Genomic DNA, 56,542 nt, shown 5'->3' on the forward strand with positions numbered 1-56,542 from the left:
AGTCCACGACCCGCATCGAGACCTCGGCGGACGGGTCGCGCAGCGTCAGGTAGACGGTGCGGCCGCGGTGGCTGATCTCGGTGATCTGGCCTTCGGTCCACACCTCGCCGAGGCGGGCGATCCAGTCGCCGATCTTCTTCGACACGACCCGCAACGGCCACGGGTTCTCGGCGCTCATGGGGGCGCCCGGTCCGGTGTCGGGCCGTTCGGGTGCGCTGCGCGGTGCGTCGGTCACGTGGCGAGCCTAACTGGCGGGTGTGACGAAACCGGGCGGCCGGTTACGATCGAGGCGTGGCAGACCCGAAGCGAGTGTTGTTGGCAAAGCCGCGCGGGTACTGCGCGGGCGTGGACCGGGCCGTGGAGACCGTCGAGAAGGCACTGGAGCTCTACGGCGCTCCGGTGTACGTGCGCAAGGAGATCGTGCACAACCGGCACGTCGTGGAGACGCTCGCCGGCAAGGGCGCGGTCTTCGTCGAGGAGAACGAGGAGGTGCCGCCGGGATCGGTGGTGGTCTTCTCCGCGCACGGCGTGGCGCCGGAGGTGCACGACCAGGCGGTCGAGCGCGAGCTCAAGGCGATCGACGCGACCTGCCCGCTGGTGACGAAGGTGCACCAGGAGGCGCGGCGGTTCGCGCGCGAGGACTACGACATCCTGCTCATCGGCCATGAGGGCCATGAGGAGGTCATCGGCACGTCGGGGGAGGCCCCGGAGCACATCCAGCTGGTCGACGGGCCCGACTCGGTCGACGGGATCAAGGTGCGCGACCCCGCGAAGGTCGTGTGGCTCTCGCAGACGACGCTGTCCGTGGACGAGACCATGGAGACGGTGGACCGGCTGAAGAAGCGGCTGCCGATGCTGCAGAACCCGCCGAGCGACGACATCTGCTACGCGACCCAGAACCGCCAGCAGGTGGTCAAGGACATCGCGGCCGAGTGCGACGTGATGCTCGTGGTCGGCTCCAAGAACTCCTCGAACTCGGTGCGTCTGGTCGAGGTCGCGGTGCAGCACGGCGCGCGGTCCGGGCACCTGATCGACTTCGCGCACGAGATCGACGAGGCCTGGCTCGAAGGGGCTTCCACGGTGGGGCTCTCGTCGGGCGCGTCGGTGCCCGACAACCTGGTGCAGGACGTCCTGGCGCACTTGGCCGAGCGCGGGTTCACCAGCGTCGAGGAGTTCGAGCCGGTGACCGAGAAGCTCACCTTCTCGCTGCCGCGCGAACTCGTGAAGGACCTCAAGGCCGCGGAGAAGGCCAAGGCGGCGGCCGCGAAGTAGGCCGGTTCACCCGGCTCCCGCGCGGCTCCGGCCTGGAAGGATCACCGCTCGCGGAACTCGCCCACCGGCTCCGCCTCCCACGTCGGCTTCCGCGTCGGGGTGGTCACCGGGGCCGGGGTCTCCGGCGGTTCCCCCGCCACCTCCAGCTCGCTGAACCTTCTCGCCGTCACCAGCAGGCGCGACTCCACGCTCGCCACCGCCGCGTTGTACGACCCGACCGCCGCCTCCAGCGACGTCCCGAGCCGCGCGAAGTGGCCCGCCACCGTGCCCAGCCGCTCGTGCAGCTCCCGGCCCAGCTTGTGCACCTCCTTGGCGTGCTGCGCCAGCGCCTCCTGCCGCCACGTGTGCGCCACGGTCCGCAGCAGCGCCATCAGCGTCGCGGGCGAGGCGATCACCACGCCCCGCGCGAACGCGTCCTCCATCAGCGCCGGGTCGCCGCGCAGCGCCGCGTCCAGGAACGCGTCCGCCGGGACGAACAGCACCACCATCTCCGGCGTGTCCTCGAACGCCCGCCAGTACTCCTTGCCCGCCAGCGACTCCACGTGCCGCCGCAGGTGCTTGGCGTGGACGCGCAGCAGCTCCTCGCGCACCGCCTCGTCCTCCGACTCCAGCGCCTGGAGATAGGACTGCAGGGGCGCCTTCGCGTCCACGACGAGCGTCCGCCCGCCCGACAGCCGCACCACCAGGTCCGGGCGCAGGCCGCGCCCCTCGACCATGCGGGACTCCTGCTCCGAGAAGTCGCAGTGCTCCACCATGCCCGCGGCCTCGACGATCCGCCGCAGCTGCACCTCGCCCCACTGGCCCCGCACCTGCGGCGACCGCAGCGCCCCCAGGAGCCGTCCGGTCTGCTCGCGCAGGTCCTCGGAGATGTCCGCGACCCCTGAGAGCTGGATCCGCAACTGCGCGTATGCGTCCACGCGCGCCCGCTCCACATCGCCCAGTCGCGACTCGTACCGCGCCAGCGTCTCCGCGATCGGCGCGAGCACTTGACCGACGGCCTGCCGCGAGTGGTCCGTCGCCTCGTACGCCACCGACTTCAGCGTGGACTCCAGGCGCTGCTCGTTGTCCGCCGCGGCCTCCAGCCGGGCCGTCGCCGCCGCCAGCTCCGCCGCCTGCCGCGACCGGCCCGCGAACCAGCCGCCGAACCCGCCCGCCGCCAGGCACACCACCGCCAATAGGACCCACGTCATACGGGCCAGTGTAGGCGCGCCGTCACGGGTAGAGTCGGGCCATGGAGCTGTGGTTGACTCTGCTGGTGATCGCGATCGTCGTCATCGCGCTCGTAGTCCGTTCCAATCGAAGGCGCGCCGAAGCCGAGCTCGCCGACGCCGCGGCCGAGGCCCGGCGCCTCCATGAGCGCCTCGGCGGCCAGACCATGAACCTCGTCGCACCGGGGGACAACCTCCCCGCCGGGCAGGCCCTCGCCGACGCCGGCGAGCGCTACACCGCCGCCGGTTCGCAGCTCGAGTCGGCGGCGTCGATCCACCAGTACCGGCTCGCCGCCGAGACCGCGATCGAAGGCCTCCACTATGTGCGGGCGGCCCGGACCGCCATGGGCATCGACCCCGGTCCGGAGATCCCCGCCCTGCGAGGACAGGAGCGCGTCGGCGTCCTCACCGAGCGCGTCAGCGCCGAGGTCGAGGGCCGCCGCTACAGCGGTTCCCCCGATCCCGACGACGAGAACCGCCACTACTACCCGGGCGGCAGAGTGGACGGACGGCCCGTGCCCGCGGGCTGGTACAACACGCCTTGGTGGAAGCCCGCGCTCGCGGGCGCGGCGGGCGCGTTCGTGGGCCTGATGGTCTTCGACGCCATGCTCGCCCCCGCCTACGCGATGGGCGCGGTCGAGGGAGGCGACGTCGGCGGCGGCGACGCGGGCGCGGACGCGGGCGGCGACACCGGTGACGGCGGCGGCGACTACGGCGATGTCGGAGGCGGGGACTTCGGCGGAGGCGACTTCGGCGGCTTCGAGTAACCCCAGAGGGACCACGAGTCCCGAAGAGACCACAAAGGCCCCTGCCGCATCGCGGCGGGGGCTTTTCCCTGTACCCGAAACGGGAGGGATGCAACCGCGACGGTCCTTCGCGGCGTACCGCTTTCGGGGGCCGCAAAGCGGAGCTACCCCTTCGAACACGTCCATAGTCACCAAATTCCTTCCTCTCGGAGACACCCCCGGTCTCGCGGACGGCACCGCGGGACCACCCCCAACAAGGAGAGTTCGTGACAGTTGCACAGCGGCGACACCGCCGCATCCTGGCAGCCGCATTCGCCGGCGCCCTGGTACCCGCGGCGGCCGCCGGCGGCGCCGCCGCCCAGACACCCGACACCGAGATCCAGACCCTCATCGACCAGAAGGTCGCCCCCGAGCTGATCGAGGAGATCGACGACAAGGGCGACGCGGAGCTGTGGCTCCTGTTCGCCGGTTCCCCCGACTACAGCGCGGCGCTCGACGCCGACACGAAGGAGGCGAAGGGCGCCGCCGCGGTCGAGGCCGCCCAGGAGTACGCCGAGACCTCGCAGGACGACGTCACCGCCGCCCTCGACGAGGCCGGCGTCGACTACGAGTCCTATTGGGGCGCTTCGACGGTGAAGGTCCAGGGCGACGACGAGCTGCTCGCCGAACTGGTCGCCTTCGACGAGGTCGAGGCGGTCGTGGCGGCCCCCGACTACGGGATGATCGAGCCGATCGCCCCTGACGGCAAGGCCGAGAACGACTTCCAGACCTGGGACGCCGTCCGGCAGGCGGCCGTGGAATGGGGCGTCGAGGACATCGGCGCGCCCGACGTGTGGGAGCAGGGCTTCACCGGTGAGGGCATCGTGGTCGCCAGCATCGACACCGGCGTCCAGTACGACCACCCCGCGCTCGTGGAGCAGTACCGCGGCGACAACGGCGACGGGACCTTCACGCACGACTACAACTTCTACGACATCCAGGACGTCTGCCCCGGCGACGCGCCCTGCGACGAGGACGGCCACGGCACCCACACCACGGGCACCATGGTCGGCTCGGAGGGCATCGGCGTCGCCCCCGGCGCGGAGTGGATCGCCGTCAACGCGTGCTGCCCCGACATCGAGACGCTGATCCTGGCGGGCCAGTGGATCGCCGCGCCGACCGACTCGGAGGGCAGGAACCCGGACCCGATCAAGGCCCCGCACGTGGTCAACAACTCGTGGGGCACGACGATTCCGGGCTACGACCCGATCTACGCCGAGGTCATCGACCTGTGGCACGCCTCGGGCATCGTCCCGGTGTTCGCCGCCGGCAACAACGGGCCCGCGTGCCTGACCATGAGCTCCCCGGGCGTGTACGAGAACGTCATCGCCGTGGGCGCGTACGACGAGGCCCACGCGATCGCCGAGTTCTCCTCGCGCGGGCACGGCCTCAACGGCACGTTGAAGCCCGACCTCTCCGCCCCCGGCGTGGACGTCCGCTCGGCCCTCCCGGGCGACGACTACGGCCTCGGCGACGGCACTTCCATGGCCGCACCGCACGTGGTCGGCGCGATCGCGCTGCTCATGTCGGCATCGCCCGCATTGGAGGGCGATTACGAAGCGGTCTACGAGACGCTGACCGGCACGGCCGTCGACACGGCCGACGACCAGTGCACCGGCGACAAGGAGGCCAACAACGTCTACGGGCACGGCCGCGTCGACGTCGAGGACGCCGTCGACGAGGCGCCGGACGGGAAGTTCGGCTCGCTCTCGGGCGAGGTGACCGACCAGGACGGCGAACCGGTCGCGGGCGCCCGGCTCGTGTTCGAGGGCGCGGTGGTCCGCGAGGCCACCACGGGCGCCGACGGCACGTACGACTTCACCCGCATCCCCGCCGGCCGCTACCACGTGACCGTCTCGAAGTTCCTCTACGACACGGTGACCGGCTCCGTGCGCGTCAAGCGCGACGGCGAGGCGGTCTTCGACGCCGCGCTCACCAAGCAGGAGACCCAGGTCGTCGAAGGCGTCGTCCTCGACGGCGGCGGCCACGGCTGGCCGCTCGAGGCGACCGTCTCGACGGCGGGCGGCGAGGCCGCCGGGGCCACCGACCCGTTCACCGGCGAGTTCAGCCTGGAGATCCCCGCCGACGGCGACTGGCCGCTGACGGTGGAGGTCGCCTACCCCGGTTACGAGACGATCGAGGTCGACCCGGCGGACGCGGCCCTGATCGAGGTCCCGCTCAGCCCCGGCTGCCTCGCCCTCGGTTACGGCTCCGACGTGCTCGACGAGCGCTTCGAGTCGCTGACGCTCCCCGAAGGCTGGGAGGTCGTCGACCGCGGCGAGACGACCGGCTGGGTCTTCGACGACCCGTTCGGCTACGGCAACATGACCCCCGGTTCGGGCGGCTTCGCCGAGGCCAACTCGGACTCGGCCGACCCCGAACTCCACGTCGACACCGATCTGATCAGCCCGGTGTTCGACCTGAGCGCGTCCGAGGACCCGACCCTGTCGTTCGCGAGCTTCTTCGTGGACGGCGGGATCGGCGCCGAGGCCGAGGTGCTGGTCTCCGCCGACGGCGGAGCCACCTGGGACCAGGTCTGGCACACCGATGCGGACCTGGAGGCCACGGTCGAGACGGTCGACCTCTCGGCCTGGGCCGCCGAGACCGACCTCCAGGTGAAGTTCCACTTCGACGACCACGACACGTGGGCCTACTGGTGGATGGTCGACAACGTCCGGATCGGCTGCGGCGAGATCGAGGGCGGTCTCGTCCGCGGCACCGTCACGGACGCCGCCACCGGCGACCCGATCGAGGGCGCGGTCGTCACCGACCCGGCCACCGGCGAAGCCGCCACCACCGACGCGGACGGCGGCTACGTGCTGTTCACCGACGCGGGAGCGGCCACGCTGGAGGCGTCCTCGGACGGCCGGGGCACCGACACCGCCGACGTCGAAGTCGAGGCCGACGCCGTGGTCGGCGCCGACTTCGCACTCGAGGCGGCCTGACCGATCAACCGAAGCAGGGCTCCCGCCGATCCACGGCGGGAGCCCTGCTCGCTCCGGGAACGGGCGTGCGGCGCCCCGGCGACGCTCGCGGGGGTCCTGCGGACCGCCGCACCGGATCGCGCCTGGGACTTGCCTTGGAGTGCACTCCAGCTCCTAGCCTGAGACGATGAGCGCACAGCAGCACCCGATCGACTCGGGATTCCACGCCCGCACGACCGCGGCCGAAGTCCTCGCCGGCCTCGACCTCACCGGCAAGACCGCCCTCGTCACCGGCGGCTACTCCGGGATCGGCCTGGAGACCACCCGCGCGCTCGCCGCGGCGGGAGCCCGGGTCCTCGTCCCGGCCCGGCGCCCCGAGGCCGCCGCGAAGGCCCTCGACGACGTCCCGGACGCCGAAGTGGACGAACTCGACCTCGCCGACCTCGACAGCGTCCGCGCGTTCGCCGACCGCCGCCTCGCGGACGGGCGCGCCGTCGACATGCTCATCTGCGGTGCGGGCGTCATGGCCTGCCCGGAGACACGGACGGGCCCGGGCTGGGAACTCCAGTTCGCGACCAACCACCTGGGGCACTTCGCGCTGGTGAACCGTCTCATGCCGCTGCTCGGCGACGCCCGGGTCGTCTCGGTCTCCTCGGGCGGGCACGGCAACTCGCCGATCCGCTGGGACGACCCCCACTTCGAGCAGGGCTACGACCGCTGGAAGGCCTACGGGCAGTCCAAGACCGCGAACGTGCTCTTCGCGGTCGAACTCGACCGCCTCGCCGCGGCCTCCGGCATCCGGGCGTTCGCCCTCCACCCGGGGGCGATCCTGACCCCGCTGCAACGGCACATCCCCCTCGCCGAGCAGCGCGAGATGGGCTGGATCGACGAGGACGGCAACCCGCCGGAGCGCTTCAAGACCACCGAGCAGGGCGCGGCCACCCAGACCTGGGCGGCCACCTCCCCGCAGCTCGACGGCCTGGGCGGGCTCTACCTCGAGGACTGCGAGGTCGCCGAGGTGACCGAGGAGGGCCGCGGCGTCAGGCCCTACGCCGTCGACCCCGACGAGGCGACGCGCCTGTGGGCGTTCTCGGCCGAACTCACCGGCGTGAACGCCTTCGCCTGAGACGCCTCAGCGTCCGAGGACCGGGCGGCGCACCGAACGGCCCGCGAGGGCCTCGGTGCGACACCCGTCGTCGATCGCCAAGGCGCCGTTGACCATCACGTACGGGACGCCCGCGGCCTGCTGCCGCGGCCGCTCGAAGGTCGCCTTCGCGTCCACTGTGGCGGGATCGAACAGCACCAGGTCGGCCGCACAGCCCTCCTGCACCAGGCCGCGATCGTGCAGGCCGAGGACCGCCGCGGGGCGGCCGCTCAGGTGGGCCACGCATTCCTCCACTGAGAGCAGGCCGAGTTCGCGGGTGTAGTGGCCCAGGTAGCGGGCGAACGAACCCCACGCCCTCGGATGGATCTTCTCCCCGGCGAGCACGCCGTCGGAGGATCCGGTGTGGACGCCGTGCTGCATGATCGCCCGCACGTTCTCCTCGTTGCCCACGTGCATCAGGCAGGCGGTGTCGAAGTCGTCCCGGGCGATCAGGTCCAGGAAGAACTCCGAGGGGCGCTGCGCGCCGGCGGCCGCCGCGACCCTTTCGCCGACCAGGCCGCGCAGCTCGGGCTTCGCCACCCCCGCGATCTCGATGCGGGACCAGTCCACCGGCACGCCGTTCGCGCCGTCGGTGCCCACGACGTCGAGTTCGTGCACGATCCTCGCCCGGGTCTCGGCATCGCCGAGCCGTTCGCGAAGGGCCGCATAGCCTCCGGCGAGCGACCAGCTCGGCAGCAGCGCCGCCAGCATCGTCATGCCCGGCAGGTACGGGTAGGTGTCCAGGCTGATCGGGACGCCCTCGTCGAGGCCTTCGTCGACCAGCTTCAGCAGCTCGGCGGCGCGGCCCTGGTTGACCTCGTAGTTCAACGTCGCGTGCGCCAGGTGCAGGGCGCAGCCGGCCTCGCGGCAGATCTGGATCATCTCCGCGTAGCCCTCCATGGCCCCCGCGCCGTAACTGCGCTGGTGCGGACTGAAGTAACCGCCGAACTGAGCGACCACTGTGCACAGTTCGACCAGCTCGGCGGTGTCGGCGTACATGCCCGGCGTGTAGGACAGGCCCGCCGAGAGCCCGAAGGCGCCTTCCTCCATGCCCCGGGCGACCGCCGCCTTCATGGCGTCGAGTTCCGCCCCCGTCGGCCGCCGGTGCTCCCATCCCATCGCCGCCATGCGCACGGTGCCGTGGGGGACCAGGTAGGCCGCGTTCGTCGGGATGCCCCGGTCGAGCCGGTCGAGGTATTCGCCGACGCTCCGCCAGTCGTAGTCGACGTCGAGCTTGCCGTTCCACGCCGCGATCGCCTCCCACATCTGCGGGGCGGTCGTCTCGTCGACGGGCGCGTACGAGAGGCCGTCCTGGCCGAGCACTTCGAGCGTGCAGCCCTGGCCGAGCTTCGCGAGGTGCTCGCGGTCGGCGAGCACCGCGAGTTCGGAGTGGGCGTGCATGTCGATGAACCCGGGGGAGAGGACCAGGCCTCCGGCGTCGATGACGCGCGCCCCGTCGAGCCGGTCGGACCCGACCGCCGCGATGCGGCCGTCCTTGACGCCGACCTCGGCCCGGAACCGCGGCGAACCGGTCCCGTCGGCGATCTCGGCACCCCGGATCACGATGTCCATAGCAGCCAACGACGACCCCTCTCACCTGGCACGGAGCGCTAGTCTACGCAGGCCAGGGCGTCGACCTCCACCAGCATCTCGGCCCTCGGGAGGGTGCAGATCACCGTCGTGCGGCACGGGAACGGCACGCCCTCGGGGATCCTCTCCGCGAGGAACGCCTCGTAGACCTCGTTCATCGCCGCGAAGTCCCCGCGATCGGCGAGGTAGACCCGCAGCGTCATCACGTCGCCGAGCGTCGCGCCGCCCGCTTCGAGGATCGCCGCCACGTTCTCCAGGGTCCGGCGGGTCTGGGCCCGCACGTCGCCCGGGTGCAGGTACTCGCCCGTGGCGGGGTCGACCGGGCCCTGACCGGAGACGGTGAGCATCGGGCCCTTGCGGACGCCCTGCGGGAAGGCATGGGCGGGGGCCGGAGCGGCGTCGGTGCGGATCGCGAGTTTCTCAGTCATATAGTGAAGATACCTTCCTATTGATGGCGGTGACCCATGGACGAGACCCGGCTGCAGGCCCTCCACGACGAGGTCCTCGACTGGCGCCACAAGGCGATCCCCCATGCGGCCCATGGCGTCACCGTGGCCGAATGGCTGGCCGCCGGGCCGGTGGCCGACGACCTCGCGACCCCCGCGGTCCTCCTCGGGGACCGGGCGCTCACCCGCAACCTCCGCGCCATGGCCGACTGGTGCGCCGAACGAGGCGTCCTCCTCTCGCCCCACGGCAAGGCCACCATGGCCCCGCAGCTCTGGAAGCGGCAGCTCGACGCGGGGGCCGTCGGCATCACGGTCGCGAACGCCTTCCAGGCCGGGGTCGCCCGCCGTTTCGGCGTGCCCCGGATCATGATCGCGAACCAGGTCACCGATCCGGCGGCGGTCGCCGTCCTCGGGGCCTGGGCCGCCGAAGGCACGCGGATCGCCGTCTTCGCCGATTCGGCGGCCGCTGCGGACCTGCTCGCGGCGGCTCCCGGCCCCCTGGAGGTCGCGGTCGAACTCGGCGCGCCGGGAGGCCGGGCCGGAGCGCGCTCCGTCGCCGCGGCCCTCGACGTCGCCGAGCAGGTCCGCGCCGCACCGAACCTGGCGCTCACCGGCGTCGCCGGATACGAGGGAGCGGTCACGGCCGGGACCGACGCGGCAGCGCTCGCGGCGGTGGACGACTACCTCCGCGACCTGGTGCGGCTCTTCACCGCCGTGGAGTTCGAGACCGACCGGCCCTGCGTCACCGCGGGCGGCAGCGCCTACTTCGACCGGGTCGCGGCGGTCCTGGGGCCGCTGGCGGGCGAGGCGGAGGTGGTCCTGCGTTCGGGTTCGTACCTCGTCCACGACCACGGCTGCTACGCCCGCTGGACCCCGGCCGCGCGCGGCGGCGACGGGCCCGAGCTCGTCCCGGCCCTCGAAGCCCGGGCCCGGGTGCTCTCGCGTCCCGAGCCGGGTCTGGCGATCCTCGACGCGGGCCGCCGCGACCTCCCGTTCGACCAGGACCTGCCGGTCCCGCTGGAGCTCGAAGGCGCCCAGTGCCCGCAGATCAGCGACCAGCACCTGTTCCTCACCGGCGCGCCCGAGCACGCGAGCGTGGGGGCGGTCGTCCGACTCGGCCTGTCGCACCCGTGCACCAGCTTCGACAAGTGGCGGCTCATCCCGGTGGCCGACGAGGAGACCGGTCGGATCGTCGACGCGATCCGCACGTTCTTCTAGCCCCGCACGGCCGCGCAGCCCGAGGCGCCGACGGGTCGCCGCGCCGCCGCTATGGGCGCAGCCGCCCGCGCAGCGCCTCCACGACCGGCCGGTTGCCGGGGAGCCACGGCACCGAGTCGAGTTCCCCGACGGCGAGCCAGCGCAGCTCGGCGTGCTCCTTCGCGACGGGCTCGCCGCCCTGGAGCTGGGCGAAGTAGACCCGCAGGAGGAACCGGCCGCCGCCGGTGACGAGGTCGCCCCCGACGCGTTCGCCGACCGTGATCGCGACGCCGAGTTCTTCGCGGCATTCGCGGATCAGCGCCTCGGTCTCGGTTTCATCGGGCTCGACCTTGCCGCCGGGGAACTCCCAGAGCCCGGCGAGTTCCGGCGGGTAGGCGCGGGCGGCGGCCAGAACGCGCGCTCCGGAGCGGATCGCGGCGCCGACGACCACGAGCGGCGCCGCGTCAGGATCCGTGCCGTGCGCTTCGAGGGCGACGCCCTCGCCGGCAGGGGCTTCCACGCCGTGCTCGGCTTCGGCGGGCTCTTCGGACATGACGGGAGTCTATCGGCGGGGCCGGTGCGGCCTCTGGAGCGGCTGAGTCCAAAAAGGCTTGTTGCCGCATCGAGGGCGTTTCGTTATCTTCGGTGCGAAAACGTCACGAACCGTAGCCACTGCTGAGCGCGGAGTTGCTCATCCGTTCGGACGATATCCCATGGACCGGGAGGACAGGAATCGTGCCCGGCAGCACAAAACCAGACAAGAACCATGCCTATAAGTCTGAAATGCCGGACTAATACCGTTTGCCGGTCTGGACAGAATGTGGGAGACGCGGAAGACTCGATTCAGAATCGATAAAGATCCGGCGACAATTCAGACACGAACGCCCCCGTGTTCGTCGGAGCCGAATCAGAACTACCTTACTGATCGGTCGCCGCCCTGCCTTGGCAGGGCACCGCATCGCCGGTCGCGGCCAGGACGAAATGGCGACGGTGCCATATGGGGAGAACGGAGCAAGACGACAACGTGCTGCTGGACGCCTTGAGGGAGCTCAACGGTTGGGTTGCGGACGACGGCCGCCTCTCGCGGTCGCTGCCGCTCGATGATTCCCAGCACGCGGAGCTCGCCGAACAGATCAAGATCTTCGCGGACACGCTCGGCGTCACGCCGGACGTCTCCCGCACCGATGAGGCGACGAACATCGTCCTCGCCCGAGAAGGCGGGTTCAGTCTCACCGACGTGACCTTCGCGGGCCGCGTCGAGACCGCCTACATCACCATCGCCGGCGAGCTGGCCGCCCGGGAGAACCCGCATCTCTCCAAGGGCCGCTTCCGCTGGCTCAGGCGCGGCGAGTAACCCGAACGAGCAAGGCGGATCGCAGGGGCCCCACCGCCCCGCGGTCCGCCGTCGCCGCGCCCGACGGACGCGGACGAGGCCCGCACGGTGATGCCGTGCGGGCCTCGTCCTCGGTCGGGCGCCGATCTCGCCGCGCTCCGGCGCGGGTGCGTGCCGAGCGCTCAGACGTTGAAGCGGAACTCGACCACGTCGCCGTCGGACATGATGTAGTCCTTGCCCTCCATGCGGACCTTCCCGGCGGCCTTGGCCGCCTGCATGGTCCCGGCCTCCATGAGGTCGTCGAAGGAGACGATCTCGGCCTTGATGAAGCCGCGCTGGAAGTCCGTGTGGATCTCCCCGGCCGCCTCGGGCGCGGTCGCGCCCTTCTTGATCGTCCAGGCCCGCGACTCCTTCGGCCCGGCCGTCAGGTACGTCTGGAGTCCGAGGGTCTCGAAGCCGACGCTCGCGAGGCGGTCGAGGCCCGGCTCGCTCTGACCCGTGGACTCCAGCAGCTCGCGCGCCTCCTCCTCGTCCAGGTCGATGAGCTCCGACTCGAACTTCGCGTCCAGGATGACCGCCTGCGCCGGGGCCACCATCGCGCGCAGCTTCGCGGCCAGCTCCTCGTCCGCGACCTGCTCCTCGTCCACGTTGAACACGTAGATGAACGGCTTGGCCGTGAGCAGGTGCAGGTCGTACAGCAGCTCGGTGTCGAGGCCGGCCGCGAAGACCGTCTGGCCGCCGTCGAGGACCTCGCGCGCGGTCTGGACCGCCTCGAGCTTGGCCCGGGCGTCCTTGTTCATGCGCGCCTCGCGCTCCAGGCGCTTCAGGGCGTTCTCGACGGTCTGGAGGTCGGCGAGGATCAGCTCGGTGTTGATCGTCTCGATGTCGTCGATCGGCGAGACCTTGCCGTCGACGTGGGTGACGTTCCCGTCCTCGAAGACCCGCACGACCTGCGCGATCGCGGAGGTCTCGCGGATGTTCGAGAGGAACTGGTTGCCCTTGCCCGCGCCCTCGGAGGCCCCCTTGACCAGGCCCGCGATGTCGACGAAGGTCACCGTCGCCGGGATGATCTTCTCGGAGTCGTAGACCTCCGCCAGCTTCGGGAGCCGTGGGTCGGGGACGGCGACCACGCCGACGTTCGGCTCGATGGTCGCGAACGGGTAGTTCGCCGCCAGGATGTCCGAGCGGGTCAGCGCGTTGAACAGCGTGCTCTTGCCGACGTTGGGCAGGCCGACGATACCGATGCTGAGTTTCACGAGAACCAAGTCTAGGCGGGGTCGCGCCGCGGTGAAGCGGCGCGACCTGGTGATGTGCGTCAGGCGGCCAGGAGGCCGATCCCGAGGGTCAGCACGCCGACCGCGAGGCTCGCCGCGCCCGCGAAGAGGATCACGACGGCCTTGTTGGGCTCGGTGCGGCCCCGGCCCGCCATGGCGGCGAAGAACCCGCCGGACATGAGGATCGCGGCCAGCGGGATCGCGGCGCGGGCGACCCAGCCCCAGAAGCCGTCGAGGCCCGTCGCGTCGGCGAGGACGAGGCCGACGAGGCCGAGGATCACGAGCACCCCGGCGTGGGCGTGCCCGGCCCGGGAGAAGGCCTTCTGGAACTCGGTGAGCGGCACCTTGCCGCCGGCGACCTTGACGAGGAAGAGGCCGCCGAACTCGATGGTGACGACGGTGAGCAGGACGATCCCGGCGAGGATCCGGGACGCGTCGCTCAGAGCGAAAGTGGACTCGAACATCAGGGGCATCCAATCGTGTGCGTTGCTGAGGTCCAAGGTACGCAGGCGTCTTGACAGTGTCAAGTTGTTCATCGCAGGAGGCCCCGTGTCGTTTGACACTGTCAAGATTTGCGCTACAGTGAGCCCGTGACCGATCGCTACCACCACGGCGACCTCCGCCGGGCCCTCATCGACGCGGCCGTCGAGTCCATCGGCGAGTCGGGGCCGAGCGCCTTGAGTCTGCGCGCCGTCGCCAAGCGGGCCGGCGTCTCGCACGCCGCCCCGGCCCACCACTTCGGCGACAAGGCCGGGCTGCTGACCGCCGTGGCGGCCGAAGGCTACGACCGGTTCGCGGACGCGCTCGACCGCGCGTGGGAGGCCACGGGCGACTTCATCGAGGTGGGCATCGCCTACGTGCGCTTCGCCATCGACAACCGGGCGTATTTCGAGACGATGTTCCGGCCCGAACTGCTCCATGAGGACGACCCCGACCTCGCCCGCGCCGAGGCCCGCTCGCGGGCCGCGCTCGTGCGCGGCGCGGGGGAGCCGACCCCGGGCCCGGACGGGGAGCCGCCCGCGTTCAATCCGGCCGCGCTGGGCGCGTGGTCGCTGGTCCACGGATTCGCGGGCCTGCTCATGGCCGGGAACTTCCCGCCCGCGGTGGCCGCCGACCCCGAAGGCGCGCTGCGGGAGATCGCGAAGCACCTCCGCTTCGGCGGGGCGCGGTTCCCCACGATCGGGTGACACCTCGGCGCGGACCCGTCGTTCCTGTCGGACCCGGGCGGCATGGTGGGCGCTGCGGTCCCCGGGTGGACGGGACTAGGGAGGGCGGTCGTTCAGGCCGATGATCCGCGGCGCGCGATTAAGTTGTGCACAACTTAATTGTGCGCTACGGTCGAGGCATGGACACGACACCGCGGCTTCGGGAGCAGGCCTGCTTCGCGCTGTACACCGCCTCGCGGGCGGTCATCGGCCTCTACCGGCCGATGCTCGACCGGCTCGGGCTGACCTACCCGCAGTTCCTGGTCCTCATGGCGCTGTGGGAGACCGACGGCCTCACGGTCACCGCCCTCGGCGACGCCCTCCAGCTGGACTCCGGCACCGTCTCACCGCTGCTCAAGCGCCTGGAAGCCGCCGGGTTCGTCGAGCGCCGCCGCGAGTCCGGCGACGAGCGCCGCGTCACGGTGCACCTCACCGAGGCCGGAGCCGCGCTCGAAAGCCGCGGCTGCGAGATCACCCGGGTGGTCGGCGGCGCCGCCGGAATGTCCCCTGAGGAACTGACTGCCCTGCGCGACCGGCTCAACGCATTCACCGAGTCGGTCCGGAGCACCCGCGCCGCCGAGTAGCGGCCGCATCGCGAACCACCGCAGAGAACAAGGAGACACCATGAAGGCGCTCTACACCGCACACGCCGTCTCTACCGGCGACGGCCGCAACGGCCACGTCTCAGGCGGCGACGGCCTCCTCGACTTCGACGTCCGGATGCCGCCCGAACTCGGCGGCCCCGGCGGCGCCCTCAACCCGGAGCTGCTGTTCGCCGCCGGATACGCGGCCTGCTTCCACAGCGCGCTCCAGAGCATCGCCCGCGCGGAGAAGGTCGACCTCGGCGCGTCCGAGGTCGAGGCCAGCGTCGGCCTCGGCAAGGAGGGCGAGGGCTTCGGCCTGAGCGCGATCCTCGAGGTCTCGATCCCCGGCGCGCCCCGCGAGGTCGCGGAGAGCCTGGTGGCCAAGGCCCACGAGCACTGCCCGTATTCGCGGGCGACCCGCGGCAACATCGAGGTCGAGATCGACCTCGTGCAGGCCGCCGGCGAGTAACGCCCCGCTGAACTCCGGAAGGGCGGGCCGTCGCAGTGCGACGGCCCGCCCTTCGAGCGCGAACGTGAACCTGGGCGATCCTGGCCTCAGCCCGCACAACGGACATCAGGAGCCGCCACCGAACCAATGGCGACCTGCGGGTCCGACACACGCTGTTCGCGCGGGTCTGCCGCGCACGGTGCGAACGCGTCGGGGCGGAGCGGATCGGTTCCCCGCCCCGACGCGTCCGCACGGCCCTGCGCGCCTACTCGGACTTCGGCGCCTTGTCCTTGCGGAAGATCTTGCGGCCCAGCCATACCAGCGGGTCGTAGCGCTCCCCGGCCACGCGTTCCTTCATCGGGATGATCGCGTTGTCGGTGATCTTGATGTTCTCCGGGCACACGTCCGAGCAGCACTTCGTGATGTTGCAGTACCCCAGTCCCTGATCGTCCTGCGCCCACTCGCGGCGGTCGCTCCGAGCGTCCAGCGGGTGCATGTCCAGCTCCGCGGCCCGGATGAACAACCGCGGCCCGGCGAACTCGGGCTTGTTCTCGTCGTGGTCGCGCACCACGTGGCAGGTGTTCTGGCACAGGAAGCACTCGATGCACTTCCTGAACTCCTGGCTGCGCTCCACGTCGACCTGCTGCATCCGGTACTCGCCGGGCCGCAGGTCCTTCGGCGGTGCGAACGCGGGCATCCGCCGAGACTTCTCGTAGTTGAACGAGACGTCGGTGACCAGGTCGCGCACCACGGGGAACGTCCGCAGCGGCGTGATCGTGACCGGCTCGTCCTCCTCGAAGACGTTCATCCGGGTCATGCACATCAACCGCGGCCTCCCGTTCACCTCGGCCGAGCACGAGCCGCACTTGCCCGCCTTGCAGTTCCACCGCACGGCGAGGTCCGGGGCCTGCTCGGCCTGAATGCGGTGCACCACGTCCAAGACCACCTCGCCCTCGTTGACCTCGACGTCGAACTCCGCGAAGTCGCCGCCCTCGGCGTCGCCGCGCCATACCCGGAAGGTCCTCGCGCTCATCAGGCCTCCTCCGCTTCCGTCGAGTCGGTGTCGGCCGGACCGGTGCCGGCCGACGGGGTCCCGGCCGGGGAGTCCCGCCGGTACTCCTCGGGGGTCATGTACTTCGACAGCTCGGTCGGGTCGAACAGGTCCAGCAGCTCCGGCGGCATCTGCGGGACGGGCTGCCGCGTCAGGCGGACCTCGCCGGCGCCCTCCTCCAGGGAGACCACCAGGTTCGTCTTGCGCCACTCGGGGTTCATGCCCGGGGCGTCCTCGCGGGTGTGGCCGCCGCGGGACTCGTCGCGCTCCAGCGCGGCCATCGCGGTCGTGACCGAGCAGAGGTACATGTTCCGCAGGTCCAGCGCCAGGTGCCAGCCGGGGTTGTAGGCCCGCCCGCCCACCGCCGTGACGTTCTCGATGCGCGGCCGCAGCGCCGCCAGCTCGGTCAGCGCCTCCTCCAGTTCGTCCGCCTTGCGGATGATCCCCACGAGCCGGCCGTTGACCGCCTGGAGCGCGTTCTGCAGCTCGTACGGATTCTCGCCGTCGTTCCCGAAAGGCCGCAACGCGTTCTGGATCGCGGTTTCGATCTCCTCGTCGGCGAGCTTCGGCGGCTCCGCCGCCGCGGCGTGGGCGGCGGCGTACTCGCCCGCGCGCTTGCCGAAGACCAGCAGGTCCGACAGGGAGTTCCCGCCCAGCCGGTTGGAGCCGTGCATCCCGCCCGAGACCTCTCCGGCCGCGTACAGGCCCGGCACCGCCGAAGCGGCCGTGTCGGCCTCGACCTCGATCCCGCCCATGATGTAGTGGCAGGTCGGGCCCACCTCCATCGGCGCCGCCGTGATGTCCACATCGGCCAGTTCCTTGAACTGGTGGTGCATGGACGGCAGCCGGCTCTTGATGTAGTCGGCGCTGCGCCGGGACGCGATGTCGAGGTACACGCCGCCGTGTTCGGTCCCCCTGCCCGCCTTGACCTCCGAGTTGATCGCGCGCGCGACCTCGTCGCGCGGCAGCAGCTCCGGCGGCCGGCGGTTGGCGTCGGGGTCGGTGTACCAGCGGTCGGCCTCCTCGGGATTGTCGGCGTACTGCGCCTTGAACACCTCGGGGATGTAGTCGAACATGAACCGCTCGCCGTTCGCGTTCTTCAGCACGCCGCCGTCGCCGCGCACCGACTCGGTGACGAGGATGCCGCGCACCGAAGGCGGCCAGACCATCCCGGTGGGGTGGAACTGGATGAACTCCATGTTGATCAGGCGCGCTCCGGCGCGGAGCGCGAGCGCGTGGCCGTCGCCGGTGTACTCCCACGAGTTCGACGTGACCTTGAAGGACCGCCCGATGCCGCCGGTGGCGAGCACGATCGCGGGCGCGGCGATCGCCATGAAGCGACCGGTGCTGCGCCGGTAGCCGAAGGCGCCCTTGACGGCCCCGCCGTCGGTGAACAGCTCGGTGATCGTCGTCTCGTCGATCACCTGCAGCTTCGACTCGGGTTCGCCCGCGGCCTCGTCGTCCTGCTGGAGCGAGACGAGCTTCTGCTGGAGGGTGCGGATGAGTTCGAGCCCGGTGCGGTCGCCGACGTGGGCGAGGCGCGGGTACTCGTGGCCGCCGAAGTTGCGCTGGCTGATCCGGCCGTCCGCGGTCCGGTCGAACAGCGCCCCGTAGGTCTCCAGCTCCCAGATCCGTGCGGGCGCCTCCTGGGCGTGGAGCTCGGCCATCCGGTAGTTGTTGAGGAACTTCCCGCCGCGCATGGTGTCGCGGAAGTGGACCTGCCAGTTGTCGTTCGCGTTGGCGTTGCCCATGGCGGCGGCCGCGCCGCCTTCGGCCATGACGGTGTGCGCCTTGCCGAACAGGGATTTGGAGATGACGATGACGCTCTTGCCGGCCAGGCGCGCCTCGACGGCGGCGCGGAGCCCGGCCCCGCCCGCGCCGATGACGAGGACGTCGCAGGCGAGGTGCTCCACGTCGTTGATCGTGTTGTCGCTCATGCTGCCTGCCTTAGTTGATGAATCGGGGGTCGTCGAACCAGCCCGCCGCGACGGCCATGACGTAGGCGTCGGCGAGCGCCAGTGATGCCAGGGTGATCCAGGCCCACATCATGTGGCGGGCGTTGAGCGCGCTGGAGAGCGTCCACAGCCGGTAGCGGAAGGGGTGCTTGGAGAAGTGCTTGAGGCGCCCGCCCATGACGTGGCGGCACGAGTGGCAGCCGAGCGTGTAGCACCACAGCAGGACCACGTTGGCCACGAGGACCACGTTCCCCAGCCCGAACCCGAAGCCCTCGGGGGAGTGGAAGGCCAGGATCGCGTCGTAGGTGTTGACGAGCGCGATGAGGGCGGCGATGTAGAAGAAGTACCGGTGGAGGTTCTGGCCGATGAGCGGGAACCGCGTCTCGCCGGTGTAGCGCGCGTGCCCGTCGGGGACGGCGCAGGCGGGCGGCGAGAGCCAGAAGGACCGGTAGTAGGCCTTGCGGTAGTAGTAGCAGGTGAACCGGAACGCGAGGAGGAACGGCAGGCTCAGGGCCGCGTACGGGAGGAGCGGGTGGTCCGGCAGGAACCGTCCGAAGTGGGCGGATTCGGGGACGCAGCCCTCCGAGATGCACGGCGAGTAGAACGGCGTCAGGTAGTGGTAGTCGGCCACCCAGTAGTCGCCCTGGTAGAAGACTCTGAAGGTCGCGTACGCGACCCAGACGGTGATGCCGACGACCGTCAGGATCGGCCCGCGTCTCCAGGCGTCCGTCCGCAGGTGCCGCGCGCGGATGGCCGCGCGCGGTGGTGAGGAGACGTCGGTTCGGTCTGTCGCGGTCATCGAGCGCTCCCTTGGCGAAGCTTGCGAGCCGTGCGTCCGCCTGGCGCGGATTCACGGTCGGGCCGGGCCCGTCAGCGCAGAATAGCCCCATGGGCGCTTCCAAGAACCATGGGGTGCATCACAATTGCGAGCATTTTTCTTGGTGGGACAGTAGAGTGCCAAGTTTGCCTCGATGGGCCCATCGGGGCCGATGAGGCGCTTGAGGTCAAGGAGTACCCCGCGATCGCTACGCTTGCACCCATGAGCGCACGCGGTCTTCTCTTCGTCCACGCCCATCCCGACGACGAGACCGTCGGCACCGGTGCGACGGTCGCTCACTACGCCGCCCGCCCCGACGTCCGCGTCACCGTCGTCACCTGCACCCTCGGCGAGGAGGGCGAGGTCCGAGTCCCGCACCTCGCCGGGCTCGCCGCGAACGAGGCCGACCAGCTCGGCGGCTACCGCTACTGGGAGTACCGCCGGGCCACCGCCGCGCTCGGCGTCGAGGACACGCACTTCCTCGGCGGCGTCGCCCGCTACCGCGACTCCGGCATGATGGGCCTGCCCTCCAACGGGCACCCGCGCGCGTTCTGGGGCGCCGACGTCGACGAGGCCGCCGCCGACCTCGTCCACGTCATCCGCGACCGCGCGCCGGAGGTCCTCGTCACCTACGACCCCGACGGCTTCTACGGCCACCCCGACCACATCCAGGCCCACCGCGTCGCCATGCGCGCGGTCGATCTCGCGGCCGACCCGGCGTGGCGGTCCGACCTCGGCGCGGCCCACGAGATCCGCAAGGTCTACTGGACCACCATGCCCCGCGGCCTCATCGAGGCCCAGTTCGAGGCCTTCGCCGACGCCACCGACAACCCCTTCGCGAACGTCGCGTCGGTCGAGGACCTGCCCTTCGGCGTCCCGGACGCCGACGTGGACGCCTGCATCGTCGGCGACGCCGAGGCCACCGCGCGGAAGCGCGAGGCGATGGCCGCCTACGCGACCCAGATCGCCCCGGGCGACTGGCTCGACGTCCTCGGCGACAAGCTCGGCGACGAGGCGGTCGCCGCGGAGCACTACCGCCTCGTCAAAGGCGAGCGCGGCCCAGGAGACGGCGAACACGGTTGGGAGAGCGACCTGTTCGCCTGATCGAGGATTCCGCGAGGGCCTCTCGGGGTATTCGCTCCGGCACTATGGTCGAACCTTGGACATACCTGGGCCCCTTGGGGCTGGCACTGCTGCTCGGACTCGCCGTCGGCGCCGAGCGCGAATGGCAGGGCAAACCCGCCGGCATGCGCACGCACGGCCTCATCGCCATCGGCGCGTGCCTCTTCGTGCTCGCCGGACGCTTCGGCTTCGCCGAGTCCGACCCGAACACCCCCGGCGTGGACCCCGCCCGTATCGCCGCGCAGGTCGTGGCGGGCGTCGGCTTCCTCGGCGCGGGCGTCATCTTCTTCCACCGCAACCTCGTCTTCGGCATGACCACGGCCGCGTCGATCTGGTCGACCACGGCCATGGCCATCGCCTGCGGCGCGGGCCTGTACTGGGCGGCCGTCGCGGTCGCCGTCGCGCAGCTCGGCGTCGTGGCCGGACTCGCCCCGCTCGAGGACATCATCGCCCGGCACGCCAAGCACACCGGCCGCCTCCACCTGAAGTACACCTCCTCAGAGGCGCTCACCGCGGTCCTGTCGAAATGCACCGACCGCGGCTTCACCGTGGTGGAGATCGACACCGAGGACGGCGACGGCAACGGGCGGCACACCACGGACCTCGTGCTGGCCGGGCGCGGTTCGGTGAAGGAGCTGACCTCCGAGCTCAGCGCCATGAGCGGCATCGTCGGCGTCAAGTTCCAGGAGGACGGCGGCAACGGCGGCACCTGACCGTTCACTCCGGGTCCCGGGGCTCGACTCGGTTGCCTACCCTGGGACGCGGCCGTGTGCGGAGGATTCGCCTGCGAAAAGCGGGCGGCCTCGGGTGTCGGCGCCCCCGGCAGGATTCGAACCTGCGACCGTCGGATTAGAAGTCCGGTGCTCTATCCAGCTGAGCTACGGAGGCACGGCGGGGACGCACACGGCGCCGCGCCAGCGCTAGGATACCCGGCTCCGGGCCGGATCGCGGAACGGGGAGCCGAAGCGGGCACGGATACGGGGCGCCGTGAGAACACCCCAAACGATTCTCCACGACGCCCCGGAATTGCTGACCCACATCAATGAGTAGTCCCTGCGCGCGGGAGTGTCAAGCGGCGCGCCGGGGGTTGACGCCGATTCGTTACCTCGCCCTAAGTGGGCGGCAATGCCCGCTATGCCTCCTGACCGCTTGCGGCCCTTACGGTCACCGGGAGTGAAAACCGGCACGCCTCGACGTCGACGCGGCGCGGCGGCCGGTCAGGTCGCGGCGGCTTCGTCGGGACGTCACGAGTGGCGTCGGCGTGCCACACTTGCACCAGAGCCAACCCTGAGGAGCGGGCATGAGCGACGACCAGTCACCGGCCGAAGGCGGTCCGATCGAGATCCGGGAACCGGCTCGCGGGCCGGTCATCCTGCGCGGCATATCGACCCGCGCCTGGGAGCACCCCGCCGACCGCGGCGCCCTGGTGGCGCTGCGCGAACTGCGCGGGTTCGACATCCTCCTGCGCAAGATGTCCGGCATGGTCTCCGAACGGGCCCTGCGGCTGAGTCTCATGGGCTCCGCGATCCGCGTCGACCGCCACCAGTACGCGCGCGTCCACGACGCCTACCTCCAGGTCGCCGCGGTCCTCGACGCCACCGACCTGCCGGAGCTCTACATCACCCGCAACCCCGACCTCGGCGGCATGTGCATCGGCATCGACAAGCCGGTGATCGTCGTCAACTCCGGCTCGCTCGACGTGCTCGACGAGGCCGAGCTGAAGTTCCTGCTCGCCCACGAGCTCGGCCACGCCCTCTCCGGGCACGGCCTGTACCGGACCCTGCTCATGGTGCTCCTGCGACTGACCACTTCGGTCGCGTGGATCCCCGTGGGCGTGGTCGGCCTGCGGGTCATCACCGCCGCGCTCTACGAGTGGAGCCGCAAGTCCGAGCTCTCGGCCGACCGCGCCGGCGCGCTCGCCGTCCAGGACCCGGCCGCGGCCGTGCGCGTCATGGCCAAGATGGCCGGCGGCGGCGATCTGAGCGATGTGGACACCGCCGCGTTCCTGGAGCAGGCCAAGGAGTTCGAGACCGGCGGCGACCTGCGCGACAGCTTCCTCAAGCTGCTGCTGCTCGAACAGCGCAGCCACGACTTCGCGGTCGCGCGCGCCGCCGCGCTCAAGACCTGGATCGACGACGGCGAGTACCGCGAGTACCTCGCCGGCGCCTACCCGAAGCGCGAGGACGACAAGGACGCCTCGATCACCGCCGAGGCCAGGGCCGCCGCGAAGTCCTACAAGGACCTCTTCGAGACCTCCGGCGACCCGCTCGCCAAGCTCCTCCGCAAGTTCCGCGAAGGGCTCTGACGCCCGGACGCGACGACGGGCCCGGTCATGCGACCGGGCCCGCGCCGTTTCCCTAGCGCCGCAGCTTCTCCAGCAGGAGCGCTTCGGCCACGCACACCCGCTCGAACATCGCGATGTCAAGGGACTCGTTGGGGCCGTGCGGGTTCGAGTACTGGTCCTCGACGCCCGTCACCAGGATCGCGGCCTGGGGGAACAACTCCTGGAACGTCGCGATCATCGGGATCGAGCCGCCGACGCCGATCTCGACCGGCTCGGTGCCGTCCCAGGCCTCCGTGAACGCGGCCCGCGCCGCGTCGAACGCGGGGCCGGTCGCGTCGATCGCGCACGGGTCCCCCAGGCCGCCCTCGGGCGTCACGGTCACCTGCGCGCCCCACGGCGCGTTCGCCTCCAAGTGGGCCCGCACCGCCTTCAGGGCGTTCTCGGCCGAGTCGCCGGCCGCGAGCCGGAACGAGAGCTTCGCGCGCGTCCGCGGCTGCAGCGCGTTCGCCGACTCCACCGCGCCCGGCGCGTCGATCCCGAGCAGCGTGGCGGTCGGCTTCGACCACAGCCGCTCGGTGAGCCGCCCGGTGCCGATGAACTCGGTGCCCGGCAGCATCCCCGCCTCCTCGCGCAGCGCCGCCTCGTCGTAGTCGAGGTCGCCGCTGGGACCCGACACCAGGCCCGCGACGGCCACGTCGCCGTGCTCGTCGTGCAGGGTCGCGACCAGGCGCGCGAGCGCGGTCAGCGAGTCCGGGACCGGCCCGCCGAACATCCCCGAGTGCACCGCGCCTTCGAGGACCGCGACCTCCACGTACACGTTGACGACCCCGCGCAGCGTCGTCGTCAGCGCCGGGACCTCGGTCCGCCAGTTCTGCGAGTCGGCGATGACCACCACGTCGGCGGCCAGCAGGTCCCGGTGCTCGCGCAGCAGCCCTTCGAGCGTCGGGGAGCCGAACTCCTCCTCGCCTTCGATGAGGAGCTTCACCCCGACCGGCGGCTTCCCGCCGTACGCGCGCAGCGCGGCGACGTGCGCCATCACCCCGGCCTTGTCGTCGGCGACGCCGCGGCCGTACAGCCGCCCGTCCTTCTCGACCACGGTGAACGGGTCGGGCTGCTCCCACTTGGCGAGGTCCCCGACCGGCTGCACGTCCTGGTGGGCGTACAGCAGCACCGTCGGCTGCCCCTCGGGCGCGGGGAAGTGCGCGTACACGCTCGGCTGCCCGCCGCCGTGGCTGAGCTGCCGCGTCTCGGCGGCTCCGGCCTCCTCGAAGAGGCGCTGGACGGCGTTCGCGCCCTGACGGACCGGCTCGTGGTCGAGTCCGTCGAAGGCGATCGCCGGGATCGTGACGAGGGCCTCCAGATCGGCGCGCACGGCAGGCATGGCGGCGCGCACCGCATTCACTACATCGCTCATGGGGCGCAATCCTATGCCGGGTCTAGACTCGTCGACGTGATGCAGCGTTACCGGTTCGTCCTCACTCCGCGCTGGCTCGGGCTGACCCTCGCGGGCGTGGTGGTGATGGTCGTCTGCGCGCTGCTGTCCCAGTGGCAGTGGGGCCGCGCGGTCGAGCGCGCCGCCGCGAACGACGTCATCGCCGAGAACCGCGACCCCGTCCCGCTCGACGCGACCCTGCCCGCGGGCGAGGCCCTGCGGGACGAGGACCGCTGGACCCTCGTGGAGGCCGTCGGCGTCTACGACACCGAGCACGAGATCGTGCTGCGGGCCCAGACCAACAACGGGGTCAACGGCTTCGAGATCGTCACGCCCCTGGTCCTGGCGGACGGGACGGCGATCCTGGTCGATCGCGGCTTCATCGCCTCCGAGAGCACCGGGCACGTCCCCGACTACCCGGCCGCGCCCTCGGGCGAGGTCGGCGTCACCGGCCGCGTCTACGAGTACGAGGAGTCCGGCGGCGGCGTCACCGAGGTGGACGGCCACCTGGAGGCGCGGCGCTTGAGCGACGACCTGCTCGGCCCGCACCTCGACCACGAGCTGCGCTCGGCGTGGATCGCCGACGTCGAGCCCGCCGAAGGCCTCACCGCCCTGGAGACGCCCTCGTTCAAGGACTGGCAGAACTACTCGTACGCGGTCCAGTGGGCGCTGTTCGCCGCCATGGTCCCGGTCGGCTGGGTCGTGCTCGCGCGCCGCGAACGCCGCGACCTCGACGCGGCGACCGACGGCGCCGAACCCGGGGACGCCGAAGCGGCCCCCGGCGGGAAGCCGGAGGCCGCGACGTCGAAGACCGCGGACGAGGCGGCTAACCGCCCTTCCCCTCGGTCTGGATCTCCTTCGACGGGGGAGTGAAGTCCAACTTCGGTTCGCCCTTGAGCGCGTCCCGCAGGATCTTCCCGACGGTGTCCTTCGAGACGCCGGTGTTCGACTCGCCCACCGAGTTGAAGATGTAGTCCGGATCGGCCATGAATCCGCCCACCGTCAGCTGCGGCGTGTAGCCCAGGAACCACGAGGCCCGGTTGTCGTCGGTCGTGCCCGACTTCCCGGCCACCGGCCGGTCCACGAGTTCGCCCACGACCCGCGAGGTGCCCCACGGCCCGCAGTCGACGCCCTTCCGCTCGGACTCGGTGACGCACCGGCCCGCGTCCGTCGCCGCCCGCGCCACGTCCTCGTCCAGCTCCTGGTGGCAGCGCGGCGCGGCCACGTCCAGCTCCTGGCCCTCGGGGTCGATGACGCGCATCGCCGGCATCGGCTCGCAGTACTTCCCTTCGGCCGCGAGCGTGTTGAACACGTTCGTCATCTCGATCGGCTGCACGTCGGACACGCCGAGCGTGAACGGCCCCCAGCCGGCGCGCCGCTCCTCCGAGGCGTAGTACGCGTCGCCCTCACTGCGCCACTTGAGACCCATCCGCTCGGCCATCTCGACGGCCTTGTCCGCGCCCACCCGGTCGATGAGCTGCGCGAAGTACGTGTTCACCGACATCCCGAACCCGGACCACATGTCCCGGTTGCCCGCCATCTCGGGCGAGCCGTTCTTCGGGCACCAGCGTCCGCCGCACGCGGTCGTCGACGACACGAAGCTCGTGGCGACCCGGTTGGGAGAGTGGATGTCGTAGTTCAGCGGATAGCCCGCGTCGAGCGCCGCGAGCAGCGTGAAGACCTTGAACGTCGAACCGGCCTGGTAGCCGCCGGTCTCGCCCCCGCCGAGCACCGGGTTCACCGTGTTCGGGTAGTTGCCCTTGCGGTCGAAGCTCGGGTTGGAGTGCGGCCCGTTCTCGCTCTGGTCGTAGGAGAAGGTCCGGTTCAGGCCCAGCGCCTTGATCCGGCCCGTGCCCGGTTCCATGACGACCGCGCCGTGCGCGAGCTTCGAGTTCTTGCTCTTGGCCTCGACCACGTGCTCGTTCGCGATCTCCTGGATCTTCGGGTCCAGCGTGGTGATGATCGTGTACCCGCCCTGGCGCAGCTCGCGCTCGCGGTCGGCCGGGGTCGCCCCGAAGGCGTCCTGCTGGCGCCACCAGCGGCGGAAGTAGTCGCAGAAGAACCCGAACTCGGTCGGGGTGCCCTCGACGCCGATGCACGCGTTCGGCGGGTCGGAGACGTTCAGCTCGATCGGCAGGCCGCGCACCTCCGAGGCGTCGCCGTGGGAGAGGTAGTCGATGTCGACCATCCGGTCGAGCACCCAGTTGCGGCGGGCCAGCGCCTGGGTCTGGTCGGAGGTGATCGGGTCGTAGGCGGACGGCGCCTGGACGAGCCCGGCCAGCATGGCCGACTCCTGGAGGTTGAGGTCGGACGGGTGCTTGGAGAAGTAGACCTGGGCCGCGGCGAAGATCCCGTAGGCGTTGTGCCCGAAGTACGCCTGGTTGAGGTAGCGCTCCAGGATCTCGTCCTTGGTGAGCTGCTCCTCGACGGCCATCGCCAGGCGCGCCTCGCGGATCTTGCGCTCGGCGGTCTGCTCGGTGGCGGCGATGACGTCGTCGATGGAATCGGCGTTGAGCTGGAGCGCGCCGCGCACGTACTGCATGGTGATCGTGGAGGCGCCCTGCTCGACGCCGCCGGAGTTGTTGTTGGCGACGAAGGCGCGCACGATGCCCCGGTAGTCGACGCCGTTGTGGTCGTAGAACCGCGCGTCCTCGGCCGCGACCATGGCCTGCTGCATGACCGGCGCGACCTCGTCGAGGGCGACGTGGCGGCGGAACTCGTCGTAGAAGAGGCTGACGAGGGTCTCGCCGTCGGCGGCGTAGACGTAGGAGGTCAGGGGCGGGTCGGTCTCGGCGACCTCGACCGAGAGCGTGTCGATCGTGTCGAACCCGGCCTTGGCGCTCAGCCCGGCCATCGCGGCGAGCGGGAACAGCAGCGCCGCGATCGCGAGACCGGCGAGCAGGCTGGTGCGCAGGAGGGCGTACACCCCTTCGGCGGGCGGGCCGGGTTGGTCGCTCTCGTGTGCGGACAGTCCGGGCACACGGTCCTCGCGGGGTCGATCGTGCATATATCCAGCCTAGGCCATGCAGGAGACCGCAAGGTGAAAAAACTCACGAGTATCGGGAAGGCTTTCATGAAGGGCCCGAACATAAAGCGCGCTCACATCACTCCCGTCCGTTCCACATCGCGGATATCGCGTAACAGGCTCGCAACGCGCCGGTTAGCCGCACGCGACGATTCCCGCCTACGCTTGGGGAGTCCTAATCGGGAGTGCTGGAGGAGGCACACGTGTCGGTCTACGAGATCGGTCTGCGCTTGCGCGGGAAAACGGTGCTCGTCGTGGGCGGCGGCTCGATCGCCGGACGACGGGTGCCCCGCCTGCTGGCCGCCGGCGCGCGCGTCCTGCTGGTCGCGCCCGAGGTCACCACGACGCTCACCGACTACGCCGCCGCCGGCGAGCTGCGGTGGGAGCGGCGCGAGTGGCGCTCCGGCGACGGCGACGAGGCCTGGTTCGTCCTCGCCGCCACCGACGACCCCGCGGTCAACGCGGCCGTCGCGGCCGAGGCCGAGGCCCGCCGCACCTGGTGCGTCCGCGCCGACGACGCCGAGGCCTCCGACGCCTGGACGCTCGCCCAGGCCGAGTTCGACGGCGTCAGCGTCGCCGTCTCCGCCTCCGGCGACCCCCGCCGCGCCGCCGCCGTCCGCGACTCGGTCGCGGCCGCCATGCGCACCGGCGACCTCGACGCCCCGCGCAGCCGCACGGCCCGCCCCGCGGGCGTGGCCCTCGTGGGCGCCGGCCCCGGCGACGCCGACCTCATCACCCTCCGCGGCCTCGAACTGCTCCGCCAGGCCGAAGTGGTCGTCTCCGACCGCCTCGCCCCGCAGGAGCTGCTCGACATGCTCGGCGACGACGTCGAGATCGTCGACGCCGCGAAGCTCCCGTACGGGCGGCACACCACCCAGGAGCAGATCAACGCGGTCATGGTCGAACGCGCCCTCGAAGGCAAGTTCGTCGTCCGCCTCAAGGGCGGCGACGGCTTCGTCTTCGGCCGCGGGGCCGAGGAGCTCGACGCGTGCGTCGCGGCCGGCGTGCCCGTCGAGGTCGTGCCCGGACTGTCCTCGTCGATCGCCGGACCGGCCGCCGCGGGCATCCCCGTGACCGAACGCGGCGTCGTCCACGACTTCACCGTCGCCACCGGACACGTCCCGCCCGGGCCGCAGAGCAAGGTCGACTGGGCCGCGCTCGGCGCCGGGAACGGGACGATCGTGCTGCTCATGGCCGTCAAGAACCGCGGTGCGATCGCCGAGGCGCTCATCGCGGGCGGCCGCAGCCCCGAGACGGCGGTGCGGATCGTCGAGAACGCCACCACGAAGAACCAGACCGTCCGCGAATGCGCGCTCGCCGACCTGGGCGTCACCGAAGCGCACCACCCGTCCGTCATCGTCATCGGCGACGTCGCCGGGCGGGCCCGCGAGCTGTGAGTTCCCGCAGGTAGACATCGATTTTCGGGCGGCGCCGGAGTTTCACTCCGGCGCCGCCGCACTTTTACCTGACCGACCCTTTACAAGGACCAATACAGGCCGTAATATTCGTCCATCGACAGCGCGGCGATCGCCGCGCTCAACCATCATGGTCACGTTCTGAACCACTGGTGTACTTCCATTCAAGCGGGTGCTCCCGCTGACCCTGACTGTCCTTTTTGGAGTGTGCATGCGCATTCGTGAGTTCTCCGCCGAGCTCGCTTCGCGGCTCAAAGTCGCCTATGCGGTCCGCAACGTCGACCTGACGCTTCCCGGCCTCACCCTGGTCGACGAATGCGCGCCCCGGCCCGGCCACATCCTGGTCGCGCGGGTCGACGCCATCGGGCACCACAACTGGCTCGAGCTCGCCAGCGGCCGCAAGGCCGCGATCTACCCCGGGGACGAAGTCCTCCTCGCCTTCGGCGAGCGCTACGCCCCCGACCAGTACGAATCCCGCGTGCCCGAGGTCCTCGGCACCTCCGTGGACCTGGTGGCGGCGGGCGGCGTCGCGGGCGAGGTCCTCTCGCGCCACGCCGACATGCGCCCGCCGACCCGCCTGGAGCCGATCGGCGTCCTCGCCGACCGCGAGGGCGTCCCCGTCGACCTGCGGCGCTTCTCCGTGCTCGCGCCGTTCGGCCTCGGCGACCACCCGCCCGTGGTCTGCGTCGTCGGCACCTCCATGAACGCAGGGAAGTCGACCACCGCGGCCTCGGTCATCCGCGGCCTCACCCGCGCGGGCCGCCGCGTCGCCGGCATCAAGATCACCGGCACCGGCGCCGGGGGCGACCCGTGGATGTTCCGTGACTCCGGCGCGGTCGTCGCCGCCGACTTCACCGACGGCGGCTACCCGACGACCGCGGGCGTCCCGGTCCCCGAACTGGCCGAACTCGCCCAGATCCTCTACCACCACGCCGCCGCGCACGACGTGGACGCCGTGGTCATGGAGATCGCCGACGGCATCCTCCAAACCGAGACCTCCGCGCTCCTGGAGCACCCGCTGGTGCGCGAGCTGGTCGACGGCGTGGTCCTGGCCGCGGCCGACGCCGCAGGCGCCCGCTACGGCGCCCAGCACCTCCGCGGTCTCGGCCTGCCGGTGATCGCCGCCTCCGGGAAGCTCACGCAATCCCAACTGGCGATCCGCGAAGCCGTCACCGGCATCGACGCCCCGGTCTACACCCCCGGCGAACTCGCCGAGGCCCACGTGGCCCAGGAGATCCTGGCGCTCGCGGGCGTCGCCCGGTCCCGCCGCTCGGGCGTGCTCGAACTCGGCGAGGCCGCCTAGCGAAGGGGAGGGGACGGGAAGGGAGCCGGCGGCGCGCACGCGCCGCCGGAACCGCGCTCAGCGCACCGGGTCCGCCGACGGCTCGCCAAGGGCGGCATCGGCCTCCGCAAGCAGGTCCAAGCCCCCGTTTTCACGACACATTGGGCTACCCTGCTCTGAGACCTTCTTGTGACAATGGCAGGCTGGTGGGCGTTGCACCCGTGAATTAGGCTCGGGTTCGCGCGCCGTCCCGCCGGCGCCGCTCAGGGCCGAATGGCGCTCGCGCCCCTGAAAGCCGGCATAGCTGATCCCGCAGAGGAACTCCCCCCTTATGACCACTCGCAATGTCGACGCCCGACGCCTCAACGTCAAGGGCCTGCTCATAGCGGTCGGGCTCCCCGTAGTCCTCGTCGGAGCACTCGTGGCCACGCTCCTCGGCACCGGCGCCTTCAGCCGCGAGAACGACGGCGAAGACGGCAGCCTGTGGCTGTGGACCACCCCGGCCGGCGAACTCGCCCGCGTCAACGGCCTCACCGCCGCCACCGACGTGCGCTTCGAACTCACCGACGCGGCGGGCAACGCGGTCCAGATCGAGCAGACCGACTCGCACCTCCTCCTCCGCGAGATCCCCACCGGCAAGGTCTCCGCGATCGACCTCTCCACCCTCGAACTCACCGGCGAGGCCGAGACGGCCCCCGGCGAGGGCGTCCGCCTGGCGCTCGCCGACGAGGGCGCGTTCATCATCGACCAGACCCAGGGCCTGGTCAACCAGGTCGACCCGAGCACGCTCGCCGCGATCGGCGAGCCCCTGCGGTTCCCCGCCGGACTCACCGGCGGCGCGTTCGACGCCACCGGGAAGCTGTGGGTCGGAGTCCCCCGCGAAGGCACGATCGTCAAGATCGAGCCGAAGGACACCGGCGCCAAGACCCTCGCCACCGAGGTCGTCGCCCAGCCCCGCCAGGAGATCGCCCTCACCGTCCTCGGGGACGGCGTGGCGGTGCTCAACTCCACCGCGAAGAAGATGACGACGATCCGCTCGGACGGTCGCCGCGCCGAGACCGACATCGAACTCGCCGGTCCCGCCCAGACCGCCGACACGAGCCCCGGCACCATCGCCTCGGTCACCGTCACGGATCCGCCGTCGGTCGTCACCGTCAACGACGAGGAATCGAAGAGCTTCGCCATTGCGGCGGCCCCCACGAACCTCCTCGGCGCCTCGGTCGAGTTCCACCAGCGCATCTACGTGCCCGACGGCGCCTCCGGCATCGTCTGGGTCTACGACCTCGACGGCAATGAGCTCGACCAGATCGAGATCGACGCCGGCGGCGGCCCCGTCGAGCTCTACCACACCGGCGACACGCTGTTCGCCAACGCGGTGAACACGAACGCCGCCGTGGTCGTCTCCTCCGACGGCAACGCGCGCATCGCCGAGAAGGACCGCGACGACATCCTCGGCGGCAACGCCCCGCCCCAGGACGAGACCGCCGGCGACGACGAAGGCGACGAGGAGGGCAACGAGGAGTCCGCTCCCGAGATCGGCCCGCCCGGCGCGGTCACCAACCTGCGCGGCACCGTCGGCGACGGCCTCATCAACCTGTCCTGGGACGCGGCTCCGAACAACGGCTCCGCGCTCACCAAGTACGTCATCGAAGGCGCGGGCCAGACCTGGGAGATCGCCCCGGACCAGCGGGTCCTGGAGATCGGCGACCTGGACAACGGCACGCCCTACACGTTCACCGTGACCGCCCACAACGCCGAGGGCGCGGGCGACACCGCGACCTCGCCGTCGATCACCCCGTCCGCGGAAGTCCCCGACCCGGTCGGCGCCGTCGAGGCCACCGCCAACAACGACGGCACGGTCACGGTCACGTGGGACGAGGCCGACGGGCAGGGCAACGACGTCACGGGCTACCAGATCGAGGCCGTCGCCTCGGGCAAGCAGAGCGTCGTCGGCCAGACCGGCACGACGAGCTTCACGGTCCCCGAAGGGTCCCTGGACTACGGCACCCAGTACGCGTTCCAGGTGACGACGCTCGCCGGGGCCGCCGCCGCGGCGCCTTCCGCGCCGTCGAACACGGTGGTGCCGTTCAACGTGCCCGACGCACCGACCGACCTCTTTGCCGAGAGCTCGACCACGGCGGCCGGAACGATCAATGTGACCTGGAGTCAGCCGTCCAACAACGGCCGCGACATCACGAAGTACCTCGTGCGGGCCGGAACCCAGACCGCCGAAGTCACCGAGACGACGGCGAGCCTCAGCGGCTTCGGCAACAACGAGCGGGTCACGGTCACCGTGACCGCGGTGAACGAGGCCGGCGAATCCGAACCCGCCGAAACCGTTTCGAACACGATGAGCATGCCGAGCGTCCAGATCTCCGGCCATTCGGCGACCGCGGACTCGATCACGCTCAACATGACCTACGACGACGGCGGCGGCGAAGCGACCTGCCAGATGCTCCGCGACGGCCAGACGCCCGTGAAGGAGGGCTCCTGCGACAGCCTCACCCAGGGCGGCCTGAAGGCCTCGACCGAGCACACCTACACGGTCAGGATCACCAATCCGGCCGGAAGCGCCGCCTCGAGCAACTACACCGCGAGCACCACGGTCGTGCGCGGCCAGATTTATTTCGGCTGCGATGAAGGCATGGACACCATCTACTGCAGTTCCGCCGACGGCATCGCCATCTACGGTGCGGCCAACAACAACGGAGACTCGATCGGACGAACCCACTCCGGCGATCGCCACAAGGCCTACTGCTGGACCTCTGGTGAGTTCATCCAAAAGGGCGGCCAGGAGAGCGACGGGAATAACGACTATCACCCTGGCAAGGACAACTCCGACAAGTGGATCAAGATCGATTACGCTGCCAATGCGTACGTTCCGTTCGTTTGGATCAACATCGACGGCGTGGGCAAGAACTCCACCGGCGACCTCCCGGCCTGCTAGCGAGCAAGAGAGATGACCGATGCACGACACCGAGCACACCCACCCGCTGCAGGTGCCTAGGCGCATGCAGCAGCAAGCGGTGACGCTGGGGGCCGCGCAGGCCGAGCAGTTCGCGGCGACGTTCGAGGCGCTGGCCTCGGCCGTCGACACCGTCGTGCTCGGCAAACAAGAGGTGGTGCGCCTGGCCCTGACGGCGATGTTCGCCGAGGGCCACATCCTCCTCGAAGACGTGCCCGGGACCGGCAAGACCACGCTGGCCCGGGCGATCGCGGCCGCGGTGTCCGGCCAGTGGCGGCGGATCCAGTTCACCCCGGACCTCCTGCCCTCCGACGTCTCCGGCGTGACGATCTTCAACCAGGCCAGCGGGGCCTTCGAGTTCCACCCCGGCCCGGTGTTCGCGAACATCGTCATCGCCGACGAGATCAACCGGGCCAGCCCGAAGACGCAGTCCGCCCTCCTCGAAGTCATGGAGGAGGGCCGGGTCACCGTCGACGGGCACCCGCACTCGGTGCCGCAGCCGTTCCTCGTGGTCGCCACCCAGAACCCTGTCGAGATGGACGGCACCTACCGGCTCCCCGAGGCCCAGCTCGACCGCTTCCTCGTCAAGCTTTCCGTCGGCTACCCCGTCGAGGCCGCCGAGATCGAGGTCCTGCGCGGCACCCACCAGCGCTCGCCCGAGCACCTGCCTCCCGTGCTCGACACCGACACCGTGGCGCAGATGGCCGAGCTGGCCAAGCACGTCTACATCGCCGAGCCCCTGTACGCCTACCTCGTGCAGCTCGCGAACGCGACCCGGAACCACCCGCAGGTCGCCGTGGGCGTCAGCCCTCGCGGCCTCATCGCCCTGACCAGGGCCGCCAGCGTGTTCGCGCTCTCCCAGGGCCGCACCTACATCATCCCCGAGGACGTGAAGGCCCTCGCCGGACCGGTGTTCGGCCACCGCATCCAGCTCGCCCCCGACGCCGCCATGCGCGGCGCCACCGGCGCTGCGATCGTCGCCGACGCGTTCGAGCAGGTCCCCGTCCCGCTGCCCGCCTCGGCGGCATGAGCGAGACCGGCCAGGCCGCCGGTGCCCGGAAGGGCCCGGCCGAGTCCCTCGCCTCCCCACTGCGCCCCCGGTCCGCGGACGCGCCCGTCCGGCGAACCGCTGATCCGTCCGCGCCCGGGTCCGCGTCGCGTCTGGCGAACCTCGCGCTCGCCGTCCCGGTCACCGGGCGCGGCGTCGGCCTCGCCGTCGCCGCCGTCGCACTGCTCGGGGCCGGATGGGCCTGGGGCTATCCGGAACTCGCCACGGTCGGCGCGGCCGCCGCGCTGGCCTGCGTCGCCGCCGGGTCCGTGATCGCCGCGAAGCCGCGCCTCGACGTCGAGCGCAGCGTGACACCCGATCGGGTCTCCGTGGACGACACCGCGACCGTGTCCCTCACCGTCACGAACACCGGGCGCTGGCGCTCGGTCAACGCCCGCGCCGTGGACGCCTTCGGCGACCCCCGGCAGACGCACGGCTCGCCCGTGTCACCGCGAGGCCTGGAGACCCGCCGCGTCGCGGTGCCGCTGGCGCGCCTGCGGCCCGGCAAGAGCGCCGGCGCGAGCTACACCATCCGGGCCGAGCGGCGCGGCGTCGTGGACGCCGGGCCCCTGAGCATCGGCAAGCGCGACCTCCTCGGGCTCGCCGCGACCGCCGGGAACTTCGGGCCCACCGCGCGCCTATGGGTCCACCCGCGACTCCACCGACTCGGCCGCACCCCGGACGGCCTCGCCCGCTCCCTCGAAGGCACCGCCGACAAGGTCGAGCAGGGCTCGCTCACCTTCCACGCCCTCCGCGAATACGTCATCGGCGACGAGCTGCGCCACGTCCACTGGCGCACCTCCGCGCGCATCGGCAAGCTCATGGTCAAGGAGCACCTGGACACGTCGCTGCCCACCGTGGCCATCGCCGTCGACGACCGGCCCGAGAGCTGGCCGGACCCCGACCAGCCCTTCGAGGCCGCCTGCGAGGCCGCCTATTCGATCCTCACCGCCTGCTTCCGCGCCGACTACCACGCGGCGCTCGTCCCCGCCTCCGGCGCGGTCGTCTCCGGGGCCGGGCGCGACTCCTACGGCGACCTCCTCGCCGAACTCGCCCCCGACGCCCGCGACAGCCTCGGCGCCTACGTCTCCCGCCTCACCGCCGCCCGCTACGGCGACACGCTCGTGTGGATCACCGGGACCGAACCGCCCACCGACCGGCTCGCCACGCTCAAGCGCGCCTATCCGACCGTGATCGCCGTGCACCTCGCCGCCGGCCTCCCCACCTCCGCGGCGCTCGCCGGGGGCGTGCCCACGATCCGCGCCGCCGACGGCGAACAGTTCGCCGCGGCCTGGAACAACGGCGGCACCCGGCTGTGAGCGCCGAGCAGCAGGACGCCCGACGGCAGCGCCGCACCCGATACCGCCTGCGGGTCGCCACCGTCGCGGCCTGCCTCACCCTCATGTGCGTCCTCGCGGGCGCCGTCGCCGCCCGCGTCTACCACGGGCGGCTCCTCGTCCTCCTCGTCGCCGGGGCCGCGGTCGGCGCGTTCGCGATCGGCCTCGCGCTCCGCAACAGGCCCGCGTTCCTCGCCCCCGGGGCCTCGGCCGCGGGGCTCGCCGCCTACCTCCTCGGCGCCATCGCGCTCACGAGCGACGGCACCGAGCCCCTGCCGGTCACCGTCCTCGACGCCCTCGCCAACGCCGTGCCCCGCACGCTGACCGCGCTCATCCCCGTCGAGCCCGCCCCCGACACCGTGGTCGTGCCGGTGTTCCTCGCCTGGCTCGCCGCGACCCTCTCCTGCGAGTTCGCGATCCGCTACGGCCGCACGCTCCTCGGCTGCCTGCCCGCGACCCTCCTGTACGCCGCCGGGCTGTACCTCGTCGGCCCCAACGCCGACCCGGGGCCGCTGCACGGCGTCGCCTACTGCGTCCTCGCCGCCGCCGCCCTCGCGGTCACCGCCGCCCCGCCCGAACGCCGCCCCGACCGCGACGCCACCGTCGACGGACCCGCGCCTTCCAAGACCCCCGCCCTGATGGGCGCGGTCCTGACGACCACCGTGCTGCTCGCCGCGGTGGCGCTCCTCGGTCCGGTCGCCGCCCGGTTCGTCACCTCCAGCCCCGGCGATCCGCGCGAGTACGTCGAGCCCCCGAGGCTCACCGACATCGACCTCAACCCGCTCGTGCGCATCGCCGAGTGGGCCAAATACCCCGAGCAGGAGCTGTTCAAGGCCGACACCAGCGCCGACGCCTGGATGCGCCTCGCCGTGCTCACCGAATACGACGGCACCACCTGGCAGGCCACCGGCGACTTCCGCACCGCGGGCACCGTCGTCCCCGGCGCGGGCGAGCCCACGTACTCGGCCGACGTCGAGATCATCCAACTCGGCGGCAAGCTCGTGCCCGCCGCGGCCGACCCGGCGAGCGTCACCGACCTGCCGATCGCCGTCAACCTCCACACCAAGTGCCTGCTCACTCCTGACGGCCTCGCCACCGGCGCGAAGTTCCACGTGGACTCCGCGCTGGTGACCGTCGACCGGGCCGCCGCCGAGACCGCTCGCCCCGACCTCTCGGACGCCACCACCGTGGCCGTTCCGCCCGGGACCCCCGAGATCATGGTGACGATCGCCGACTACATCCGCGCCCAGTACGCCACGCCGTACGAACGCGCCCAAGGGCTCGCGGACTTCCTCTCGCGGCACTACGCGTACGACGCCGAAGCGCCCTCGGGGCACGACCTGCCCGCGCTCGGGTTCTTCCTCGGCAGCGCCGCCGAGGCCGGCGGCCAGCGCGGCACGAGCGAGCAGTTCGCCGCCGCGTACGCGGTGATCGCGCGCCTGGTGGGCCTGCCGACCCGGGTCGTCGTCGGTTTCGACGTGCCCGCCGGTTCGAGCACCGTCACCGCCGCGCAAGGCCTGGCCTGGCCCGAGGTCGCCTTCGACGGGCCCGGCTGGGTGCGCTTCGACCCGATGCCCGCCGCCGGAGCCGTCCCGACGCCGCCCGAGGACGCCCTCGAGCAGATGGAGGAGGAGACGCCGAGCCCGGAGGAGGCCGAGGGCGGCGGCGACGACGCCGAGGACTACAACGACGACTCGCTCGAACAGGACGGCGACTTCAACGAAGAGGCCGGGCAGGCGGAGTCGGGCCTCCCGGTGTGGGTCTGGTACGCGGCCGCCGCGCTGCTCCTGGCGTGCGTGCCGCTGGTGTTCAAGGCCCGGAGGGCGCTGCGGCGGCGACGCCGCCTCACCCGCGGGACGCCGGCCGAGCGCGTGGCGGGCGCGTGGGCCGAGGTCTTGTCCGAAGCGGCCCGCGCGGGCGTGAAGGTCCCCGGGCACGCGAACGCCGAGGAGGCCGCCGTCCGCCTCGCGGTGCTCGAAGCGGATATCGGTGCGCTGCCGCGTCTGGTGAACGCCGCGGCATTCGCCCCAAGTGCGCTCTCGGAAGAGGACGCGCGCACCGCCGTCTCGATTGTCGCGCCGTTCTCGCGGACAATTCGGCATCAAGTGAAATGGGTGAGACGTTTCCTCACTTGACCTGTGGCCGTTACGAGTTGTTATGACCGTCGAAATTTGTCCTGGGGCAGGCCGAACCCATTGCGTGGTGCTGACCTGGCAGACTGTGACGTATGGAGAACCCCTTCTTCTCTGTCCGTTTCCGCGGATACGACCGAGCCCAAGTCGACCGTGCCGTGGCCCGCATTCGAAAAGCCACGGAAGCCGGCGCGCCCCCGCATCCCGATTCCCTCACCAATCTCGGCTTCCAGCTCACGCTTCGCGGCTATGACACGGGGGAGGTCGACGAGTACTTCGCTCAGGTCGCGAGATCCCTTCGCGGAAGCTAGCCGCTGACGCTACTGTTGTGGGCGTGACCGCGCAGGATCCGTACCACCCTCACATGCAGCCGCCCCCGCAGGCGCCGCCCGGCTCCTCGGGTCCGCCGGTCCACGCCCACCCGCAGTACCAGCAGCCGCACTACCCCGCGCACCAGCCCTACTGGCAGCCGATGGCAGTCCCAGCACCTTCCATCGACGGCTTCCACATCGTGCAGCCGCGACTCAAGCCGATCCCGTCGGGACCGGCGATCGGCTCCCTGGTGGCCGGCATCGGTGCCATCCTCGGCGCCGGCCCGGGGCTGATCAGCGCGGCCTTCAACCCGTGGGCCGGACTGACCTTCTTCATGTTCGCCGGGCTCTTCGGCATCGGCTCGCTGGCGCTCGCCGTATACGCGCGACGCCAGATCCGGGCCTCGCGGGGCGGCGTCTCGGGCGGCGGCGTGGCGACCACCGGGCTCGTCCTCGGGATCGTGGCGTGCTCTCTGGCCGCGCTGACGGGCCTGATCGCCCTGGCGGGCTCGTAACCGTCGCGAACGGCGGCCCACTCACACGAGTGGGCCGCCGCGGCGCGTCTAGCAGTAGTTGTTCAGGTGCGACTGGAGGGCGGTCTTCTCCGCGGTGTTCACATCGAGGTCGTACAGGTACTTGACGTGGATCCAGGCCTTGACGTAGTCGCAGCGGACGGCCGTGTTCGGGGGCATCCACTCGGCCGGGTCCTTGTCGCCCTTGGAGGAGTTCACCGAGGAGGTGGCGATCCACAGCTGCGGGGAGCTGATGTCGTTCGCGAACGCGCGGCGCTCCGTGGTGGTCCAGGCCCACGCGCCGGAGGCCCAGGCCTCGGAGAGGGCCACGACGTGGTCGACGGTGGCGTTGGAGACCGAGGTGGTCCAGACGTTGTCGAAATCGGACTGCCAGCGGCCGGAGTCGGGCTGGCAGTCGGAGCCGGTCTGCACGTTCTGGCCGTCGCGCTTGAGCACGTACTGGCGGGCGGTGCAGCCGCCGCCGACGCTGGACCAGTGCGGGAACAGGCTCCGGTCGTAGGAGGAGCCGTGCGATTCGGCGGCGACGGTGAGCGCGTTGAGCTCGGACTGCGCGGTCGCGGCCGAGGGGATGCCCGGCGGCCGGACGGCCTGCGCGGGGGCGGAGTCGAAGACGAGGACGGTGACGACCGCGACCGAGGCCGCGGCGAAGGCGGCGAGGGCGCGCTTCGCGGCACGCTTGACTGCTTGCATGGAGGCTCCTGCGGGGGAAGGACTCTGGCGGTTTCGGGGGACCGGTCGAATCGACGAACGCGAATGCGCTGATCGCTCGCGAATCATCGAATCATGGGATGTCAGGGCCTCGCAAGGGGAGGAGTCAACCTTTTACGCACAGGACACTGCATACTCACGCAAGCGTCGGGAGACGGACATCCCGGAACCTCGGATTGCGATTATGAAGCAGGACAAGTGGGTACGATTTCGGCATGACGATCAGCGGCACCGAAGCGAGCCTCGACGGCCTCGCGCTCACCCACCTGCCCGAGGGGCTCGGCACCCCCTCCGACTTCTCCTCCGAATGGGAAGGCGTCGACTTCACGCAGCGCGTGTGGGAGACCCAGGTCGAGGAGGGCGTCACACGGGTCGACCTCCAGGTCCAGGTGCTGCGGGCACCGCGTTTGAAGGACCTGAAGACGCTGCGCGAATTCCTGAGGGAGTACCACGAACGGGGCGACGACTGGAGCCCCGAGCCCTTCGGCGACGACGGTTTCGTGGGGGAGGGGGAGGCCGCCCGCCTCATCGAGCCGGGCCTCGCCGTCGAGGTCCGCGATCCCTTCGGCCGCACCGGCATCGCATCGGTCAAGGCGGTCGCCGAAGGCGTCCGCCTCCCCGAGCGCTGAGCCGCGACGCCGGTTGAGCGAGACCGGCAGACGTCCCTTCGCCTCTCCGGGCGCTGAAGCGGTGCCGGACGGGCAAGGCGAAGAGCGAGGGCACCCTCCGCTTACCGAACGCCGCAGGCGGAACCGCGTCCGGTCAGTCGAGTTCGGACCGCCAAGGCGGGTTCGCGCCCGCCCGTGAGCAGGTGATCGCCGCACACGTCGACGCGAACGCCACGGCCTCGCGGGCCTCGTCGGCGCGCAGTCCCGCCAGGTCGTCGAGCCGCAGGCGCCCATGGCGCGACAGCCAGTCGAGCAGGGCCCCGCTGAAGGCGTCGCCCGCGCCGACCGTGTCCACCATGTCGGTCGGGGCGGCGGGCACCGCGAACGACTCGCCGCCCGCCCACACGAGCGAGCCCTCACCGCCGCGGGTCACGACGACGAGCTTGCGCCCCTTCGTGATCCACTGCTCGGCCAGCGCCACCGGGTCCGCACCGGGGTAGATCCACGCCAAATCCTCGTCGGAGACCTTCACGATCGCCGCGAACGCGAGCCACCGCTCCAGCCGCTCCCGGTACGCGCCCCGGTCGCCGAAGAGCGCCGGGCGCATGTTCGGGTCGAGGCTCACGGTCGTCCCCGTGCTCTGGCCCGACAGCCACCGCTCGACCACCGACCCGCCGGGGTCGACGGCGAGCGCGAGCGAACCGGCGTGGAGCGCCTCCAGACCTGGGTCCCGCGGCAGTTCGGCGGTCCGCCACTGCCAGTCGGCGGCGCCCTCCACATGGAACGTGTAGCCGGCCGAACCGCTCGGATCCAGGGACACGATCGCCAGACTCGTCGGCTCCGGGGCGTCCACGATCCACCGCAGGTTCACATCGGACTCCGCCAGGTGCGTGCGCAGCAGCTTCCCGAACGCGTCGCCCGAGAGCCGCCCCAGAAACGCGACGTCGGAACCCAAGCGCCCCAACGCGACCGCCACGTTCATCGGACTGCCGCCCGGGTGCGCGATGGGATGCCGCGCATCGTCCTCGGCGACCTCCAGGTCGATCAGGGCCTCGCCGATCACACCGATCATGCGCACCAGCCTCTCGCCGTCGTCGATGCCGCGGAAACCGATGATAACCGCCCGCACGCGTACGCGCTCGCCACTGGCGGCCTCCGCCGGAGTCGACGCGCTCGGCCCCTGGAACAGGCGCCACGACCTCAGAGCATCTCGATCCGCAGCACCGCCACGCCGTCGAGCACCCCCAGCACGGCCACCTCGAACGTCACGCCGTTGTTGCTGATGACGCCCTTGGCGAGGCCGCCGTCGGAGGCGTACATCCTCGACTCGAACTCGCCTCCCGACACCGTGGTGCCCTTCAGCTCCAGACCCTCGGCCGTGATCTGCTCGATCGTCATCGACGCGATCCCGGTGTCCGGGTCGAACTCGATGTCGAGCGGGGCGCGCACCTCCACCTCGCAGCTGCCGTCGTAGCAGGCCTCGAGGTCGGTGCCGTCCACCGCCGCGGGCAGCGCGGGCTCGCTCGGCGACGGCGAGGCGGGGGTCGGCGACGGCTCCGGCGAGGCCGTCGTGGGCGACGGCGAGGGCGTCGAGGCCCCGGTGTCGGGTTCCTCGGCGCCGCAGGCGCTCAGCGCCAGCACGGTGAGCGCGGTCAGGGCGATACGGGCACGGCCCATGGTGACTCCTCGTCGGGAAAGGGGTGCCGACCGTCGGGATCGGCGACTTGCCTACATTGTGATAGGTCGCGGCGGGGACCGGTCCCGCCGCGCTCGAAACCCCACCGCCCCTGCACACCCGATCGGCGGGAGTCGCCTTGGTCGTCACGATGAACCCGGAGTTCTCTCCGGCGGAACGCCTGGCCCGCCTGCGTCCCGAATACGAGCTGGCCCCCGAGCCGATGTTCGAGACGGCCATGAGCGTCGTGTACGCCGCGAAGGACACGAGCCTGAACAACCGCCGCCGCGCGGTGAAGTTCGTCTCCGACCGCCTCAAGCCCTACCGGGACCGGTTCGACCGCGAGTACGAGATCCTCAGCAGGCTCTCCCACCCCAACATCGTCGAGGTGATCTGCGGGACCAGGCCCGGCGAGGACCTCCGCTACATGGTCATGCCCTGGGTCGAATCGAACCTCACCGGCCTGGTGCAGGAGCGCGGCCGCCTGGGGCCGGAACTGACGCTGCGCGTCGCCGAGCAGCTCGCGGCGGCGATCGACTTCGCCCACGCGCACGGCGTGCTCCACCGCGACGTCAAGCCCGGCAACGTCCTCATCGGCGCGGAGCACCACGTCTACCTGTGCGACTTCGGCATCGCCAAGGACGACGCCGCCGAGGACCTCACGAAGACCGGCGAGGTCCTCGGCAGCCAGATGTGGATGGCCCCCGAGCGGTTCTGGAGGCGCGGCGACCGCGACGACGTCGACGAGACCGTCCCGGTGGACCGGCGGCCCGCCGTGGCGCCCCTCGCCCGGCGCGTCGACGTCTACTCGTTCGGGCTGGTCCTCCACTACTGCCTCACGGGCCTCACTCCTCGCGAGGACGAACCCCACGTCGACCTGCCGCCCGCCGTCGCCGAGGTCCTCCGCAAGGCCACGAGCCCCGAGCCCTTGGAGCGCTACGGCACCTGCGCCGACGTGGTCGAAGCGCTCCGGACCGCGCTCGCCGCACCGGAACGCCTTGAGCGGTCCAGGAGGCCCGGTTCCGGATGGCTCGAACGGCTGCACCGCCGTTCGGTCTACTGGACCGCCGGTGCGGCGGCGGCGATCGCCGCCGCCGCGTTCATCGTCGTGCCCCAACTCGCCACCGGAGGCGTCATCGGCCCGAGCGACGAGGAGCTCGAACGCCTCCCCGAAGCGCTGCGCGCCGACTGCGGCTACACCGGCTCGTCCGAGGGAGGAACCGGCGCGGCGAAGGTGATCGCCTGCACCGCAGGCGCGGACGAAGTGGTCTTCAGCCTCTACGACGATCAGGCGTCCATGGACGAAGCCTACGGCGAGGCCGTCACCGCTTCCGGTCTCGATCGCGGCACCGGCGACTGCACCTGGGCGATCGGCGCCGAGCACCGCTACCCGGCCGTCGGGGACCCGACGGGCCGCGTCCTCTGCTGGAACGCCGACGGCGCCACCCGCATCGTCTGGAGCGACGACGGGGCCCGCACCATCGCCCGCGTCGACCGCCGCGACGCCGAGGACCTCGGCCTCGCCGAGGCCTGGTCGGGCTGGGTCGGGTCCCCGGCGTTCCCCACCGCCGAGGAGCAGACCCTGCTCGACACCGTGCAGCTCGACGGCTGCCACCGTCCGCGCGCGGGCGACCTGGAGACCTACCGGAACCTCCTCGCCGCGGTCGAATGCGACCCGCCGAACGAGCACGCCGCCGCCCTCTCGTACTTCCGGTTCGCCGACCACGAAGGCCTCCGGCACACCATCGAGGCCCACATCGCCGCCGCCGAGGCGCCCTCGGGCGTGTACTGCGGCGACGGCAGCGCCCCCGGCTTCCTCGGCTACGACGCCCTCGACCTGCGCGGCGTCGACGTCGGCACCCTCCTGTGCCGACCCGGGGACGGCGTCCCGGCCATCGAGTGGACGCTCGACGCGGCGCTGCTCATGGGCCGCCTCACCGGTACCGATCCCGAAACGCTCGACGACGCCTGGCGCGCCCACTACGGCTTCGGTCCGCCCACCGCCGCGGTCGTCGAGGCGGTCAACGCCGCCGCCGACCCGCCGTTCCCGACCGCCGCCGAACAGGCCCTCCTCGACCTCGTTCCCGAACGGTCCCGAGTGGACTGCATGCGGCCGTCGCAGTGGCAGATCGAGAGCAACGTCCGCAACGAGCCGCAGGCCGCGGTCGTCTGCGGCCCGGTGCGCGGGGCGAGCACGGTCTTCTACTACCAGTTCGGCAGTGCGGCGGAGATGAACGCCGACTACGGCGGCAGCAACGACATCAGCGGACCCGACTGCACCGGCATCCCGGAGGACTTCCACGGCGACGCCCCCTACGAGCGCGACGGCGCCACCGGCCGGCTCGGCTGCGGCACCAGCCCCAACGGCAGCGTGTGGCTGGTGTGGACCGACGACCGCCGCAACGTGCTGGGCATGGCGTTCAACGGCTCCAGCGCCCTCGGGATCCTGGACTGGTGGCGCTACGAGGCGGGGCCGCTGTAACTCGGCCCAGTCGCGCTTCAGCAGCTTCAGGTCGGCCGGGGTGAGCGTGGTCGACTGGATCATGGCCCGGATGAGATTGACGTTGAGCGCGTTGCCGATCGGATTGCTCATGCCCTCGTCGCTCTTGAGGCCCGGGATCCGGTAGGGCTTGCATTCGGAGTGGGAGAAGCGCTCCCGGATCACGGCGACGACGTTGGCCGCCCGGTGCGGGATCCACGACTCGTCACCGGCGACCTCGTTGAGGTCGGCGGCGACCTGCTTCCAGGGGACCGGTTGCGGCCGCGGCAGCCCGAGCAGGTAGTTCTGCGCCAGGGAGGTCAGCACCAGCCGCTCGCGTTCGGTGAGGTCGAACTGCTGCGGCGGCAGCGTCACGGCGTCGGGCCCGGCGGTCGGGGAACCGCGGTCGGGCGCGCCGATCCGCACCTCCAGGAAGTGCAGCCGCTCGGTCGGGTCGCCGAAGAGCAGGGGCGTGTACCCGGCCGGCACGACGCGTTCGTGGCCGGTGAGCAGGATCGACTCCTCCGGGGCCAGGACCCTGATCGGCGAGCCGTCGTTGCGGATCCACCATTCGCCGCCCGCGCAGTGGAAGTGGCCGTGGAACCGGCTGATGCGCCGGTCGTCGACCCCGATCGGCAGGTGCACGTCCCCTTCGGAACGGCCGAACTCGAGCTTGATGCTGTTCGGGGGCACGGCCCAGCCCGCGTGCTCGGTGAGCGCGTAGAGCGTCCCGGGAGGCATCGGGTCGAGCGGCTCGGCCCCGCGCGGCGGGTGGGGAATCCCCGGAGCCAGGCTCCGCACCCACTCGGGCAGCACTTGCGGTGCGTATCGGTCGGTCGCCATGCGCATCCCCTTTGTCGGATCCGAGTCTCCTCTATTGTGCGACGAATCGGACGAACGGCGAGACCCTCACCGCGTCACTGCGGATCCCCGGCGCGGGACACGAGGGGCCGCCTACCGCTGCGAGCGAGCAGTCGGGCGATCACCCACGACGGCGTCAGCCGTCCGAGGGCCACGATGGCCTTGTTCTGCCAGCCCGGAACGCTCAGGGCCTTGCCGCTGCGCCAGTCCCGCAGCGCGGCCCGGGCGACGGCATCGGCGTCCAGCCAGAGGAAACCGGGGATCTTGGACATGTTCATGCCCGCGCTGTCGTGGAACTCGGTGCGCGTGAAACCGGGGCACAGCGCGGTGACGGCGACACGGTGCGGGCGGGTCTTGACGGCGGCCGACTGACTGAAATTGATGACCCAGGCTTTGGTGGCGGAATACGTCGAACTGGGAAAGAACCCGAGCACCGATGCGATGTTGATGACGCCGCCACGCCGGCGCTCTATCATCGAGGGCAGCGCGGCGAGCGTCAGGCGAAGCACGGTCTCGGTGTGCAGCCGGGACATCGCGACCTCGGCCTGCACCGGAGTGGCGAGGAACCCCGTGGGATGCCCGAACCCGGCGCAGTTCACCAGCAGCTCGACCCCTTCGCGGCACCGCTCCTCGACACGGGCGACATCGGCGTCCACGACGAGGTCGGCGGCGATGACCTCGCATTCGGCCGAGAGCGAAGGCGCCGTTTCTCGCAGGCGCCCGCCATTGCGATCGACGAGGACGAGCCGATACCCCTCGCGCGCGAGCCTCCTGGCGAAGGCCGCCCCGATCCCGGCTGCGGCGCCGGTGACGAGCGCCGTAGGGCGCGCCTGCGACGATGCGTCACTCATCGACCGAGTATCGCAGCAATCAAGCGTCCCTTGGGCACAGCGACAAGCTGATCGGCCTCGGCGGGCGCGCAAACGGCGATGGCCCTCGCCGCCCCGCCCGTCCCCGGCGGCGACCGCCTCAGACGCGATCGGCCGCTGCCGCCGAACCGCCATCGACACGGCCCCGTCCCTGGCGACGCTCAGCTAGGGCATGGCCGGCTACGGCGTCGAAGGCGTGCGAATCGGCCTGACCGTCGCCGCCGCCATCGGATGCCCGGCCCTGGCCGCCCTGCAGACCGCCGCCCGCACCCGAGCCGGCCCGCCCCAAAACCGCAAAGCACCCCGCCCGCTGAGCACCACGCAAAGGCAGAAACAGCATCAGAGCCCCGGCGAAAGCCGGGGCTCTGATGCAATGTATTCCTCTGTACTCCCGAGCGGATTCGAACCGCCGTTTCCGCCTTGAGAGGGCGGCGTCCTAGGCCCCTAGACGACGGGAGCTCGGCCTGTGTTCCTGCGGCTTACCGCGGCAACGTCGACAAGCTTACTCGACCCTTCCGCGGGTCCGCCACCGGGATACGGCTTGTGACGTGGCCTACCAAAAGGGCGGGCCGGGCCGACGCCGACACCTTTTCAGGTGAACCCCCGTTGCGTCGGGCCCGGCCCGCCGAGCGACTCTAGCGCGCCCGCGGCGCGGGCGGCGGCGAAATCACTGGTTGTGACCGGTGGCCTGACCGGTGAGCTCGCTCAGCCAGGCGGCGTCCACGCCGTCGTGGTAGTTCACGAGCTTCGCGGTGTACGCGGTCCCCCCGACCTTCGCGGTCACGCTGGCGATGACGCCCACCGTGGTCACGCACACCTCGTACGCGCCCACCGGCGAGCCCTCCGCGCCCCGCACCTCCACGCAGTCCGCCAGCTCGCCGGCGAGCGTCGTGTCGGAGAACTCGGTCGACGCCGAGGGATCCGCGGCGGTCGCGCTCAGCCAGGACGCCACCGCGTCCTCGGCCGGCAGGATGCCTTCGAGCTCCCGGCTCAACCACACCGCCAGGTCGGTCGACTCCTCGTTCGTCCACAGCCGCGGCCGGTCGCCCACGACGACCGCCGCCGTCCCGGCCTCCGGGTCCACCGCCACCAGCACCGACTTCTCCGAGCCCTCCACGAGGTACTCGGCGGTGTAGGCGTGGCCCTCGCCGTCGACGAGGCGGTCGCTCAGCTCCGTCAGCGCGGCCTGGTCCTCCGAGGCCGACTCGCCGCCGGCCTCGGCGCCCGAGCATCCGGCGAGCGCGAGGAGGGCGGCCGCACTCAAGGCAGCGCAGCGCCGAAGGGCATTCTGCACGATCATGGGGCTCCACTTCCATTGCGCGAGGCGGGGGATGCCACGTGGTGTGGCGGCATCCGGGGGCACGCCTAGCACAGGTGTCTGATCTGAGATAGGACTCCACCATATAGCGGCCTGTCCAGGCCTCATACAACACGAGCGACGGACGTCGGCGCCATTGCATTTTCGCGGCACGGGAGCATCGCCGCGGGGGCCGGGGCGTACCCTAAGGAGCTGTGGCCGGCGCAGTGTCGGGTCGGCCGAAATCCTTCGGACACGGCCCCGCAATCGGGCCGATCGTCAGATTCGGCTATTTCAGGAGTGACAGTGGCTGCAATTGAAGACATCCGGGCAAGGGAGATCCTCGACTCCCGCGGCAATCCCACCGTCGAAGTGGAGATCCTGCTCGAAGACGACACGCTCCAGCGGGCCGCCGTCCCGTCCGGTGCTTCGACCGGCGCCTTCGAAGCCATCGAGCTTCGCGACGGGGACAAGAAGCGCTACCTCGGCAAGGGCGTCGAGAAGGCCGTCGACAACGTCAACGGCCCGATCCGCGACGCCCTGATCGGCATCGAGGCCTCCGAGCAGCGCCTGGTCGACCAGGCCCTCCTCGACGCCGACGGCACCCCCGACAAGTCCAACCTCGGCGCGAACGCCATCCTCGGCGCCTCGCTCGCCACCGCCAAGGCCGCCGCCGACTCCGCCGAGCTGCCGCTGTACCGCTACGTCGGCGGCCCGAACGCGCACCTCCTGCCGGTGCCGATGATGAACATCCTCAACGGCGGCTCCCACGCGGACTCCAACGTCGACGTGCAGGAGTTCATGATCGCCCCGATCGGCGCCCCCACGTTCAAGGAGGCCCTGCGCTGGGGCGCGGAGACCTACCACGCGCTCAAGTCCGTCCTCAAGGAGCGCGGCCTGTCCACCGGTCTGGGCGACGAGGGCGGCTTCGCCCCCAACCTCGACTCGAACCGCGCCGCGCTCGACCTGATCGCCGTCGCGATCGAGAAGGCCGGCTACAAGCTCGGCACCGACATCGCCTTCGCGATGGACGTGGCCGCCACCGAGTTCTTCACCGACGGCGCCTACCTCTTCGAGGGCCAGAAGAAGTCCGGCGAGGAGATGAGCGCCTACTACGAGGAGCTCATCGCCGCCTACCCGTTCGTGTCCATCGAGGACCCGCTCTCCGAGGACGACTGGGCCGGCTGGTCCGCCCTCACCGCCGCCGTCGGCTCGCGCCTTCAGATCGTCGGCGACGACCTGTTCGTCACCAACCCCGAGCGCATCCGCCGCGGCATCGACGAGAAGGCCGCCAACGGCCTGCTCGTCAAGGTCAACCAGATCGGCTCGCTCACCGAGACCACCGACGCCGTCGAGATGGCCCACCGCGCGGGCTTCGGCTGCATGATGAGCCACCGCTCCGGTGAGACCGAGGACACCACCATCGCCGACCTGGCCGTCGCCATGACCTGCGGCCAGATCAAGACCGGCGCCCCGGCCCGCTCGGACCGCGTCGCCAAGTACAACCAGCTCCTCCGCATCGAAGAGGACCTCGGTGACGCCGCCCGCTACGCCGGCGCTTCCGCATTCCCGAAGTTCACGCAGGGAACGTGAGCAGGGCCGAAGTTCACGCAGGGAACGTGAGCAGGGTCGAAGTTCACGCAGGGAACGTGGACGCGCTCGAAGTTCACGCCCGCCATGTGAGCCCGGTCGACGCTCACCCGTCGAACGTGCGATAGCGCCCGAGTCCCAGGACCCGGCGAGCACCGCGACCGCTTCGAAGGCCCCCGCGCTCCGGCGCGGGGGCCTTCGGCGCTCCCGGATCGACTAGGCTGGCCCCGTGAACGCGAGCCGCCGACCCAGCCGCCCGGGAGGACGATCCACCGGTCCCGGCCGCACCCGTGCCACGCGCCGGCCCGCCCCCGGTTCGGCCGGCCGGCCCCAGGTCAAGCGGGTCCGCTACCGTCCCGCACGGCGGATCTCCCGCCGCGCCGCCGTCCTCGCGCTCGTCCTCTCCGCGCTGGCCCTCTCCTACGCCTACCCGCTGCGCACCTACATCGAGCAGCGCATCGAGATCAACCGCCTCGAAGCCGAGCAGGCGGAGCAGTCCGAGCGCATCGAGGAGCTCGAAGCCGAGCGCGTCAAATGGGACGACCCCGAGTACGTCAAGGCGCAGATCCGCTCCAGCCTCCTCCTCGTGCCGCCCGGCGAGGACCTCGTCATCGTCGTCGACGAGGACGATCCCAGGCACACCGGTGGCGCGGACGACGCCGAGGACCCGGACCTGTCCTGGTACGACGAGCTGGCCGCTACCTTTGAAGACGCCGACCGGCTCGACCCAGAGGAAACAGAGGAACCAGCAGAGTGAACGCGGTGCATGCGCAAGCCCTGGCGCTGATCGGCGGGGCCCGGTGAAGCCCGAAGCGTGGCCCCAGGACCCCCAGCCGGTGTCGGAGGCCGACGCGGCCGCCGTCTCCGCCCAGCTCGGCCGCCCCATCCGCGGCGCCCACGCCGTCGCGTGGCGCTGCCCCTGCGGGCAGCCCGCGGTCGTCGAGACCGAGCCGCGCCTGCCGGACGGCACCCCCTTCCCGACCACGTACTACCTGACCTGCCCGAAGGCCGCCTCGGCCATCGGCCGGCTCGAAGGCGGCGGGGTCATGAAGGACATGAACGAGCGCCTCGCCGCCGATCCCGAACTCGCCGAGCACCACCGCCGCGCCCACGAGGACTACCTCGCCCGGCGCGCGAGGCTCGGCGACGTGCCCGAGATCGAGGGCGTGTCGGCGGGCGGCCTGCCCGACCGCGTGAAATGCCTGCACGCCCTCGTCGGCCACGCGCTGGCCGCCGGACCGGGCGTCAGCCCCTTCGGCGACGAGGCGATCGAGCGCCTCCCCGAGTGGTGGCGCACCAGCAGCTGCGCCCATGGACAAGAGGAGAGCGAATGAGCGAGCGTCGCGTGGCCGGGATCGACTGCGGCACCAATTCGATCCGTCTCCTCATCGCCGACGTCGGCGCGGACGGCCGACTGCGGGACGTCGTGCGCCGCATGGAGGTCGTGCGTCTCGGCGAAGGCGTCGACCGGACCGGCCGCCTCTCCGAGGCCGCCTTGGAACGCACCCGCGTCGCCCTCGCCGACTACACCGGCCAGATCCGCGAGCACGGGGTCGAGGCGGTCCGCATGGTCGCCACGTCCGCGAGCCGCGACGCCGCGAACGCCGCCGACTTCGAGGCCATGGTCGAGTCGGTGCTCGGCCAGGCCCCCGAGGTCATCACCGGTGACGAGGAGGCCCGCCTCTCCTTCACCGGCGCGGCGGCCACGCTGCCTCCCCACGAAGGGCAGCGCCTGCTCATCGACATCGGCGGCGGCTCGACCGAGTTCGTGCGCGGCACGGGCGCCGAGGTCCTGGCGGCGATCTCCGTCGACATCGGCTGCGTCCGCATGACCGAGCGGCACTTGCGCACGGACCCGCCGCGCCAGGGCGAGATCGACGCCGCGGTCCTCGACATCACCGGCATCGCGGACAAGGCCCTGAGCGTGGCCGACCCGGCCCGCGAGGCCACCGAGCTGGTGGCCGTGGCCGGGACGGCGACGACGATCGCCGCGATCGCTTTGGGGCTCAAGGCGTACGACCCCCGGGCGATCGACGGGACCCGCCTCACGTACTCCATGGTCGAACGGGTGACCGCGGACCTCGCCGAGGCCGACCACGCCGCGCGCCTCGCGATCCCCGTCATGCACCCGGGTCGGGCCGACGTCATCGTCGGCGGCGCGCTGGTGCTGCGCACCATCATGGAGCGCAGCCGGATCGAAGAGGTCCTCATCAGCGAGCACGACATCCTCGACGGCATCGCCCTCTCGGCATAACGGCGAACGGCACGGCCCCGCGATCGGATGACCGCGGGGCCGTGCCGTTGCCTGCTCAGGCGTGCACGAGCTCGCGCGCCGGCGACTTGGCGGACGCCTTCCACAGCTCGGCCGCGAGCCACAGCGCCGCCACCGCCACGAGGGCGCCCCAGGCGATCCGGCCGGCCTGCGGCAGGAAGTACTGCGGCAGCATCGTCGCCAGCAGCACGGCGAGCGGCACGCCGCTCCAGCGGTGGAGCGTGCCCGAGCGCCACACCGCGACCGCGGCGAGGACCGCGGCGACGGCGATGCCGGCCAGGCCGATCGTGAACACGGTCACCGCGGTCGGGTCGAACCGGAACGCGTCGGCCACGTCGGTCAGCGCGGCGTCGCCGCCCTCCACCGCGCGTTCGCCGATCGCCTTGAGGCCGTAGACCTCCGCGCCGTAGTAGGAGATCGTCAGGGCCGATCCGATGTAGCCGACGGTGGTGGCGAGGAACGCGGTCTGCTCGTTGCGGGTGCCTTCGAGACAACCGCGGAGGGCCCCGTAACCGAGCGGGATCAGGATGAGGCCGACGATGGCGGCGAGGTGGGCGACCGCCCAGCCGGCGGTGGTCCAGGACTCGGCCCCTTCGAGGGTGGTCTGGTCGCGGCGGGGTGCGGCGGCCTCGTAGAGGAGGAAGAGGATGCCCGCGAGCGCGAAGGCGACGGCGCCCATGCGGGCGCGCGGATCGGGCGCGGCGGGGGAGAGGCTGGTGGACATGGGTGCTCCTTGCGGTTTCACTGCTCACATTTGAGAGCACTGCTCTCTGATGAGAATGATGATCGCACACTGGACCGCCGAATGCAAGAGCGGTGCTCTCGTTTCGGTAGACTCGCCTGATGAACGCGCCGAGAACCGCCCGCGAACGCGCCCGCGCCGAGCTCACCGCCGAGATCCTCGCCGCCGCCCGCCGTCAACTCGGCGAGGTCGGCGCCGTCGGGCTCTCACTGCGCTCGGTGGCCCGCGAGCTCGGCATGGCCTCCTCGGCCGTCTACCGCTACTTCGCCAGCCGCGACGACCTCCTGACCGCCCTGCTCGTGGAGTCCTACAACGAGATCGGCGAGGCCGCCGAGCGCGCCGACGACCCGGACGCGGCTCCTGAGCGGCGCTGGCTCGCGGTCTGGCGCGGTGTGCGCGGCTGGGCCCTCGCCAACCGCCACGAGTACGCGCTCCTCTTCGGCACCCCGGTCCCCGGCTACGCCGCCCCGCACCTCACCGCCGAAGCCGCGGGCCGGATGCCGCTGACCCTGGCCCGCATCGTGGCCGACGCCAAGCGCGCCGGGACGCTCGCGCCGCCGCCCGGGCCCGCGTGCGACCCCGCGGCCGTCACCCCGGAGATGCTGGTCATATTGCAGGACATGGCCTTCGACGTCGAGGAGACCGCCCGGCTCGTCCTCGCCTGGAACCGCCTCGTCGCCATCCTGGGCTATGAGCTCCACGGCCACCTGGTGAACATCACCGCCGACGATGCGGCGTTCTTCGACTACACCGCCCGCACCGAGGGCGCGTTCAACGGCCTGGCCTTCGACTGAATCGGTCGCACGACGGCGCCGGCCGAAAAATCGAGCCGAATGGCACGATTCGGGGATATAGGAAGGGGGTCCTCAGACGTGTGCAGAGTGAAGACCAACATCCGACGAAAGAGGATCCCATGCACCGCAAACTGCTCGTCACCGTCGCCGTCGCCGTCGCCGGCCTCACGGCCTGCGGAGGAGGGGAGGCCGACGACACGCCCGGCAGCGGCGCCGACCCCGCCACCGCGACCTCCGAAAGCACCGCCGAAGCCACCACCGTGACGACCGCCGAAGGCGACCAGGCCACCGACACCGACCCGCGCCTGCAGGTCCTGGTCGGCACCTGGGAAGCCGACCCCGAGGAGGTCGGCCCGCACGGCTCGACCCTCACCGTGGAGGAGGACGGCACCGCGACCCTGCTCTCGTTCGCGAACCAGCAGGGCGCTTACGAGGGCGAGATCGTCCTCGGGGACCAGGAGGCCCACCGCTTCGAAGGCGTCGTCGCCGAAGCCGACGACGAGATCACCGTCGAGCTGACCTACGACGCCGAAGCGGACACGCTCACGCTCGACTACCCCGGCGACGGCGGCGCCTACGTCCACACCCGCGCCTGATCCGCTCGGCTCCCGTGGCGCCGGCCCTGTGCGCTCAGCCGCGCAGGGCCAGCGCCACCACGATCGCCGCGATCACGAGCACCACGCCGATCGCGGCGACCACCCACGGCCAGCGCTTGAGCGGCTTGTGCTCGGCGACGTCGCCCACGACCACGGTGACGTTGTCCGGGCCGCCGCCCTCCAGCGCCAGGCGCACGAGCTCGTCGGCCGCGGCCTGCGGATCGGTGAAGTCGCGCAGCACGTTCTCGATGGCCGCGTCGTCCACCACGTCGCTGAGCCCGTCCGAGCACAGCATGTACCGGTCGCCGACCTGCGCGGGCCGGGTCTCGAAGTGCGCGGGGGCGGGGTTGGCCTGGAGCACGCGCGTGACCACCGACTTGTACGGGTGGTCCTGCGCCTCGGCGGGGGTGATCGCGCCCTCGTCGACGAGGTGCTGGACGTACGAGTCGTCCACGGTCACCTGCACGAAGTCCTCGCCGCGGAGCTGGTACGCCCGCGAGTCGCCGATGTGGACGATGTCCACCGCGTCGTCGCCGAGCCACAGGCCCGTCAGCGTCGTCGCCATGCCCTCGGACTCGGGATTCTCGGCCACCGCCGCGCGGATCCGGTCGCGCGCGGCGTCGACCACCGCGCCCAGCTCGGACTGGGCCTCCACGGGCGAGCGGCGGGCCAGCCGCGTCACCTCGGCGATGGTCACCCCGCTGGCGACCTCGCCGGCGGCCGCGCCGCCCACGCCGTCGGCGACCGCGAGCAGCCGCCGCGACGCGAGATGGGAGTCCTCATTGAGATCGCGGACTTTGCCCACGTCGGTGGCGGCGCCATAGCGCCAACGCAATTCGGTCACAGGCGATCACCACTGATTCGGCACCGGGATTCGGCTATCTGTTCAAAGCTTGGCCGTTCGAGGGACATGGGCGCAAGTGTAGTGTCCCGCCACTCACAGCATGCGACCGTTGATCCCGGTGCGCCCGGCCTGGACCGAACCGGGCTGTATCCCCCGTTCGTGCCAGCCTGTCATCCCCGGTCTGAGCTGCGACGACACCGGCCTTACAGTGGATCCTGCCAGCTCGCGCGCCCTCGCCCAACACTCACTTCGGGAGCATCCATGCAGACGGTTCTCGCCGATCGGTACGTCTTGGAGCAGGAGATCGCGCGCGGCGCGGTCGGGGTCGTGTGGCGCGCCTTCGACCGGATCGCCGGCGACCGGGTGGCCGTCAAGGTCCTCCGGCCCGAGCTGCGCGGCGAGAAGGAGATCTTCGAGTCCTTCAGCGCCGAGGCCGAGATCCTGCGCACCATCGACCACCCGGGCGTCGTCTCCGTGAAGGACTTCATCGTCACCGGCGCGGTCTGCGCGGTGGTCCTGGAGTTCATCGAAGGACTCGACCTGCGCGAGCACCTGCGCCTCCACGGGCCCCTCGCCCCCGCCGAGGCCGCGCGCCGCTGCGCGAGCGCCGCCGAGACCCTCGCCGCGATCCACCGCGCCGGCTACCGGCACGGCGACGTCAAACCCGGCAACCTCATGCTCGCCGGCCCCGAGGGCCTCAAGTTCATCGACTTCGGCATCGCCCGCGCCGCCGCCTCCAAGACCGCGCCCTCCCACGGCACCCCCGAGTACATCGCCCCCGAGGTCGCCGCCGGCGACTCGGTGAGCCTCGGCGTCGACAACTACGCCCTCGGACTGGTCCTCTACGAGGCCCTCACCGCCCACAGCGCCTACCGCGGCGGTTCGATCACCGAAGTGGTCGACCGCCACCTCACGAAGATCCCGGTCAAGCCCTCCACCGTCGACGCGCGGCTGTGGGCCGTCGTGGAGCGGCTCCTCGCCCTCGACCCGAGCGCCCGCGGCGACCTCGACGCCGTCGCGGCCGAACTCCGGCGCCTCGCCCCGGACCTCGCGACCCGGCCGACCGCGCCGATCGAACCCGAACTGCGCGACCGCGGGGCCGCCGCCGCGTCCGCCTACGAGCCCGTCACCCCCCACGCGGCCGAGGTCGACCAAGGCGCCCTCGGCACGCTCCTCACCGCCCGGTCCGAAGGCGACGCACGCGCCGAGGCGGACGGCCCCGACTCCGACGCCCGTTTCCGCCGCGGCCTCCTCCTGGTCGGCCTCGCGGGCTTCGCCGTGCTCGCCGCGGCCTTCTGGGCCGTCATGACCTTCTCCGGCGCCGACGTCCCGAATGAGGACGATGTGGCCGATCCGTCCGAAGCGGCCACCACGGTCGTCGCCACGGCGGACGAGAGCGCCGCCGAGCCAACGGAACCGACCCCCGAAGCGAGTCCCACGCCCGGCGAGCCGACCACCGCTCCGGAAGGGCCGGAGGTGGAAAGCGACGCCCCTGGCCAGGAAACTGCTGATATGTCCGAATCGGAAACCGGCGACGGCGGCTCCACTGAGGGCGGTTCGGGTGACGAGTTGCCCGGATCGGATCTCATCGGATCGCCCATGCCCGACAACTGATATCAACCGCGACAGTCGATAATGATCCGTGACCGCCGAGCGACGCCACGTCATCGCGAACAGCGAGGCGATCGGGATCACACGTTTGAAATTCTCTGAACACGCGTTGCAATCCCGAAGCAGCGCTCATGCGATCCACAAGGCCGACACCGAGATCCGTCCCCCCTTCCCATCAGCCATCGGCAAGGGTCTATCGACACATTGGAGCTGTCCACTTGTCATGAGGGCCTCCACATGGCATCCTGTCGGGCATGGCAGGAAAAGAACTCAACGCAACCTCAGCAGCATTGCTGGGCTTGCTGCACGAAGGACCGATGACCGGCGGACAACTCATGGCGGAGGCGACCCGTCGCCTCGGTCCGTACTGGACCATGACGCGCTCGCAGGTTTACCGTGAACTCCCCGCGCTGGCCGAGGCGGGCCTCGTCCGCGTGGGGAAGCCGGGGCCCCGCGCCTCGGTGCCCTACACCATCAGCGCCAACGGCAAGCGGGCGTTCACCCGCTGGCTCAACGAGCCGGCCCGGATCGGCCAGCTGCGCGACCCGGTCGCGCTGCGCACGGCGTTCCTCGACTACCTGTCGAAGGACACCGCCGACGAGATGTTCGCCGACGCGACGGAGCAGCACCAGGAGGCCTTGGCAGAGGCCCGTGCCGCCGCGAAGGACTACGCGGACGAGGACCCGAACGCGGCCATCGCGATGGAATTCGCGATCGGCTACCACCGCTCGGCGCTCAGCTGGCTGAAGAAGCGATAGGAACGACGCCGGGGCCCTGAACCGGCGAACGACGATCAAGCACGAAACGGGACGCAGCCCCCTCGGGGGCAGCGTCCCGTTTCGTATGAGCCCGAATACAGGCGTACCCTGATCTGTTGTGACCAGTGTCGATGTTTCCGCCGATCTCCGCGAACTGAAAGCGACGCTCACCAGCGTCGAGGCCGTGCTCGACCTCCCCGCGCTCCGCAGCGAGCTGGCCGAACTCGAGGCCGCCGCCGCCGACCCCGGGCTGTGGGACGACACCGCGCAGGCCCAGAAGATCACCTCCCGCCTGTCCTACGTGCAGGCCGAGCTCAAAAAGCTCGCCCAACTCCATGAGCGCATGGACGACGTCGCGATCATGTTCGAACTCGCCGACGACGAATCCGACCCCGGGGCCCAGGCCGAGGCCGAGGCCGAGCTGGCGTCGATCCGCAAGGCCGTCGACGAGCTCGAGGTCCGCACCCTCCTCTCCGGCGAGTACGACGAGCGCGACTGCGTCGTGACCGTCCGCTCCGGCGCGGGCGGGGCCGACGCCTGCGACTTCGCCGAGCAGCTCATGCGCATGTACCTGCGCTGGTCGGAGGCCCACAACTGCGGCACCGAGGTCTACGACATCTCCTACGCCGAAGAGGCCGGCATCCGCTCCGCCACGTTCGCCGTCAACGGCCCCTACGCCTACGGGCACCTCTCGGTCGAGCAGGGCACCCACCGCGTCG

General features: G+C 71.3%; 51 protein-coding genes and 2 tRNA genes (2 of these 53 running past the window's edge). 32 read left to right on the top strand and 21 right to left on the bottom strand.

Annotation, left to right across the window (positions count from 1 at the left end; translation table 11 throughout):
• A protein-coding gene (xseA, locus tag K3N28_RS07650; protein ID WP_374209716.1) for an exodeoxyribonuclease VII large subunit crosses the window boundary here: on the bottom strand, window positions 1–178 show its 5' end (the start). Its footprint begins 1,034 nt before the window's first position; the window shows 178 of its 1,212 coding nt (coding positions 1–178); the start codon lies at window positions 176–178; the stop codon falls past the left edge of the window.
• 113 nt (window positions 179–291) lie between these two features.
• Between xseA and K3N28_RS07655 the strand changes: the two genes are divergently transcribed.
• Window positions 292–1,272: a 4-hydroxy-3-methylbut-2-enyl diphosphate reductase gene (locus K3N28_RS07655; protein WP_228091893.1), complete on the top strand. Its 981-nt coding sequence runs from the start codon at window positions 292–294 to the stop codon at window positions 1,270–1,272.
• A gap of 41 nt (window positions 1,273–1,313) precedes the next feature.
• On the opposite strand, the gene K3N28_RS07660 is transcribed toward K3N28_RS07655, so the two are convergent.
• On the bottom strand, window positions 1,314–2,462 hold the full coding sequence (locus tag K3N28_RS07660) for a DNA recombination protein RmuC (protein ID WP_228091894.1): 1,149 nt from the start codon (window positions 2,460–2,462) through the stop codon (window positions 1,314–1,316).
• A gap of 41 nt (window positions 2,463–2,503) precedes the next feature.
• Between K3N28_RS07660 and K3N28_RS07665 the strand changes: the two genes are divergently transcribed.
• The 3 genes from K3N28_RS07665 (at window position 2,504) to K3N28_RS07675 (ending at window position 7,315) form a co-directional block, all read left to right on the top strand.
• Window positions 2,504–3,247 carry a hypothetical protein gene (locus K3N28_RS07665; RefSeq protein ID WP_228091958.1) on the top strand — a complete coding sequence of 248 codons (744 nt, stop codon included), beginning with the start codon at window positions 2,504–2,506 and terminating at the stop codon, window positions 3,245–3,247.
• A gap of 245 nt (window positions 3,248–3,492) precedes the next feature.
• Entirely contained in the window at window positions 3,493–6,210 is a 2,718-nt protein-coding gene (locus K3N28_RS07670; protein ID WP_228091895.1) for a S8 family serine peptidase, read from the top strand.
• A gap of 166 nt (window positions 6,211–6,376) precedes the next feature.
• Window positions 6,377–7,315, top strand: coding sequence for an SDR family NAD(P)-dependent oxidoreductase (locus K3N28_RS07675; RefSeq protein ID WP_228091896.1), 939 nt, complete (start codon window positions 6,377–6,379; stop codon window positions 7,313–7,315).
• Window positions 7,316–7,321: 6 nt separating this feature from the next.
• On the opposite strand, the gene K3N28_RS07680 is transcribed toward K3N28_RS07675, so the two are convergent.
• The gene (locus K3N28_RS07680) at window positions 7,322–8,905 is read right to left on the bottom strand and encodes an amidohydrolase family protein (protein ID WP_228091897.1); all 1,584 of its coding nucleotides are present in this window, start codon (window positions 8,903–8,905) and stop codon (window positions 7,322–7,324) included.
• Window positions 8,906–8,943: 38 nt separating this feature from the next.
• Entirely contained in the window at window positions 8,944–9,351 is a 408-nt protein-coding gene (locus K3N28_RS07685) for a RidA family protein (protein ID WP_228091898.1), read from the bottom strand.
• 36 nt (window positions 9,352–9,387) lie between these two features.
• On the opposite strand from K3N28_RS07685, the gene K3N28_RS07690 reads away from it, so the two are divergent.
• Window positions 9,388–10,587 carry an amino acid deaminase gene (locus K3N28_RS07690; protein WP_228091899.1) on the top strand — a complete coding sequence of 400 codons (1,200 nt, stop codon included), beginning with the start codon at window positions 9,388–9,390 and terminating at the stop codon, window positions 10,585–10,587.
• 49 nt (window positions 10,588–10,636) lie between these two features.
• Here the strand turns inward: K3N28_RS07690 and K3N28_RS07695 are convergent, their stop codons facing one another.
• Window positions 10,637–11,017: a (deoxy)nucleoside triphosphate pyrophosphohydrolase gene (locus K3N28_RS07695; RefSeq protein WP_374209717.1), complete on the bottom strand. Its 381-nt coding sequence runs from the start codon at window positions 11,015–11,017 to the stop codon at window positions 10,637–10,639.
• A gap of 546 nt (window positions 11,018–11,563) precedes the next feature.
• Here K3N28_RS07695 and K3N28_RS07700 point away from each other — a divergent pair.
• Complete coding sequence (locus K3N28_RS07700; protein WP_228091901.1) at window positions 11,564–11,920, top strand: hypothetical protein; 357 nt, start codon at window positions 11,564–11,566, stop codon at window positions 11,918–11,920.
• Between the two features lie 161 nt (window positions 11,921–12,081).
• On the opposite strand, the gene ychF is transcribed toward K3N28_RS07700, so the two are convergent.
• Both ychF and K3N28_RS07710 read right to left on the bottom strand, forming a co-directional pair.
• Window positions 12,082–13,155: a redox-regulated ATPase YchF gene (gene ychF, locus K3N28_RS07705; protein WP_228091902.1), complete on the bottom strand. Its 1,074-nt coding sequence runs from the start codon at window positions 13,153–13,155 to the stop codon at window positions 12,082–12,084.
• A 59-nt stretch (window positions 13,156–13,214) separates the two neighbouring features.
• Window positions 13,215–13,637: a hypothetical protein gene (locus tag K3N28_RS07710; RefSeq protein WP_228091903.1), complete on the bottom strand. Its 423-nt coding sequence runs from the start codon at window positions 13,635–13,637 to the stop codon at window positions 13,215–13,217.
• Window positions 13,638–13,763: 126 nt separating this feature from the next.
• Between K3N28_RS07710 and K3N28_RS07715 the strand changes: the two genes are divergently transcribed.
• From K3N28_RS07715 to K3N28_RS07725, 3 genes are all read left to right on the top strand, one after another.
• Window positions 13,764–14,360, top strand: a complete 597-nt coding sequence (locus tag K3N28_RS07715; RefSeq protein ID WP_228091904.1) for a TetR/AcrR family transcriptional regulator — start codon at window positions 13,764–13,766, stop codon at window positions 14,358–14,360.
• 158 nt (window positions 14,361–14,518) lie between these two features.
• Entirely contained in the window at window positions 14,519–14,962 is a 444-nt protein-coding gene (locus K3N28_RS07720) for a MarR family winged helix-turn-helix transcriptional regulator (RefSeq protein WP_228091905.1), read from the top strand.
• 40 nt (window positions 14,963–15,002) lie between these two features.
• Window positions 15,003–15,431 (top strand): organic hydroperoxide resistance protein, encoded by a 429-nt coding sequence (locus K3N28_RS07725; protein ID WP_228091906.1) that lies wholly within the window; start codon window positions 15,003–15,005, stop codon window positions 15,429–15,431.
• A 244-nt stretch (window positions 15,432–15,675) separates the two neighbouring features.
• On the opposite strand, the gene K3N28_RS07730 is transcribed toward K3N28_RS07725, so the two are convergent.
• From K3N28_RS07730 to K3N28_RS07740, 3 genes are read right to left on the bottom strand one after another with little or no spacing between them, the layout of a single operon-like run.
• Window positions 15,676–16,443 (bottom strand): succinate dehydrogenase/fumarate reductase iron-sulfur subunit, encoded by a 768-nt coding sequence (locus K3N28_RS07730; RefSeq protein WP_228091907.1) that lies wholly within the window; start codon window positions 16,441–16,443, stop codon window positions 15,676–15,678.
• Complete coding sequence (locus K3N28_RS07735; protein WP_228091908.1) at window positions 16,443–18,398, bottom strand: fumarate reductase/succinate dehydrogenase flavoprotein subunit; 1,956 nt, start codon at window positions 18,396–18,398, stop codon at window positions 16,443–16,445. Before K3N28_RS07735 ends, K3N28_RS07730 begins: the two co-directional genes overlap by 1 nt.
• A gap of 10 nt (window positions 18,399–18,408) precedes the next feature.
• On the bottom strand, window positions 18,409–19,215 hold the full coding sequence (locus tag K3N28_RS07740) for a hypothetical protein (protein ID WP_228091909.1): 807 nt from the start codon (window positions 19,213–19,215) through the stop codon (window positions 18,409–18,411).
• Window positions 19,216–19,455: 240 nt separating this feature from the next.
• Between K3N28_RS07740 and mshB the strand changes: the two genes are divergently transcribed.
• On the top strand, window positions 19,456–20,337 hold the full coding sequence (mshB, locus tag K3N28_RS07745) for an N-acetyl-1-D-myo-inositol-2-amino-2-deoxy-alpha-D-glucopyranoside deacetylase (RefSeq protein WP_228091910.1): 882 nt from the start codon (window positions 19,456–19,458) through the stop codon (window positions 20,335–20,337).
• 44 nt (window positions 20,338–20,381) lie between these two features.
• Window positions 20,382–21,068 carry an MgtC/SapB family protein gene (locus tag K3N28_RS07750; RefSeq protein WP_228091911.1) on the top strand — a complete coding sequence of 229 codons (687 nt, stop codon included), beginning with the start codon at window positions 20,382–20,384 and terminating at the stop codon, window positions 21,066–21,068.
• Between the two features lie 101 nt (window positions 21,069–21,169).
• Here K3N28_RS07750 and K3N28_RS07755 read toward each other — a convergent pair.
• Window positions 21,170–21,243, bottom strand: a tRNA-Arg gene (locus K3N28_RS07755).
• A gap of 412 nt (window positions 21,244–21,655) precedes the next feature.
• Between K3N28_RS07755 and K3N28_RS07760 the strand changes: the two genes are divergently transcribed.
• On the top strand, window positions 21,656–22,660 hold the full coding sequence (locus tag K3N28_RS07760; protein ID WP_228091912.1) for a M48 family metallopeptidase: 1,005 nt from the start codon (window positions 21,656–21,658) through the stop codon (window positions 22,658–22,660).
• A gap of 52 nt (window positions 22,661–22,712) precedes the next feature.
• On the opposite strand, the gene K3N28_RS07765 is transcribed toward K3N28_RS07760, so the two are convergent.
• The gene (locus K3N28_RS07765) at window positions 22,713–24,053 is read right to left on the bottom strand and encodes a dipeptidase (RefSeq protein WP_228091913.1); all 1,341 of its coding nucleotides are present in this window, start codon (window positions 24,051–24,053) and stop codon (window positions 22,713–22,715) included.
• A 39-nt stretch (window positions 24,054–24,092) separates the two neighbouring features.
• Here K3N28_RS07765 and K3N28_RS07770 point away from each other — a divergent pair, with 39 nt between their 5' ends.
• A complete protein-coding gene (locus K3N28_RS07770; protein ID WP_228091954.1) occupies window positions 24,093–24,944 on the top strand; it encodes an SURF1 family protein in 852 nt (283 codons plus the stop codon).
• Here K3N28_RS07770 and K3N28_RS07775 read toward each other — a convergent pair.
• Window positions 24,898–27,078: a transglycosylase domain-containing protein gene (locus tag K3N28_RS07775; protein ID WP_228091914.1), complete on the bottom strand. Its 2,181-nt coding sequence runs from the start codon at window positions 27,076–27,078 to the stop codon at window positions 24,898–24,900. The genes K3N28_RS07770 and K3N28_RS07775 overlap by 47 nt on opposite strands.
• A 221-nt stretch (window positions 27,079–27,299) precedes the next feature.
• Between K3N28_RS07775 and cobA the strand changes: the two genes are divergently transcribed.
• From cobA to K3N28_RS07815, 8 genes are all read left to right on the top strand, one after another.
• A complete protein-coding gene (gene cobA, locus K3N28_RS07780) occupies window positions 27,300–28,493 on the top strand; it encodes a uroporphyrinogen-III C-methyltransferase (protein WP_228091915.1) in 1,194 nt (397 codons plus the stop codon).
• A 229-nt stretch (window positions 28,494–28,722) separates the two neighbouring features.
• Window positions 28,723–29,814, top strand: a complete 1,092-nt coding sequence (locus tag K3N28_RS07785; protein WP_228091916.1) for a hypothetical protein — start codon at window positions 28,723–28,725, stop codon at window positions 29,812–29,814.
• Window positions 29,815–30,124: 310 nt separating this feature from the next.
• The gene (locus tag K3N28_RS07790; RefSeq protein WP_228091917.1) at window positions 30,125–32,740 is read left to right on the top strand and encodes a fibronectin type III domain-containing protein; all 2,616 of its coding nucleotides are present in this window, start codon (window positions 30,125–30,127) and stop codon (window positions 32,738–32,740) included.
• 64 nt (window positions 32,741–32,804) lie between these two features.
• Window positions 32,805–33,788 carry an AAA family ATPase gene (locus K3N28_RS07795; protein WP_374209718.1) on the top strand — a complete coding sequence of 328 codons (984 nt, stop codon included), beginning with the start codon at window positions 32,805–32,807 and terminating at the stop codon, window positions 33,786–33,788.
• Window positions 33,785–35,125 carry a DUF58 domain-containing protein gene (locus K3N28_RS07800; RefSeq protein ID WP_228091919.1) on the top strand — a complete coding sequence of 447 codons (1,341 nt, stop codon included), beginning with the start codon at window positions 33,785–33,787 and terminating at the stop codon, window positions 35,123–35,125. Before K3N28_RS07795 ends, K3N28_RS07800 begins: the two co-directional genes overlap by 4 nt.
• Window positions 35,122–37,278: a transglutaminase-like domain-containing protein gene (locus tag K3N28_RS07805; RefSeq protein WP_228091920.1), complete on the top strand. Its 2,157-nt coding sequence runs from the start codon at window positions 35,122–35,124 to the stop codon at window positions 37,276–37,278. Before K3N28_RS07800 ends, K3N28_RS07805 begins: the two co-directional genes overlap by 4 nt.
• Window positions 37,279–37,370: 92 nt before the next feature.
• Window positions 37,371–37,586: a DivIVA domain-containing protein gene (locus K3N28_RS07810; RefSeq protein WP_228091921.1), complete on the top strand. Its 216-nt coding sequence runs from the start codon at window positions 37,371–37,373 to the stop codon at window positions 37,584–37,586.
• Window positions 37,587–37,609: 23 nt separating this feature from the next.
• On the top strand, window positions 37,610–38,101 hold the full coding sequence (locus K3N28_RS07815; RefSeq protein ID WP_228091922.1) for a hypothetical protein: 492 nt from the start codon (window positions 37,610–37,612) through the stop codon (window positions 38,099–38,101).
• A 48-nt stretch (window positions 38,102–38,149) separates the two neighbouring features.
• Here the strand turns inward: K3N28_RS07815 and K3N28_RS07820 are convergent, their stop codons facing one another.
• Complete coding sequence (locus K3N28_RS07820) at window positions 38,150–38,809, bottom strand: HNH endonuclease family protein (RefSeq protein WP_228091923.1); 660 nt, start codon at window positions 38,807–38,809, stop codon at window positions 38,150–38,152.
• A 233-nt stretch (window positions 38,810–39,042) separates the two neighbouring features.
• On the opposite strand from K3N28_RS07820, the gene K3N28_RS07825 reads away from it, so the two are divergent.
• The gene (locus K3N28_RS07825) at window positions 39,043–39,456 is read left to right on the top strand and encodes a hypothetical protein (RefSeq protein WP_228091924.1); all 414 of its coding nucleotides are present in this window, start codon (window positions 39,043–39,045) and stop codon (window positions 39,454–39,456) included.
• A gap of 133 nt (window positions 39,457–39,589) precedes the next feature.
• Here K3N28_RS07825 and K3N28_RS07830 read toward each other — a convergent pair whose 3' ends face one another.
• Together K3N28_RS07830 and K3N28_RS07835 are read right to left on the bottom strand one after the other, a co-directional pair.
• Window positions 39,590–40,507, bottom strand: a complete 918-nt coding sequence (locus K3N28_RS07830; RefSeq protein WP_228091925.1) for a carbohydrate kinase — start codon at window positions 40,505–40,507, stop codon at window positions 39,590–39,592.
• A gap of 128 nt (window positions 40,508–40,635) precedes the next feature.
• A complete protein-coding gene (locus tag K3N28_RS07835) occupies window positions 40,636–41,112 on the bottom strand; it encodes a hypothetical protein (RefSeq protein WP_228091926.1) in 477 nt (158 codons plus the stop codon).
• Between the two features lie 137 nt (window positions 41,113–41,249).
• Between K3N28_RS07835 and K3N28_RS07840 the strand changes: the two genes are divergently transcribed.
• Window positions 41,250–43,592 carry a serine/threonine-protein kinase gene (locus K3N28_RS07840; protein ID WP_228091927.1) on the top strand — a complete coding sequence of 781 codons (2,343 nt, stop codon included), beginning with the start codon at window positions 41,250–41,252 and terminating at the stop codon, window positions 43,590–43,592.
• Window positions 43,593–44,506: 914 nt separating this feature from the next.
• On the opposite strand, the gene K3N28_RS07845 is transcribed toward K3N28_RS07840, so the two are convergent.
• From K3N28_RS07845 to K3N28_RS07855, 3 genes are all read right to left on the bottom strand, one after another.
• A complete protein-coding gene (locus tag K3N28_RS07845) occupies window positions 44,507–45,301 on the bottom strand; it encodes an SDR family oxidoreductase (RefSeq protein ID WP_228091928.1) in 795 nt (264 codons plus the stop codon).
• Window positions 45,302–45,705: 404 nt separating this feature from the next.
• Window positions 45,706–45,778, bottom strand: a tRNA-Glu gene (locus K3N28_RS07850).
• Between the two features lie 208 nt (window positions 45,779–45,986).
• Complete coding sequence (locus tag K3N28_RS07855; protein ID WP_228091929.1) at window positions 45,987–46,619, bottom strand: hypothetical protein; 633 nt, start codon at window positions 46,617–46,619, stop codon at window positions 45,987–45,989.
• 303 nt (window positions 46,620–46,922) lie between these two features.
• On the opposite strand from K3N28_RS07855, the gene eno reads away from it, so the two are divergent.
• The 4 genes from eno to K3N28_RS07875 all read left to right on the top strand — a co-directional run bounded on the left by eno (window position 46,923) and on the right by K3N28_RS07875 (window position 50,460).
• Window positions 46,923–48,209, top strand: coding sequence for a phosphopyruvate hydratase (eno, locus tag K3N28_RS07860; RefSeq protein ID WP_228091930.1), 1,287 nt, complete (start codon window positions 46,923–46,925; stop codon window positions 48,207–48,209).
• 226 nt (window positions 48,210–48,435) lie between these two features.
• Window positions 48,436–48,963, top strand: a complete 528-nt coding sequence (locus K3N28_RS07865; RefSeq protein WP_228091931.1) for a septum formation initiator family protein — start codon at window positions 48,436–48,438, stop codon at window positions 48,961–48,963.
• A 43-nt stretch (window positions 48,964–49,006) separates the two neighbouring features.
• Window positions 49,007–49,540, top strand: coding sequence for a DUF501 domain-containing protein (locus tag K3N28_RS07870; protein WP_228091932.1), 534 nt, complete (start codon window positions 49,007–49,009; stop codon window positions 49,538–49,540).
• 11 nt (window positions 49,541–49,551) lie between these two features.
• Window positions 49,552–50,460 carry an exopolyphosphatase gene (locus K3N28_RS07875; RefSeq protein WP_374209719.1) on the top strand — a complete coding sequence of 303 codons (909 nt, stop codon included), beginning with the start codon at window positions 49,552–49,554 and terminating at the stop codon, window positions 50,458–50,460.
• 55 nt (window positions 50,461–50,515) lie between these two features.
• On the opposite strand, the gene K3N28_RS07880 is transcribed toward K3N28_RS07875, so the two are convergent.
• A complete protein-coding gene (locus K3N28_RS07880; RefSeq protein ID WP_228091934.1) occupies window positions 50,516–51,202 on the bottom strand; it encodes a hypothetical protein in 687 nt (228 codons plus the stop codon).
• 119 nt (window positions 51,203–51,321) lie between these two features.
• On the opposite strand from K3N28_RS07880, the gene K3N28_RS07885 reads away from it, so the two are divergent.
• The gene (locus K3N28_RS07885; RefSeq protein ID WP_228091935.1) at window positions 51,322–52,014 is read left to right on the top strand and encodes a TetR/AcrR family transcriptional regulator; all 693 of its coding nucleotides are present in this window, start codon (window positions 51,322–51,324) and stop codon (window positions 52,012–52,014) included.
• 119 nt (window positions 52,015–52,133) lie between these two features.
• Entirely contained in the window at window positions 52,134–52,610 is a 477-nt protein-coding gene (locus K3N28_RS07890; RefSeq protein ID WP_228091936.1) for a hypothetical protein, read from the top strand.
• A 34-nt stretch (window positions 52,611–52,644) separates the two neighbouring features.
• Here the strand turns inward: K3N28_RS07890 and K3N28_RS07895 are convergent, their stop codons facing one another.
• On the bottom strand, window positions 52,645–53,454 hold the full coding sequence (locus K3N28_RS07895) for a PP2C family serine/threonine-protein phosphatase (protein ID WP_228091937.1): 810 nt from the start codon (window positions 53,452–53,454) through the stop codon (window positions 52,645–52,647).
• A 261-nt stretch (window positions 53,455–53,715) separates the two neighbouring features.
• Between K3N28_RS07895 and K3N28_RS07900 the strand changes: the two genes are divergently transcribed.
• The 3 genes from K3N28_RS07900 to prfB all read left to right on the top strand — a co-directional run.
• Window positions 53,716–55,068 (top strand): protein kinase, encoded by a 1,353-nt coding sequence (locus K3N28_RS07900; protein ID WP_228091938.1) that lies wholly within the window; start codon window positions 53,716–53,718, stop codon window positions 55,066–55,068.
• 251 nt (window positions 55,069–55,319) lie between these two features.
• The gene (locus K3N28_RS07905) at window positions 55,320–55,823 is read left to right on the top strand and encodes a PadR family transcriptional regulator (RefSeq protein WP_228091939.1); all 504 of its coding nucleotides are present in this window, start codon (window positions 55,320–55,322) and stop codon (window positions 55,821–55,823) included.
• Window positions 55,824–55,941: 118 nt separating this feature from the next.
• Window positions 55,942–56,542, top strand: the 5' portion of a protein-coding gene (prfB, locus tag K3N28_RS07910) for a peptide chain release factor 2 (RefSeq protein WP_228091940.1). Its footprint extends 515 nt past the window's final position; only the first 601 of its 1,116 coding nucleotides appear in the window; its start codon is at window positions 55,942–55,944; its stop codon lies off the right edge, out of view.

The organism is Glycomyces sp. TRM65418 (genome assembly GCF_019710475.1).
Lineage (GTDB): Bacteria > Actinomycetota > Actinomycetes > Mycobacteriales > Micromonosporaceae > Glycomyces.

What these genes read in the sequence shown, in the direction of transcription:
- K3N28_RS07660 (WP_228091894.1), bottom strand. Translation starts at nt 2,462, where the DNA reads ATGACGTGGGTCCTATTGGCGGTGGTGTGCCTGGCGGCGGGCGGGTTC.
- K3N28_RS07665 (WP_228091958.1), top strand. Translation starts at nt 2,504, where the DNA reads ATGGAGCTGTGGTTGACTCTGCTGGTGATCGCGATCGTCGTCATCGCG.
- K3N28_RS07675 (WP_228091896.1), top strand. Translation starts at nt 6,377, where the DNA reads ATGAGCGCACAGCAGCACCCGATCGACTCGGGATTCCACGCCCGCACG.
- K3N28_RS07680 (WP_228091897.1), bottom strand. Translation starts at nt 8,905, where the DNA reads ATGGACATCGTGATCCGGGGTGCCGAGATCGCCGACGGGACCGGTTCG.
- K3N28_RS07685 (WP_228091898.1), bottom strand. Translation starts at nt 9,351, where the DNA reads ATGACTGAGAAACTCGCGATCCGCACCGACGCCGCTCCGGCCCCCGCC.
- K3N28_RS07690 (WP_228091899.1), top strand. Translation starts at nt 9,388, where the DNA reads ATGGACGAGACCCGGCTGCAGGCCCTCCACGACGAGGTCCTCGACTGG.
- K3N28_RS07700 (WP_228091901.1), top strand. Translation starts at nt 11,564, where the DNA reads ATGGGGAGAACGGAGCAAGACGACAACGTGCTGCTGGACGCCTTGAGG.
- K3N28_RS07710 (WP_228091903.1), bottom strand. Translation starts at nt 13,637, where the DNA reads ATGTTCGAGTCCACTTTCGCTCTGAGCGACGCGTCCCGGATCCTCGCC.
- K3N28_RS07720 (WP_228091905.1), top strand. Translation starts at nt 14,519, where the DNA reads ATGGACACGACACCGCGGCTTCGGGAGCAGGCCTGCTTCGCGCTGTAC.
- K3N28_RS07725 (WP_228091906.1), top strand. Translation starts at nt 15,003, where the DNA reads ATGAAGGCGCTCTACACCGCACACGCCGTCTCTACCGGCGACGGCCGC.
- K3N28_RS07730 (WP_228091907.1), bottom strand. Translation starts at nt 16,443, where the DNA reads ATGAGCGCGAGGACCTTCCGGGTATGGCGCGGCGACGCCGAGGGCGGC.
- K3N28_RS07735 (WP_228091908.1), bottom strand. Translation starts at nt 18,398, where the DNA reads ATGAGCGACAACACGATCAACGACGTGGAGCACCTCGCCTGCGACGTC.
- K3N28_RS07740 (WP_228091909.1), bottom strand. Translation starts at nt 19,215, where the DNA reads ATGACCGCGACAGACCGAACCGACGTCTCCTCACCACCGCGCGCGGCC.
- mshB (WP_228091910.1), top strand. Translation starts at nt 19,456, where the DNA reads ATGAGCGCACGCGGTCTTCTCTTCGTCCACGCCCATCCCGACGACGAG.
- K3N28_RS07750 (WP_228091911.1), top strand. Translation starts at nt 20,382, where the DNA reads ATGGTCGAACCTTGGACATACCTGGGCCCCTTGGGGCTGGCACTGCTG.
- K3N28_RS07760 (WP_228091912.1), top strand. Translation starts at nt 21,656, where the DNA reads ATGAGCGACGACCAGTCACCGGCCGAAGGCGGTCCGATCGAGATCCGG.
- K3N28_RS07765 (WP_228091913.1), bottom strand. Translation starts at nt 24,053, where the DNA reads ATGAGCGATGTAGTGAATGCGGTGCGCGCCGCCATGCCTGCCGTGCGC.
- K3N28_RS07770 (WP_228091954.1), top strand. Translation starts at nt 24,093, where the DNA reads ATGCAGCGTTACCGGTTCGTCCTCACTCCGCGCTGGCTCGGGCTGACC.
- K3N28_RS07775 (WP_228091914.1), bottom strand. Translation starts at nt 27,078, where the DNA reads ATGCACGATCGACCCCGCGAGGACCGTGTGCCCGGACTGTCCGCACAC.
- K3N28_RS07785 (WP_228091916.1), top strand. Translation starts at nt 28,723, where the DNA reads ATGCGCATTCGTGAGTTCTCCGCCGAGCTCGCTTCGCGGCTCAAAGTC.
- K3N28_RS07790 (WP_228091917.1), top strand. Translation starts at nt 30,125, where the DNA reads ATGACCACTCGCAATGTCGACGCCCGACGCCTCAACGTCAAGGGCCTG.
- K3N28_RS07795 (WP_374209718.1), top strand. Translation starts at nt 32,805, where the DNA reads ATGCAGCAGCAAGCGGTGACGCTGGGGGCCGCGCAGGCCGAGCAGTTC.
- K3N28_RS07800 (WP_228091919.1), top strand. Translation starts at nt 33,785, where the DNA reads ATGAGCGAGACCGGCCAGGCCGCCGGTGCCCGGAAGGGCCCGGCCGAG.
- K3N28_RS07810 (WP_228091921.1), top strand. Translation starts at nt 37,371, where the DNA reads ATGGAGAACCCCTTCTTCTCTGTCCGTTTCCGCGGATACGACCGAGCC.
- K3N28_RS07820 (WP_228091923.1), bottom strand. Translation starts at nt 38,809, where the DNA reads ATGCAAGCAGTCAAGCGTGCCGCGAAGCGCGCCCTCGCCGCCTTCGCC.
- K3N28_RS07825 (WP_228091924.1), top strand. Translation starts at nt 39,043, where the DNA reads ATGACGATCAGCGGCACCGAAGCGAGCCTCGACGGCCTCGCGCTCACC.
- K3N28_RS07830 (WP_228091925.1), bottom strand. Translation starts at nt 40,507, where the DNA reads ATGATCGGTGTGATCGGCGAGGCCCTGATCGACCTGGAGGTCGCCGAG.
- K3N28_RS07835 (WP_228091926.1), bottom strand. Translation starts at nt 41,112, where the DNA reads ATGGGCCGTGCCCGTATCGCCCTGACCGCGCTCACCGTGCTGGCGCTG.
- K3N28_RS07845 (WP_228091928.1), bottom strand. Translation starts at nt 45,301, where the DNA reads ATGAGTGACGCATCGTCGCAGGCGCGCCCTACGGCGCTCGTCACCGGC.
- K3N28_RS07855 (WP_228091929.1), bottom strand. Translation starts at nt 46,619, where the DNA reads ATGATCGTGCAGAATGCCCTTCGGCGCTGCGCTGCCTTGAGTGCGGCC.
- K3N28_RS07880 (WP_228091934.1), bottom strand. Translation starts at nt 51,202, where the DNA reads ATGTCCACCAGCCTCTCCCCCGCCGCGCCCGATCCGCGCGCCCGCATG.
- K3N28_RS07885 (WP_228091935.1), top strand. Translation starts at nt 51,322, where the DNA reads ATGAACGCGCCGAGAACCGCCCGCGAACGCGCCCGCGCCGAGCTCACC.
- K3N28_RS07890 (WP_228091936.1), top strand. Translation starts at nt 52,134, where the DNA reads ATGCACCGCAAACTGCTCGTCACCGTCGCCGTCGCCGTCGCCGGCCTC.
- K3N28_RS07900 (WP_228091938.1), top strand. Translation starts at nt 53,716, where the DNA reads ATGCAGACGGTTCTCGCCGATCGGTACGTCTTGGAGCAGGAGATCGCG.
- K3N28_RS07905 (WP_228091939.1), top strand. Translation starts at nt 55,320, where the DNA reads ATGGCAGGAAAAGAACTCAACGCAACCTCAGCAGCATTGCTGGGCTTG.